At 43.4% G+C, this 56,863-nt stretch carries 57 protein-coding genes and 1 other RNA gene (2 of these 58 running past the window's edge); 17 read left to right on the forward strand and 41 right to left on the reverse strand.

The features are described from left to right. The 7 genes from secA to GTK07_RS13980 form a co-directional block, all read right to left on the reverse strand. A protein-coding gene (secA, locus tag GTK07_RS13955; protein WP_163635864.1) for a preprotein translocase subunit SecA crosses the window boundary here: on the reverse strand, window positions 1-793 show its beginning. It extends 2,570 nt beyond the left edge of the window; the window shows 793 of its 3,363 coding nt (coding positions 1-793); its start codon is at window positions 791-793; its stop codon lies beyond the left edge, outside the window. A gap of 135 nt (window positions 794-928) precedes the next feature. Further along, window positions 929-1,153, reverse strand: a complete 225-nt coding sequence (locus GTK07_RS13960) for a DUF2795 domain-containing protein (protein WP_013551418.1) — start codon at window positions 1,151-1,153, stop codon at window positions 929-931. Between the two features lie 125 nt (window positions 1,154-1,278). Then, on the reverse strand, window positions 1,279-1,836 hold the full coding sequence (locus GTK07_RS13965) for a cob(I)yrinic acid a,c-diamide adenosyltransferase (RefSeq protein ID WP_163635865.1): 558 nt from the start codon (window positions 1,834-1,836) through the stop codon (window positions 1,279-1,281). A 91-nt stretch (window positions 1,837-1,927) separates the two neighbouring features. Then, entirely contained in the window at window positions 1,928-2,083 is a 156-nt protein-coding gene (locus GTK07_RS19185; RefSeq protein WP_203583803.1) for a hypothetical protein, read from the reverse strand. 16 nt (window positions 2,084-2,099) lie between these two features. Next, window positions 2,100-2,597 (reverse strand): hypothetical protein, encoded by a 498-nt coding sequence (locus GTK07_RS13970; protein WP_163635866.1) that lies wholly within the window; start codon window positions 2,595-2,597, stop codon window positions 2,100-2,102. A 2-nt stretch (window positions 2,598-2,599) separates the two neighbouring features. Then, window positions 2,600-4,471, reverse strand: coding sequence for an ABC-F family ATP-binding cassette domain-containing protein (locus tag GTK07_RS13975; protein WP_163635867.1), 1,872 nt, complete (start codon window positions 4,469-4,471; stop codon window positions 2,600-2,602). Between the two features lie 21 nt (window positions 4,472-4,492). Then, complete coding sequence (locus GTK07_RS13980; protein ID WP_203583804.1) at window positions 4,493-5,662, reverse strand: lipoprotein N-acyltransferase Lnb domain-containing protein; 1,170 nt, start codon at window positions 5,660-5,662, stop codon at window positions 4,493-4,495. Between the two features lie 101 nt (window positions 5,663-5,763). Here GTK07_RS13980 and GTK07_RS13985 point away from each other — a divergent pair, with 101 nt between their 5' ends. Further along, entirely contained in the window at window positions 5,764-6,486 is a 723-nt protein-coding gene (locus GTK07_RS13985) for a CDP-alcohol phosphatidyltransferase family protein (RefSeq protein WP_163635869.1), read from the forward strand. 2 nt (window positions 6,487-6,488) lie between these two features. On the opposite strand, the gene lptB is transcribed toward GTK07_RS13985, so the two are convergent. From lptB to GTK07_RS14005, 4 genes are read right to left on the reverse strand one after another with little or no spacing between them, the layout of a single operon-like run. Then, window positions 6,489-7,229 (reverse strand): LPS export ABC transporter ATP-binding protein, encoded by a 741-nt coding sequence (gene lptB / locus GTK07_RS13990; protein ID WP_163635870.1) that lies wholly within the window; start codon window positions 7,227-7,229, stop codon window positions 6,489-6,491. A gap of 57 nt (window positions 7,230-7,286) precedes the next feature. Continuing rightward, window positions 7,287-7,637: a carboxymuconolactone decarboxylase family protein gene (locus tag GTK07_RS13995; protein WP_163635871.1), complete on the reverse strand. Its 351-nt coding sequence runs from the start codon at window positions 7,635-7,637 to the stop codon at window positions 7,287-7,289. Continuing rightward, window positions 7,627-8,469: a twin-arginine translocase subunit TatC gene (gene tatC / locus GTK07_RS14000; protein ID WP_163635872.1), complete on the reverse strand. Its 843-nt coding sequence runs from the start codon at window positions 8,467-8,469 to the stop codon at window positions 7,627-7,629. The genes GTK07_RS13995 and tatC overlap by 11 nt, the downstream gene beginning before the upstream one ends. Beyond that, entirely contained in the window at window positions 8,469-9,434 is a 966-nt protein-coding gene (locus tag GTK07_RS14005; protein ID WP_163635873.1) for a KpsF/GutQ family sugar-phosphate isomerase, read from the reverse strand. Before GTK07_RS14005 ends, tatC begins: the two co-directional genes overlap by 1 nt. A gap of 185 nt (window positions 9,435-9,619) precedes the next feature. Between GTK07_RS14005 and recQ the strand changes: the two genes are divergently transcribed. Next, the gene (gene recQ, locus GTK07_RS14010) at window positions 9,620-11,821 is read left to right on the forward strand and encodes a DNA helicase RecQ (protein WP_163635874.1); all 2,202 of its coding nucleotides are present in this window, start codon (window positions 9,620-9,622) and stop codon (window positions 11,819-11,821) included. On the opposite strand, the gene GTK07_RS14015 is transcribed toward recQ, so the two are convergent. The 3 genes from GTK07_RS14015 to GTK07_RS14025 are packed head-to-tail and all read right to left on the reverse strand — an operon-like array spanning window position 11,818 to window position 12,794. After that, window positions 11,818-12,129, reverse strand: coding sequence for a CCC motif membrane protein (locus GTK07_RS14015; protein ID WP_163635875.1), 312 nt, complete (start codon window positions 12,127-12,129; stop codon window positions 11,818-11,820). The two genes, recQ and GTK07_RS14015, sit on opposite strands and share 4 nt — an antisense overlap. Before the next feature lie 8 nt (window positions 12,130-12,137). Then, on the reverse strand, window positions 12,138-12,464 hold the full coding sequence (locus tag GTK07_RS14020; protein WP_163635876.1) for a CCC motif membrane protein: 327 nt from the start codon (window positions 12,462-12,464) through the stop codon (window positions 12,138-12,140). A 12-nt stretch (window positions 12,465-12,476) separates the two neighbouring features. Beyond that, window positions 12,477-12,794, reverse strand: coding sequence for a DUF2752 domain-containing protein (locus tag GTK07_RS14025; RefSeq protein WP_203583805.1), 318 nt, complete (start codon window positions 12,792-12,794; stop codon window positions 12,477-12,479). A gap of 83 nt (window positions 12,795-12,877) precedes the next feature. Here GTK07_RS14025 and GTK07_RS14030 point away from each other — a divergent pair, with 83 nt between their 5' ends. Continuing rightward, entirely contained in the window at window positions 12,878-13,423 is a 546-nt protein-coding gene (locus GTK07_RS14030) for a Smr/MutS family protein (protein WP_163635878.1), read from the forward strand. On the opposite strand, the gene GTK07_RS14035 is transcribed toward GTK07_RS14030, so the two are convergent. After that, the gene (locus GTK07_RS14035) at window positions 13,420-13,935 is read right to left on the reverse strand and encodes a hypothetical protein (RefSeq protein ID WP_163635879.1); all 516 of its coding nucleotides are present in this window, start codon (window positions 13,933-13,935) and stop codon (window positions 13,420-13,422) included. The two genes, GTK07_RS14030 and GTK07_RS14035, sit on opposite strands and share 4 nt — an antisense overlap. Before the next feature lie 109 nt (window positions 13,936-14,044). Here GTK07_RS14035 and GTK07_RS14040 point away from each other — a divergent pair, with 109 nt between their 5' ends. Then, complete coding sequence (locus GTK07_RS14040; protein ID WP_163635880.1) at window positions 14,045-15,193, forward strand: cysteine desulfurase family protein; 1,149 nt, start codon at window positions 14,045-14,047, stop codon at window positions 15,191-15,193. On the opposite strand, the gene GTK07_RS14045 is transcribed toward GTK07_RS14040, so the two are convergent. Both GTK07_RS14045 and GTK07_RS14050 read right to left on the reverse strand, forming a co-directional pair. After that, a complete protein-coding gene (locus GTK07_RS14045; protein WP_163635881.1) occupies window positions 15,194-15,844 on the reverse strand; it encodes a hypothetical protein in 651 nt (216 codons plus the stop codon). 93 nt (window positions 15,845-15,937) lie between these two features. After that, window positions 15,938-17,629, reverse strand: coding sequence for a M23 family metallopeptidase (locus tag GTK07_RS14050; protein WP_163635882.1), 1,692 nt, complete (start codon window positions 17,627-17,629; stop codon window positions 15,938-15,940). A gap of 165 nt (window positions 17,630-17,794) precedes the next feature. Here GTK07_RS14050 and GTK07_RS14055 point away from each other — a divergent pair, with 165 nt between their 5' ends. The 4 genes from GTK07_RS14055 to rny all read left to right on the forward strand — a co-directional run bounded on the left by GTK07_RS14055 (window position 17,795) and on the right by rny (window position 20,181). Continuing rightward, on the forward strand, window positions 17,795-18,085 hold the full coding sequence (locus GTK07_RS14055) for a hypothetical protein (protein ID WP_163635883.1): 291 nt from the start codon (window positions 17,795-17,797) through the stop codon (window positions 18,083-18,085). Window positions 18,086-18,099: 14 nt separating this feature from the next. Continuing rightward, complete coding sequence (locus GTK07_RS14060) at window positions 18,100-18,393, forward strand: cell division protein ZapA (RefSeq protein ID WP_163635884.1); 294 nt, start codon at window positions 18,100-18,102, stop codon at window positions 18,391-18,393. 54 nt (window positions 18,394-18,447) lie between these two features. Further along, window positions 18,448-18,557, forward strand: a non-coding RNA gene (ssrS, locus tag GTK07_RS14065) — 6S RNA. 52 nt (window positions 18,558-18,609) lie between these two features. After that, window positions 18,610-20,181 carry a ribonuclease Y gene (gene rny, locus GTK07_RS14070; RefSeq protein ID WP_163635885.1) on the forward strand — a complete coding sequence of 524 codons (1,572 nt, stop codon included), beginning with the start codon at window positions 18,610-18,612 and terminating at the stop codon, window positions 20,179-20,181. A gap of 10 nt (window positions 20,182-20,191) precedes the next feature. On the opposite strand, the gene GTK07_RS14075 is transcribed toward rny, so the two are convergent. After that, complete coding sequence (locus GTK07_RS14075) at window positions 20,192-21,445, reverse strand: DUF7477 domain-containing protein (protein ID WP_163635886.1); 1,254 nt, start codon at window positions 21,443-21,445, stop codon at window positions 20,192-20,194. Window positions 21,446-21,690: 245 nt separating this feature from the next. Here GTK07_RS14075 and GTK07_RS14080 point away from each other — a divergent pair, with 245 nt between their 5' ends. Further along, on the forward strand, window positions 21,691-22,113 hold the full coding sequence (locus GTK07_RS14080) for a CBS domain-containing protein (protein ID WP_163635887.1): 423 nt from the start codon (window positions 21,691-21,693) through the stop codon (window positions 22,111-22,113). Between the two features lie 85 nt (window positions 22,114-22,198). On the opposite strand, the gene GTK07_RS14085 is transcribed toward GTK07_RS14080, so the two are convergent. The 13 genes from GTK07_RS14085 to GTK07_RS14145 all read right to left on the reverse strand — a co-directional run bounded on the left by GTK07_RS14085 (window position 22,199) and on the right by GTK07_RS14145 (window position 39,874). Continuing rightward, the gene (locus GTK07_RS14085; RefSeq protein ID WP_163635888.1) at window positions 22,199-24,265 is read right to left on the reverse strand and encodes a DUF349 domain-containing protein; all 2,067 of its coding nucleotides are present in this window, start codon (window positions 24,263-24,265) and stop codon (window positions 22,199-22,201) included. 145 nt (window positions 24,266-24,410) lie between these two features. Further along, entirely contained in the window at window positions 24,411-25,163 is a 753-nt protein-coding gene (locus GTK07_RS14090) for a shikimate dehydrogenase family protein (RefSeq protein ID WP_163635889.1), read from the reverse strand. Further along, window positions 25,117-26,154 carry a DUF368 domain-containing protein gene (locus GTK07_RS14095; RefSeq protein WP_163635890.1) on the reverse strand — a complete coding sequence of 346 codons (1,038 nt, stop codon included), beginning with the start codon at window positions 26,152-26,154 and terminating at the stop codon, window positions 25,117-25,119. Before GTK07_RS14095 ends, GTK07_RS14090 begins: the two co-directional genes overlap by 47 nt. A 19-nt stretch (window positions 26,155-26,173) precedes the next feature. Further along, the gene (locus GTK07_RS14100; RefSeq protein WP_163635891.1) at window positions 26,174-27,091 is read right to left on the reverse strand and encodes a polyprenyl-phosphate transporter; all 918 of its coding nucleotides are present in this window, start codon (window positions 27,089-27,091) and stop codon (window positions 26,174-26,176) included. A 27-nt stretch (window positions 27,092-27,118) separates the two neighbouring features. Beyond that, window positions 27,119-28,519 (reverse strand): tetratricopeptide repeat protein, encoded by a 1,401-nt coding sequence (locus GTK07_RS14105; RefSeq protein ID WP_163635892.1) that lies wholly within the window; start codon window positions 28,517-28,519, stop codon window positions 27,119-27,121. A gap of 86 nt (window positions 28,520-28,605) precedes the next feature. Next, complete coding sequence (locus tag GTK07_RS14110; protein WP_163635893.1) at window positions 28,606-29,802, reverse strand: aspartate aminotransferase family protein; 1,197 nt, start codon at window positions 29,800-29,802, stop codon at window positions 28,606-28,608. Then, window positions 29,803-31,512 (reverse strand): OstA-like protein, encoded by a 1,710-nt coding sequence (locus tag GTK07_RS14115; protein WP_163635894.1) that lies wholly within the window; start codon window positions 31,510-31,512, stop codon window positions 29,803-29,805. It lies immediately after the preceding gene. A 76-nt stretch (window positions 31,513-31,588) separates the two neighbouring features. Further along, complete coding sequence (locus GTK07_RS14120; protein ID WP_163635895.1) at window positions 31,589-33,697, reverse strand: glycoside hydrolase family 97 protein; 2,109 nt, start codon at window positions 33,695-33,697, stop codon at window positions 31,589-31,591. A gap of 110 nt (window positions 33,698-33,807) precedes the next feature. Beyond that, on the reverse strand, window positions 33,808-35,076 hold the full coding sequence (locus GTK07_RS14125) for an adenylosuccinate synthase (protein WP_163635896.1): 1,269 nt from the start codon (window positions 35,074-35,076) through the stop codon (window positions 33,808-33,810). A gap of 12 nt (window positions 35,077-35,088) precedes the next feature. Continuing rightward, window positions 35,089-35,547 carry a Fur family transcriptional regulator gene (locus GTK07_RS14130; protein ID WP_163635897.1) on the reverse strand — a complete coding sequence of 153 codons (459 nt, stop codon included), beginning with the start codon at window positions 35,545-35,547 and terminating at the stop codon, window positions 35,089-35,091. Between the two features lie 41 nt (window positions 35,548-35,588). After that, window positions 35,589-37,793, reverse strand: a complete 2,205-nt coding sequence (locus tag GTK07_RS14135; RefSeq protein WP_163635898.1) for a RelA/SpoT family protein — start codon at window positions 37,791-37,793, stop codon at window positions 35,589-35,591. Window positions 37,794-37,837: 44 nt separating this feature from the next. Continuing rightward, window positions 37,838-39,070 carry a M48 family metallopeptidase gene (locus tag GTK07_RS14140; RefSeq protein WP_163635899.1) on the reverse strand — a complete coding sequence of 411 codons (1,233 nt, stop codon included), beginning with the start codon at window positions 39,068-39,070 and terminating at the stop codon, window positions 37,838-37,840. 3 nt (window positions 39,071-39,073) lie between these two features. Next, entirely contained in the window at window positions 39,074-39,874 is an 801-nt protein-coding gene (locus GTK07_RS14145) for a TrmH family RNA methyltransferase (RefSeq protein ID WP_163635900.1), read from the reverse strand. A 69-nt stretch (window positions 39,875-39,943) separates the two neighbouring features. On the opposite strand from GTK07_RS14145, the gene GTK07_RS14150 reads away from it, so the two are divergent. Next, the gene (locus tag GTK07_RS14150; protein ID WP_163635901.1) at window positions 39,944-40,747 is read left to right on the forward strand and encodes a DUF6503 family protein; all 804 of its coding nucleotides are present in this window, start codon (window positions 39,944-39,946) and stop codon (window positions 40,745-40,747) included. A 45-nt stretch (window positions 40,748-40,792) separates the two neighbouring features. On the opposite strand, the gene GTK07_RS14155 is transcribed toward GTK07_RS14150, so the two are convergent. From GTK07_RS14155 to GTK07_RS14180, 6 genes are all read right to left on the reverse strand, one after another. Beyond that, window positions 40,793-42,091, reverse strand: coding sequence for an amidohydrolase family protein (locus GTK07_RS14155; protein WP_163635902.1), 1,299 nt, complete (start codon window positions 42,089-42,091; stop codon window positions 40,793-40,795). Between the two features lie 10 nt (window positions 42,092-42,101). After that, window positions 42,102-45,044, reverse strand: a complete 2,943-nt coding sequence (locus GTK07_RS14160) for an amidohydrolase family protein (RefSeq protein WP_163635903.1) — start codon at window positions 45,042-45,044, stop codon at window positions 42,102-42,104. 59 nt (window positions 45,045-45,103) lie between these two features. Beyond that, complete coding sequence (locus GTK07_RS14165; protein ID WP_163635904.1) at window positions 45,104-46,177, reverse strand: DUF3810 domain-containing protein; 1,074 nt, start codon at window positions 46,175-46,177, stop codon at window positions 45,104-45,106. Between the two features lie 87 nt (window positions 46,178-46,264). Next, the gene (locus GTK07_RS14170; RefSeq protein ID WP_163635905.1) at window positions 46,265-47,371 is read right to left on the reverse strand and encodes a peptidylprolyl isomerase; all 1,107 of its coding nucleotides are present in this window, start codon (window positions 47,369-47,371) and stop codon (window positions 46,265-46,267) included. Window positions 47,372-47,384: 13 nt separating this feature from the next. After that, window positions 47,385-47,933 (reverse strand): gliding motility-associated peptidyl-prolyl isomerase GldI, encoded by a 549-nt coding sequence (gene gldI, locus GTK07_RS14175; protein ID WP_163635906.1) that lies wholly within the window; start codon window positions 47,931-47,933, stop codon window positions 47,385-47,387. Further along, on the reverse strand, window positions 47,930-48,946 hold the full coding sequence (locus tag GTK07_RS14180) for a DHH family phosphoesterase (protein WP_163635907.1): 1,017 nt from the start codon (window positions 48,944-48,946) through the stop codon (window positions 47,930-47,932). Before GTK07_RS14180 ends, gldI begins: the two co-directional genes overlap by 4 nt. Before the next feature lie 74 nt (window positions 48,947-49,020). On the opposite strand from GTK07_RS14180, the gene GTK07_RS14185 reads away from it, so the two are divergent. Together GTK07_RS14185 and GTK07_RS14190 are read left to right on the forward strand one after the other, a co-directional pair. Then, on the forward strand, window positions 49,021-50,055 hold the full coding sequence (locus GTK07_RS14185; protein ID WP_163635908.1) for an alkaline phosphatase D family protein: 1,035 nt from the start codon (window positions 49,021-49,023) through the stop codon (window positions 50,053-50,055). 50 nt (window positions 50,056-50,105) lie between these two features. Further along, window positions 50,106-50,525: a nucleoside-diphosphate kinase gene (locus GTK07_RS14190; protein WP_163635909.1), complete on the forward strand. Its 420-nt coding sequence runs from the start codon at window positions 50,106-50,108 to the stop codon at window positions 50,523-50,525. Window positions 50,526-50,538: 13 nt separating this feature from the next. Here GTK07_RS14190 and GTK07_RS14195 read toward each other — a convergent pair whose 3' ends face one another. The 4 genes from GTK07_RS14195 to recF are packed head-to-tail and all read right to left on the reverse strand — an operon-like array spanning window position 50,539 to window position 52,899. Beyond that, window positions 50,539-51,078: a GNAT family N-acetyltransferase gene (locus GTK07_RS14195; protein WP_163635910.1), complete on the reverse strand. Its 540-nt coding sequence runs from the start codon at window positions 51,076-51,078 to the stop codon at window positions 50,539-50,541. A 19-nt stretch (window positions 51,079-51,097) separates the two neighbouring features. Further along, window positions 51,098-51,394 carry a DciA family protein gene (locus GTK07_RS14200; protein WP_163635911.1) on the reverse strand — a complete coding sequence of 99 codons (297 nt, stop codon included), beginning with the start codon at window positions 51,392-51,394 and terminating at the stop codon, window positions 51,098-51,100. After that, window positions 51,394-51,816, reverse strand: a complete 423-nt coding sequence (locus GTK07_RS14205) for a hypothetical protein (protein ID WP_163635912.1) — start codon at window positions 51,814-51,816, stop codon at window positions 51,394-51,396. Before GTK07_RS14205 ends, GTK07_RS14200 begins: the two co-directional genes overlap by 1 nt. 3 nt (window positions 51,817-51,819) lie before the next feature. Then, window positions 51,820-52,899, reverse strand: a complete 1,080-nt coding sequence (gene recF, locus GTK07_RS14210) for a DNA replication/repair protein RecF (RefSeq protein WP_163635913.1) — start codon at window positions 52,897-52,899, stop codon at window positions 51,820-51,822. Window positions 52,900-53,025: 126 nt separating this feature from the next. Between recF and GTK07_RS14215 the strand changes: the two genes are divergently transcribed. The 5 genes from GTK07_RS14215 to GTK07_RS14235 form a co-directional block, all read left to right on the forward strand. Then, complete coding sequence (locus GTK07_RS14215; RefSeq protein ID WP_163635914.1) at window positions 53,026-53,787, forward strand: tetratricopeptide repeat protein; 762 nt, start codon at window positions 53,026-53,028, stop codon at window positions 53,785-53,787. A 3-nt stretch (window positions 53,788-53,790) separates the two neighbouring features. After that, complete coding sequence (gene ribH / locus GTK07_RS14220) at window positions 53,791-54,273, forward strand: 6,7-dimethyl-8-ribityllumazine synthase (RefSeq protein WP_163635915.1); 483 nt, start codon at window positions 53,791-53,793, stop codon at window positions 54,271-54,273. 212 nt (window positions 54,274-54,485) lie between these two features. Further along, window positions 54,486-54,770 (forward strand): riboflavin synthase subunit beta, encoded by a 285-nt coding sequence (locus GTK07_RS14225; protein ID WP_163635916.1) that lies wholly within the window; start codon window positions 54,486-54,488, stop codon window positions 54,768-54,770. Next, window positions 54,770-56,617 carry a DNA mismatch repair endonuclease MutL gene (gene mutL, locus GTK07_RS14230; protein ID WP_163635917.1) on the forward strand — a complete coding sequence of 616 codons (1,848 nt, stop codon included), beginning with the start codon at window positions 54,770-54,772 and terminating at the stop codon, window positions 56,615-56,617. The genes GTK07_RS14225 and mutL overlap by 1 nt, the downstream gene beginning before the upstream one ends. Beyond that, window positions 56,618-56,863 carry the beginning of a rhomboid family intramembrane serine protease gene (locus GTK07_RS14235; protein ID WP_163635918.1) on the forward strand. It continues 489 nt past the right edge of the window, so the window shows 246 of its 735 coding nt (coding positions 1-246); it begins with the start codon at window positions 56,618-56,620; the stop codon falls past the right edge of the window. It begins immediately after the preceding gene.

A 56,863-nucleotide genomic window follows, 5' to 3' on the forward strand; every position in this document is an offset into this window, starting at 1 on the left:
TATCGGCATTATAGGCGGCCCTTCTACCATCGGAATTGGGCCTGTGCTTGTCTATACAATCCACGGAAAGACCATGGAACTCGAACAATGGGCCCATCCAGGCACTATCCCTTTTGGCAAGGTAGTCGTTCACGGTTACCAAGTGCGCTCCTTTTCCTGCCAGGGCGTTAAGATAGAGTGGGAGGGTGGCCACAAGGGTCTTACCTTCACCCGTCTGCATTTCTGCAATTTTACCTTGGTGCAGCGCAATACCCCCAATCAACTGTACATCGTAATGGATCATGTCCCAAGTAACTTCTTTACCGGCGGCATCCCATGAGTTTTGCCAAATGGCCTTGTCACCTTCAAGGCTAACATAATCCTTGTCACCGGACAGTTTTCTATCGAACTCGGTTGCGGTGACCGTCAAGGTTTCGTTGGCGGTGAAACGTTTTGCCGTTTCTTTTACCACGGCAAAGGCTTCGGGCAAAATGGTGTTCAGTGTATTTTCTGAAATTTTATAGGCCTCCTCGTTCAATTTGTCTATTTCGGAATAGATCTCTTCGTTTCTGTCGATGTCCGTAGAGGCTTCGACTTCTGCTTCGAGGGCGGCAATTTTATCGTTGATTTCCTTGCAGTCTTCGGCAATCTTGGCCTTGAAGGCAGCGGTTTTTTGTCTTAGCTCATCATGTGACAATCCTTCCAACTGCTGCTCGAAGGATTTTATTTCTTTCACCAAAGGTTGGAGCGCTTTTACATCTTTCTCCGATTTATCTCCTACAAAAACCTTCAGTACGGAATTAATTAAACTCATGGAATAATTTTTCGTTTGAATGGCAAAAGCTGTTCCAAGGATGGGATTGCGATGAAATTCTTTTGCTGGGCTGTCAAAATTACATAAAAAAAAGCCTCAGATGAGACTTTTTAACGTGCTTTGTGCTTTAAGAATTTAATATTCATCCTCATTCCAGAGGTAATCTTCCTCTGTTGGATAATCAGGCCAGATCTCTTCGATGGATTCGTATATCTCGCCGCCCTCTTCTTCCATGGACTGCAAATTTTCAACTACTTCCAACGGGGCTCCCGTACGAATCGCATAATCTATCAGTTCGTCTTTGGTGGCTGGCCAAGGTGCATCACTTAAATATGAGGCTAGTTCTAACGTCCAGTACATAGTAACGGTTTGATTTTAAATTTTTTGCAAAAATAATTTTTAAACCCAATTAGTCAAGTAAAAACTGGATTATTTAAAAATTATTTTATTGTTGATAAAACTTATGGGTGAAAAAAGCGATTTTATCAGTCCAACTTCTCTGGAACCCACTTAATTTCAAGGGCTTTCAAATCATGGGATAATTTTCTGGCCAAAACAAAAAGATAATCCGATAATCGGTTGATATAAGAAAGTACGGTTTCTGGAACGGGTTCATTTTCATGTAAATAGGTGATCATGCGTTCTGCCCTGCGGCAAACCGTTCTGGCAACATGACAGTATGACACGGTGGTGTGCCCTCCCGGGAGAATAAAATGTGTCATTTCAGGAAGATTTTCATTCATCTCGTCCATTTCCTTCTCCAACAGCAACACATCCTCTTCAATTATTCTTGGAATTTTTAGGCGTTGGTCCTTATCGGGTTCGGTGGCCAAAATAGATCCGACGGTAAACAGCTTTTCTTGGACCAGCACCAATGTGTTCTTGGAGTGGGAGTCCATTTCCTGATCACGAAGCAATCCCAAATGGGCATTTAGCTCGTCAATGGTGCCGTAACTTTCAATACGTATATGGTGTTTTGGAACCCTTTTGCCTGTAAAAAGAGCCGTAGTACCTTTATCGCCTGTTTTGGTATATATTTTCATTTTTTCAATTATCAATGTTCAATAAACAATAATCAATTAACAGCTGTTGTCTGATCGGTGTGTGTATTGCCATTTGTTCATTGTCCATTGCTTATTGTTCATTGTCCCGTCTCCGTTTGCCGTCCATAAATCTTCGAGATTTCCTTCGTTTGGTGGCCCGCTTGTTTCGGGACAAAATCACCAGATAGAGTAGGCCCAATACGCCTAGTACGTACCAAATTGTGTTATCTGCTGCAACATTTTCCATACCTAAAAATACTTCTTTAAATCCGAATGGTGAAATGCTCCTTTACCTGTTCCCTGCGGATAAAGAGGATCCCACAATGGTAAAGGTCCATACTTACAGTAATCTCAGATTGAGCAATGAGGTTGTTCCACCCCTCCAGTTTCTTTTTGTCTCCGTAGATGTCGTCAATCATCAACATGGTGTCATTGTGGAACCTACCTTCGGTCAAGAGTGCATTGAATTTGGAAGGACTAAGGTTTTCAAGAAAAAGTACATCCAATATTTGTTGTTCAAACTGGACCTTCGGAAATATTTCGGTTACCAGTTTCCTGATTCCTGAGTCTTGGATGATAGCATTCTGAGCCTCAAAATATTCGATGCTCTTGAGCAAAACGTTGATGCTTTTGTTCTTTTGGTACTTCTTCTTGTTGTAAAGGCATTTCGTTACAAAGTTGAAGACGAAGGGCGAATGTACCCTGTGTTCGTTGGTAGATTTCAAAAGAAATGCAAGAAAAGAAGTGATTTTAAACCACATGACTACCCTTCAAGAATTGAAGAAAGCTCAAACCACCGCTCCGTTTTGGTCTCGATGGCATCCGAAACTTCCTTGAGTTGCACGGATAATTGGTTGATCTGATCACCAGTTAAGTCTGGATCGGTAAAGCGGTTTTGCAACGTCTCTTTTTGCTCCTCAAGCTTTTGGATGTCCTTTTCCAATTGCTTGTACTCTTTTTGCTCGTTGTACGAAAGTTTGCCCCCGCTTGTGTCCCGCCAGTTTTTTTCCTGTTTCTCTCCAGCGGTGGACTTGTTTTCTCTTTCTTCCTCTACCTTGCTGCTCTCGTAAACACGATAATCAGTATAGTTGCCCGGAAAATCCTCAATAATCCCATTACCCTTAAAAACAAATAGGTGATCCACTATCTTGTCCATAAAATAACGGTCGTGTGAAACTACGATCAAACAACCTGGGAAATCCAACAGAAAGTTTTCAAGCACATTGAGGGTTACAATATCCAGATCGTTGGTGGGCTCATCCAGGATCAAAAAATTGGGGTTTTGGATGAGTACCGTACACAGATATAGGCGTTTGCGTTCACCTCCACTCAGTTTTTCAACAAAGTCGTACTGCTTTTTCCTGTCGAAGAGGAAACGTTCCAAAAGTTGTTGGGCAGAAATCTGCCTTCCTTTTAGCAGGGGAATGTAATCCCCAAATTCTCGGATCACATCAATGACCTTTTGGCCTTCCTTATCAGGAATCCCTCTTTGGGTGTAATAACCAAATTTTAGCGTATCGCCGACCACCACTTTTCCACCATCCACTTTTTCCTGTTGGGTGATAATGTTCAAAAAAGTGGATTTACCGGTGCCGTTCTGCCCAATAATCCCAATACGTTCCCCTTTGGTGAAGTTGTAATCGAATTTGTTCAGGATCACTTTGTCCCCATAAGATTTGGAGATGTTATGGAGTTCCAAAATTTTGCTGCCCAAACGTTCCATATTGAGCTCCAGTTGTACTTCGTGCTCTTTTCTGCGTTGATGTGCCCTTTGCTTGATCTCGTTAAAATCGTCAATTCGGGACTTGGATTTGGTGGTCCTGGCCTTGGGCTGTCTTCTGATCCATTCCAATTCCTTTTTATAGAGCATTTTGGACTTCTGTTGTTCCACGGCTTCCCGTTCCATGCGACCCTCTTTTTCATTCAGGTAGTAGGAGTAATTGCCCTTGTAGGTATAGAGTTGGTTGTTGTCCAATTCAATGATTTCGTTACAGACCCGGTCAAGGAAATAACGGTCGTGCGTAACCATAAAAAGCGTGATATTTTCTTTGGCGAAATAGGCTTCCAGCCACTCGATCATTTCCAGGTCCAAGTGGTTGGTAGGCTCGTCCAAAATAAGAAGGTCCGGCTTATTGAGAAGGGCGTTTGCCAGAGCTAAACGTTTTTTCTGGCCACCTGACAATGACGATACCTTGGCATCGAGTTTTGTCAATTGCAGTTTGAAAAGGATTTGCTTGTACTGCGTCTCAAAATCCCAGGCATGGTGTCGTTCCATGGCTTCGAACGCCTTTTGGTATTGTACGGTATCTTCTGGATTTTCCACTGCCTTTTCGTAGGCAGCAATGATCTTTAAGATTTCATTGTCCGTCGCGAAGATGGTTTCTTCAACAGTGAGATTGGGGTCCAAATTAGGTTCTTGTTCCAAATAGGAAATCTTGATTCCTTTTCTAACATTCACTTGACCCGTTTCCGAGGTGTCCTTGCCGGACATGATGTTCAATATAGATGTCTTGCCACTGCCATTTTTGGCGATGAGCGCTATTTTTTGGTCTTTGTTGATGCCAAAAGAAATGTCGGAGAAAAGGACCAGTTCTCCATAGGATTTCGATATGTTTTCTACCGTCAATAAATTCATGGGTACTTTAAATCATCAAGCTTACAACTTGGAATACCGAATAAGATAAACGTATCGGATGGCCAGGGTCAAAAGTAAGGGAATAAGCACGGGTGAAAAAATCTGAACTTTGAATATCCAGAGCAAAAACATCAATCCTATCAATCCCAAAGCAGTCCAAAGATATTGGGTTGACCATTTTGGCAGTTTATCCTGAAGGGCAAAGATGAACGCCACAAATACATTCAAAGGGAAAGCCCAAAGCACATTGAAGTTTCTGGGGGTGGAGGTATGGTCCGTGGCCACCCAAAGGAGGAAAAGAACGGTACCTACAAGGCCAGTGATCAATAAAAGGGAGAAATCCAACCAACGACTTCTGGTTTGGTGGCGATAATCAAAATAGGTGATGACACCGGTAAAAGCCAATAACAGTATAAACCAAAATAGCGGTGTCAATGGGAAGAACGATTGGCGCATATGTTCCTCGTAATCCAATACGGTGCGCTCCCTTTTCACGATTGGTTTGCCATCCAAGGCGGTGCGCTTCATTTGTTCCATGGCGTAATAAGGCATGAACATATGCTCTTGTACGGTTGCTTTTCGATCTACAGGGGATCCAAAGGCCAAATCAATGCCAAACATGGACCAGGTGTTAACGCTCAGGTATTGGCGTACCAATTGCCTAAAAGTATATTGTTTGTTCAGATAAGAACCGTCAAAAACGACTTTGTCACCAAACTGGTCCTTTAAAATGGTACCCGTAATGCTGGAACAATTGTTCAGGAGTGGGTCATAAAGGTAATCCCGATTCTGGGGCAGATAATTGTTCTCGAAAAATTGGAGCATTTGGTTGCGCTGCTCTAGGGTAAGGTCCAGAATCTGTTCTTTGATCCATCTTTTTTCCAGTTCATAAGAGAACAAAAAATTATCAAAAGAGGTTCGGGAAAGGGAATAGATCAAACGCCCTTTGGCAAAATTGAGATAGAAATTAGGCTTGTTGAAATCAAAAGTTCCATAGTTATAGACCACATCAATGCCCAAAACGGAATCCTGTACCCGGAAGGCACTATGGCCAAAAGCGGTATAGACTTCATCTCCGGCGGCACAGGTCAATAAACTGATCTGAGATTTTTCGGAAAGTTCGGGAACTTGGGAAAACAAGGTCTTCCCTACCAAGAGGGATAAGATCAGTAATAGGGATTTTGGTTTCATTCCGAATATCATCAGCGCAAATATCATAATAATTACGGCTCCAAGAAATAGGATTCCGTAACAGTTTGTTTTTTCCCTTATTTTTACGGAAATCAACAAATATGAAGTCCTATATTCCCAACTTTTTAACGCTTTTGAATGTCTTTAGTGGTTGCATTGCCACAGTTTTTGCTGTATTGAACCATTTGGAGTGGGCAGCGTTGTTTGTTTTTATTGGAATATTCTTTGATTTTTTTGATGGTTTAGCGGCACGAGCCCTAAATGTGCAAAGCGAAATTGGGGTGCAACTGGACTCCCTTGCCGATGTGATCACCAGTGGCTTGGTTCCCGGAATTTTCATGTACCAATTGTTGAATATGGCCGAAAGAGGAGGATGGAACCTTGGCTTTGGGCATGATATGGAACTCTCGGTAATGCCATTTTTCGGATTTGTCATCACCTTGGCGTCTGCCTACCGGTTGGCCAAATTCAATGTGGATGAGAACCAGGTTTCGTCATTCGTGGGACTGCCCACACCGGCCAATACCCTTTTGATCATTTCCTTACCCTTGATTTTATTGTACCATAACAATGAAGTGCTCAACGGCATTATCCTCAACCCATGGTTTTTGATCGGGTTGACCATTTTAAGTGCCTATTTGTTGAATTCTCCTATTAAACTTTTTGCCCTCAAATTCAAAAATTGGAGTTTTAAGGACAATGGAATTCGCTATTTGTTCTTGATTGGAAGTTTGGTAATGCTGTCGACCTTGAAGTTTTTGGCCATCCCCTTGATCATTGTGTTCTATATTCTGGCTTCGCTTTTTACGCCTTCCGGGAAGTAAATCTAAAAATCGAGTTTCTTTTTTCTAAGCTCGAAGTTTTGCCCCAAATATACCTTTCGGACCATTTCATCCACGGCCAATTCCTCTGGAACACCGGCTTTTAAGATACCTCCTTCAAACATGAGGTAAGAACGTTCTGTAATGGCCAAAGTTTCCTGAACATTGTGGTCGGTGATCAAAATACCGATGTTTTTGTTCTTCAATTGGGCAACAATGCGCTGGATATCCTCCACGGCAACGGGATCCACCCCGGCAAAAGGTTCGTCCAACAAAATAAACTTTGGGTCGGTAGCCAAGGCTCTGGCAATTTCCGTACGTCGACGTTCACCACCCGATAACAGGTCGCCACGGTTTTTACGAATATGCCCCAAACCAAATTCATCAATGAGCGACTCCATTTTCATGTGCTGTTCCTTTTTGCTCAGTTTGGTGAGTTGCAGTACGCTCAGGATATTTTTTTCAATGCTCAATTTTCGGAACACAGAAGCTTCCTGTGCTAAATAACCGATACCATGCTGTGCCCTTTTGTACATCGGGAAAGCGGTGATGTCGGTACTGTCCAGATAAATGTTGCCACCGTTTGGTTTTATGAGTCCTACGATCATGTAGAAGGAAGTGGTTTTACCGGCACCGTTCGGTCCCAAAAGACCTACAATTTCACCTTGGTTCACTTCTAGGGAAATACCCCTAACAACTTTTCGGCCTCGGTAGGCCTTCATGATATTTTCTGCGCGTAGCTTCATAGGAACGTGCCAAAACTAAACATATTCTTCTTCTGGGATGGTGTCTTTTGGATTTTTTTAAGCATCGGTTGCTTCCAGATCTTCCCAAAATTCATAGGCCCTGCGCAAATGAGGCACTACTATGGTGCCTCCCACCAAGGTGGCAATACCCAAGGTTTCCATTACTTCTTCCTTGTTGGCACCTGCTTTTTTGGAGCTTTCCAAATGGTATTTTACACAATCGTCGCAACGCAGTACCGCAGAGGCTACCAATCCCAAAAGCTCCTTGGTCTTTACATCAAGGGCGCCGGCCATATAAGCGTTGGTGTCCAGGTTAAAGATGCGTTTGATCAACTTGTTGTTATCTGCCAACAACTTTTCGTTCATCTTGGAACGATAGGCATTGAACTCTTCTACTTTATTTGGCATTTTTCTGTGCTTTTTCTTTCTTCTTCTCCCTTCTTACTACCCAAGCGGAAATGTAGATGCTTATCTGGTACAGAATCAATACGGGAATGGCCACTACGATTTGACTTGTGATATCGGGAGGGGTAATGATAGCGGATAGGATCAGAACGATTACCAAGGCAATCTTTCTATACTTTTTCAAGAACTCCGGGGTTACCAATCCCACCTTGGTCAAAAAATAGATCACGATGGGAAGCTCGAACATGATTCCACATGCAATGACCGATGCCCTAACGGTGGAAACGTAGGAAGCAAGATCGATTTCGTTCAATACTTCTTTACTGACCTGGTAGGATCCCAAAAAGTTGATGGACAAAGGAGCTACTACATAATATCCGAACAATACGCCCATAAAGAATAGGGCGGAAGCCGTTAGTATAAACCCTCTGGAGTGCTTGCGCTCTTTTTCATACAGTCCAGGGCTTATGAATCGCCACAACTCATATAAAATATAGGGGAAACCGATGATAACGCCTGCCCAGATAGAGGTCCAGATATGGGCCGAAAACTGACCTGCCATCAATCTACTTTGAATGGTAAAGGGCAGGGATTCACTACAAAATTCCGATGTTACCCCAAAAAAGGTCGCAATGTTGCAAAAGAATTTGTAGGTGGGGAAGTCCATGTTCTTTGGACCAAATAGGATGGTATCAAAAATGAACCCCTTAAAAATAAATGCCATGCAAGCAATGATGACCACCGCGAGTGTAGAGCGTATCAAATGCCAGCGTAATTCTTCCAAATGGTCCAAAAAGGACATTTCATCCGGATTTTTCTTCTGTGTTTTTGCCATTACAGGATTCCCTCGTTTATAAGGTTATGGATATGGACTACCCCGGCGTAAGTTTCACCCTCAAAGGCCAAAAGTTGTGAAATGCTCTTTTCCTGGAGCAGTTTCAATGCATTGATGGCCAAGGTTTCCACGTCTACCGTTTTCGGATTGGAAGTCATGATGTCTTTTGCGGTCAGTCCACTAATATTGTCATATTTACTTAGCATTCTTCGTATGTCCCCATCCGTTACAATGCCTACTACCTTGTTGTTTTCCATTACGGCTGTAACCCCAAGCATTTTGGAGGATATTTCCACGATCACTTCCTTTACGCTGGTATGGATGTCCACTTGTGGCTTTTCATTGTTCACCACAATATCGGCCACCCGTAGATACAGTTTTTTCCCCAAGGCTCCCCCCGGATGGTATTTGGCAAAGTCGGAACTGCTGAAACCCTTCAGTTCCAGAAGGCAAATAGCGAGGGCATCGCCCATGGCCATTTGGGCCGAAGTGCTGGTAGTCGGGGCTAGATTGTTTGGGCAGGCTTCTTTTTCCACAAAAGTGTTCAAAACAAAATCGGCCTGTTTGGCCAAAACAGAATCCATGTTGCCGGTTATCCCGATAAGTTTGTTCTTCCCGATCTTGATAAGCGGTAGCAAAGCTTTTATCTCGGGCGTGTTCCCACTTTTGGAAAGACAAATGACCACATCGTTCTTTTGAATGGTGCCCAGATCCCCATGAATGGCATCCGCAGCATGCATAAAGATGGCGGGAGTTCCGGTAGAATTAAGGGTGGCCACTATTTTAGAAGCGATTATGGCACTCTTGCCAACCCCGGATACCACCACTCTTCCCTGCGATTCCAAGATGTATTGCACGGCATGGGCGAACTGATCATCAAGCAGTTCGATCAAATTGCCAATGGCCTTGCTTTCAATTTCAAGTGTCCGCTTTGCGATGGATAAAATTGACTGAATGTCGCTCAAAGTAAATAACGGATTATCTAATTGTATTCCTAAAAGAATATCTTATCTTTAAGATTACAAAACTAATCAAACTATCTTTTACAGACCATTATGGGAGATAGAATACTTCCTACTTTTGAAGATTGATTAAAATGATTGTATCAATGGCCTTTCAGGTTGCTTGTTATTAATTGAAAAATGCGGAAATGAGCCTAACGAATACCGATTTGCATTCCTCACTAAAAAAATATTTTGGTTTCTCAAAATTTAAGGGGCTTCAGGAAAATGTGATTCAGAATGTTCTGGACGATAAGGATACATTTGTGATCATGCCCACGGGCGGTGGAAAATCCCTCTGCTACCAGTTGCCGGCCATTATGAAGGAAGGTACCGCTATTGTAGTATCCCCATTGATCGCCTTGATGAAAAACCAGGTAGATGCCATTAGGGGCATCTCCGAACAGAACGGTATCGCCCATGTTCTCAACTCCTCGCTCACGAAAACCGAGATAAAACAGGTGATGGAGGATATTTCCAGTGGCGTCACCAAATTGTTGTACGTGGCGCCTGAATCCTTGACCAAGGAAGAGTATGTGGATTTTTTGAGAAGCGTAAAACTATCCTTTGTTGCCGTGGATGAGGCACACTGTATTTCTGAATGGGGTCATGACTTTAGACCTGAATATCGTAATCTCAAGGGCATCATCAACCGATTGGGAGACGATATTCCCATCATCGGTCTTACTGCTACGGCAACACCCAAGGTTCAGGAAGATATCATTAAAAACTTAGGGATGAGCGATGCCTTGGTGTACAAGGCTTCGTTTAACAGGCCCAACCTATTTTATGAAGTAAGGCCCAAGACCCAAAATGTAGATGCCGATATTATCCGATTTGTGAAACAGAACCAAGGAAAATCGGGTATCATTTATTGTTTGAGCAGAAAACGGGTAGAGGAACTTGCCCAGGTTTTACAAGTGAACGGGGTAAGTGCCGTTCCGTATCACGCTGGATTCGATGCCAAGACAAGGGCCAAATATCAGGATATGTTCCTGATGGAAGAAGTGGATGTGGTGGTCGCTACCATTGCCTTCGGTATGGGAATAGACAAGCCTGATGTTCGCTTTGTGATCCATCATGATATTCCCAAGAGTATCGAGAGCTACTATCAGGAAACCGGCCGTGCCGGCCGTGATGGCGGTGAGGGACATTGTTTGGCCTTCTACTCCTATAAAGATGTGGAAAAATTGGAAAAATTCATGTCAGGGAAACCTGTGGCGGAGCAGGAAATTGGGAATGCCCTTTTACAGGAAATTGTGGCCTATGCCGAAACTTCCATGTCCCGCAGAAAGTTTATTCTCCATTACTTCGGGGAAGAATTTGATGAGGTAAATGGCGAAGGTGCCAATATGGACGATAATTCCCGAAACCCGAAACCGAAGGAAGAAGCCATGAACGAAGTGGTAAAACTGCTCAGCGTGGTTCGGGATACCAAGGAAAAATTCAAGACCAAGGAAATCGTAAGGATTTTGGTTGGCAAGACCAATGCAATGATTTCCTCGCACAAGACTGATGAAAAGGAGTTTTTTGGAATCGGGGCAGAAAAAGAAAAAGCCTACTGGATGGCCTTGGTGAGGCAAGTACTCGTGGCTGGATTGCTCAAAAAGGAAATAGAACGTTATGGCATTTTGCATTTGACCGATGCTGGGGAGCAATTTCTCGAAAATCCAGAGTCGTTCATGATGACCAAGGATCATATTTATACCGAGGAAGCAACTGATGCTGCTAACCAAATGGGTAGGGCGGTTGGTGCATCGGCAGATGACAACCTGCTGAAATTATTAAAAGACCTGCGTAAAAATGAGGCCAGAAAAAGAGAAGTGCCACCTTTTGTGGTATTTCAAGACCCCTCATTGGAAGATATGTCGCTCAAATATCCGATTACCATGGATGAACTTTTGAACATTCAAGGAGTAGGAGAGGGCAAGGCGAAAAGATATGGTAAGCCATTTATTGACCTCATTGCCAAATATGTAGAGGAGAACGACATTATAAGACCGGATGACCTAGTGGTAAAAAGCACAGGGGCCAATTCGGGGCTAAAGCTCTATGTGATCCAAAGCATCGATAGAAAATTACCATTGGACGATATTGCCTCGGCCAAGGGATTGGAACTGCCTGAACTCATCAAGGAAATGGAACAGATTGTTTTCAGTGGAACCAAACTTAACATTGGTTACTGGATCGATGAAATTTTGGACGAGGACCAACAAGAAGAAATCCACGACTACTTTTTGGAAGCCGATACCGATTCCATTAAAAAAGCCATTGAAGAGTTTGATGGCAGCTATGATGATGATGAACTACGGTTGTATCGACTTAAATTTATAAGTGAAGTGGCAAACTAATAGTTGCCACTCCACTCACCTGCCGTAATCATGGCAATGATAAATCCAAAATAAAGGATAAACAGCACCAAGTAGACCAAGGACAAGGCCAAGCCAACATAGGCCAAGATCTTTCCTGTTTTTACGTTGCTGTAATCCGTGTAACTTTCAGGACTTTGTAGGTATAACTGATTGGCAGTCTTTGCTTTAACCAATGCAATGATGCTAAAAATGGCACCGAAGGGACCGCAACATACCAAGGTGCCGACTATGGAAATGATTCCCATGGTCAGCACAGTACTTGCCCCGGGTAAGGGTTGTTGGCTCATATCTTAAATTATTGATATTGTTCTAAAAGTTCTTGCATTTTTTGTGGGTCTTGCAAGGTTTCCCATCCAAAGGTTGAAATGGCCCAAATACACATCAATAGGTATAAAACATTCAATACAATACCTATGATGGCCAAAATTCTTCCTGTTTTTACAGTTGATAGACCTTCGTACATATCCGGGTTTTCAGCATGGAGTTTCATTGCCTTGTTGGCCAAGATCAACGCAATCACACCAAAGATCAATCCAAGTACCCCATAACAACAACAGGTTACAATGGAGATGATTCCGAAGACCATTATAAGTGTTGCATTTGGAAGTTTTTGTTGTTCCATAATTTCAAGTTTTTAATTAAAAAGGTTATTCATTTTTAGGATATAACTGACAATGATGGTCCCTGCCACCAGTAGCATAAGTACCATTTTTATTTGTTGGGCATATTTGAGTTTCACGAACAAGGTGGTGCTCAAAAAAAGGAGCAACATAATGATGGGATAAATGGCGGGATACATTTGGAAAGCGGCCAAAAATTCCCCGTGCAACAAAAGATCTGCCGAACGCTGCATGCCACAACCTGGGCAATCAACCCCAAACAGTTTTTTGTTGAGGCAAGGCAGCATATAATCCTCTAAACTGAGGGCAAATATGGTTGGTTGTAGGTGCATCTTAGTCTGTAACAGCCGAAAAATACTATTATTTTTGTTTACTGGTTTAACTTTGTGGTCATTTTTTTGAACGAACATGGGATATGGACAAATTTTCAATAGGAGATAGGGCAGAGGTGCTGGACGAGGCCATAAAAGGTATTGTGCAACACATTGATGGGGATATGGTGACGTTGGTCACAAAGGATGGTTTCCCAATGAAATACCACGTAAAGGATTTGGTGAAGGTTCACGGTAAAATTTCAGTCTCCAATTTGGAAGTTTCCCAAATCAAGCAAGAAAAGGAGGTTCCCAAACGGAGAAACACTGTCAATAAAAAGCCAAAGGATCGCAACCAGCCCAAAATGGAAGTGGACTTGCACATTCATCAGTTAGTTAAATCCACAAAGGGTCTCAATAATTTTGAAATGCTCAACATACAGCTGGAAACAGCCAAGCGCCAACTGGATTTTGCGATCCAAAAACGCATTCAAAAGATGGTTTTTATCCATGGGGTGGGAGAGGGCGTCCTAAAGGACGAGTTGCAATATCTTTTCAACAAATATGACAACGTCAAATACTATGACGCCGACTATCAAAAATATGGTCTGGGTGCTACGGAAGTCTATATTTTTCAGAATGTTCCCTAAGGAATTGCGGTAGTCACTTCCCCAAAATCACTAATGGTCAGATTGGTGATTCTTTCTCCGCTTCCGGTAACAAAGGAAACCCCGCTTAAACTGATATTGTGCACAAAATTGGTCCCGTCGGTATCGGCATAAGTTTCAATGATCACCAGTCCGTCTTCTGCCTCTACTTCCTCAAGGACTACGGGATCCACAGTGGGGATATCATCACAGAAATAGCTGTTATCCACATCGTCATTGAATATACGATAGGTAACTTGGGATTGGCTGGAAATTGTGCTCTGGGTTACGATCGTGTCGCCTACGACTCCTTTGTTCAAAACCCCGCTTTGTAATTCAAGAATAAGGGCCTCATCCCCGTTGATCTTGAATAGAATGTTCTTGGTGGTCGCAACCGGGGCGGAACAGTATTGGAGTGAAACACTATCAAAGTCGATGGTCTCTATCTGTAGGTCGCCATCACTGCAAGAAAAAAGGGCCAAGCAGCATAAGGCCAAAATGAAATATTTTCCCATGTTCCAAATTTAAAGCAATTCCTTTTGAATTGCCCAATCGTAATGTTGACTTTAAAGGAAATTAACTTTATTTCCCGTACTTTTGCACCGTTAAAATGACGACTTGACCATGCAAAAAGTATACCTGGACAATGCGGCGACCACGAGGGTGAGGGATGAGGTGATTTCAAGAATGCAAGAGGCCCTTGCCGTGCATTATGGGAATCCATCCTCTACCCATAGTTTTGGACGATCTGCAAAAACCGCGGTGGAACAAGCTAGAAAAACCATAGCCAAGACCCTGAACGCACAACCATCGGAAATTATTTTCACTTCTGGAGGGACCGAAGCCGATAATATGATCTTGCGCTGTGCAGTGCGCGATTTAGGGGTGAAGACCATTATCACTTCCAAAATTGAGCACCATGCCGTACTACATACCGTGGAAGAACTGGAGAGGGAGTACGGTATTGCGGTTTGGTACGTAGGTCTTGATTCGGAAGGGAACCCGAACATGGAGCATTTGGAAAGCCTTTTGCAACAGGATGGGTCTAAAAAGCTGGTCAGCTTAATGCACGTGAACAATGAAATAGGAAATATTACGGACATTGCTTCCGTTGGTAAACTTTGCCAACAATATGGGGCATTGTTCCATTCCGATACCGTGCAATCCATTGGGCACTACGCTTGGGACGTGCAATCGGTACATATCGATTTTATGACGGCCGCCGCCCACAAATTCCATGGCCCAAAAGGAATCGGTTTCGCCTTTATCAGAAAAAATTCAGGATTGAAACCCTTGATTGTCGGCGGTGCCCAGGAAAGGGGATTTAGAGCAGGAACAGAACCTTTCCATAACATTGTTGGTTTGGAAGAAGCTTTTGTGAAAGCGTATGAACATCTTGAAGAAGAGACCAATGCCGTAAGGGAACTAAAACGCTATTTTGTTGAAAAGGTACGGCAGGAAATTCCCGGTACCATTTTTAACGGATGGTCCGGTGACTTGGAAAAAAGTACCTATACCTTGGCCAATGTGCGGTTGCCTTTTGATAAACAGAAAGGTTTGATGCTGCTTTTTCATTTGGATATGAAAGGAATTGCATGTTCCAAGGGAAGTGCATGCCAATCAGGGAGTGATCAAGGTTCCCATGTACTTGCCGAAATTTTATCCCCGGAAGAAATGGACAAACCTTCCTTGCGGTTCTCATTCTCCATGTACAATACCAGGGAAGATGTGGATTATACAGTACAGGTGCTCAAGGAATACGCCAATTCTTGATCAGTCCTTGTTCTTCTTTTTCTTTTCCTTGTCATAAGGGAATTTCCGAGAAGCCGTCCTCATCATTTTATCAATGAGCTCGTTTGTGTTCTTACCGGTTTTTTTGGTGATGCCGTTTTCATACTTCCAAAGAAGTTTGCCGGTATTGCCATCACTGATCTTCAGTCCGATCCTGCCGTAGTTGGCATCCCCACTGAAGTAATCCATAAAACTGAAATCCGTGGGTACTCCTTCCGAAAGCAAAATGTTCAGGTTCAAGTTGCCACTGATGATGCCATCCACTTCCAGGATCTTGCAGAGTTCTTGGGTTGTGTACGTATCTATATTGTTGTAATCGATTCCATTTTGGGCCAGAATGGCGTTGGTATTGTGGATGTTCTGAAAGTCCACATTGAATTTTTTGCGCTTCTTGCGTCTGGCAAAATAAGTTTCCAACGCATTTTGAACTGCATACCCTTCTTTTTTTGCCAAGACTTTCAATTCGTCATGGTTAACCGTTTGCTTTAGTTCCAAGTGGGCAATGAATGGAATGATAGCCAATATATTATGGTCCTCGGTAAGCTCGTCAAACTTGGTGTTCTCATAAATGTTCTTTTGTGCCGAAACCAGTGCGCTGGCCAATAGAACAAAGACGAAGACAATTTTTTTCATCTAGAATGTATTAAACTAATCATGACCAAAAAGCTGGTCCAATTGGTTTTTAAAAACAGGTTGGCTGATTGATGAGCGATTGCAAAAGTACGGTTATTTCCGGAAAAAAGTACTGGTAAAGGTGTTGGAGTTCCCAACGTTGTCCGTTACCGTTACCTGAAGCTCGCATTCGTTGGTGTTCAAGATCTTGTCATCAAAATTGTAGGTGATGGTGTTGGTCTTTGGTTCATATTCCATCAAGATCCATTCCCCATTCAATGTGGCATTGTACGTATCCACGCCGCTCAGGTCATCGGTTATGATCAGACTTAAATAGCTGTAATTGCTCAGCCATTGTTTTTCCTTGAAATTTTTAGGACGGATGGAAGGGGGAACACTGTCCCGAACCAGGGTATAGGTCCCTAAAGTACGGGTTCTGGTTGTGAATGAACCATCACGCTTGTAGGTTTTGGAATAGGAGGGGCGTTTCTTGTCGTCCAAATGAGCGATGAACAATTGCTTCCTTTCCTCCAATGGATATTTGGATGGATCAAAGCTGATGGTGAAATTCCGATGTGCAGCCACACTATTATCGTGAATGGTAACAGTGTCGTTGCCTTTTTTCAGGTCGATGTAAAAATCCTCATAAAAGGTGTTGGCCGGAAAATACACTTTGGCCGCACCTAGATCAAAATTGTTGGGTTTGTCCGCCAAAATGAAATCTTCGGTACGATGATCTTCCTTGACTACTTTTTCCACTTCTTGCTTGCCTTCCACTGGAATGATCAATTTGGTCATGTTGCCTTCAATATCGGAAATGAGCAGTTCCACCTGGTATGACATGCCTTCTTCAACATCGATCTTGCCATTGTTGTAGAGCGATTTGTAAATGTCCAGATGGTTGTAGGGCTCCTTGAAACATTTTTGGATGCGTTGTCTGTTTTTATAGAAATACGGATAATCGATCAAAGTGTTGATGTATCTCGTCTCTGCAAAGGAAAAGGTTTCAAAGTCGAATTCGGAATAGACCCGGCCATTGACCGTCTGCTTTACCGAGTACACGCCGTTTTGGTTGGCGGCCAAATCCTGACGATCAAAACTGTTGATGCCAAAACCTATGGTTCCAAAAGCAATAACCTTGTCGGCAAGCAAAGAGCCGTCCGGTTGTTTGGTGAAATTGATCTGTACGGTTTTTGCACTTTGATTGATTAGCGCCGCATCTGACAATGGATAACCAAAAAGCCCCAATATCGTGGGATTGGTGGCATCCCGAACCTCGTATCCGTAGAGTAGCGGATTGGTTGGTTTCTCGGTTACACTGCTTCGGATTTCAAAGTGCAGGTGCGGGCCGGCTGAGCTACCGGTATTTCCTGAGTAGGCGATCACACTGCCTTTGGTCACTTTCAATTCCCCATAATCCGGGAACATCTCCACTTCATAGGACTGTTTGCTGTATTGCATCCTTTTAACATATTCTTCTATTTCAGGGCCAAATTTTTTAAGGTGCCCGTACACGGAAGTATATCCGTTGGGATGGGCCACGTAAATTACCTTGCCATACCCCCAATGGGAGACCTGTATCCGAACCACGGTGCCATCTGCAACGGCCAAAATTGGCAAGCCTTCCCTTTGTTGGGTCTTAATATCGATTCCCGAATGAAAATGATCGGAACGCAATTCTCCAAAAGTACCGGCAAGTACCAAGGGTATTTCCAGTGGCGACTGAAAGGCATCCTTTGGGTAATTATCCTGTGCCAGAAGTATTTTAATAGCAAGAAAAAAGAAGACTAAAAAGTTAAGGCGCATACTGTACTTTATAATTACATACGAAAGTAACCAATGTTTTGTTTTATGAAAAGGGATTTTCCTTGGTTTGGACTTAAAGCTAAGCTTTAAGAATTAATCTAAAAAGTATTGCGAGGTTATCCTAGGATAGTTAACTTTGTGTAATACGTATTGTTGTTTGCATCTATGGGCGAACTTGTTGAGATTGTGGATTCTTTGGAGAACAAGGTGAGCAAATTGCTGCACAAAATGGAGCTATTGCACAAAACAAACACCAAGTTGAAAGAAGAATTGGACCTGGTTAGGGAAGAAAGCAAGCTCAAGGAAGAAGCTCTTGTAGAATGGGAGGAAAAATATAATTCCCTGAAGATGGTGAACACGATGCTGGGTAGTAATGCTAGTAAAACTGAGGCTAAGCTCAAGATAAATACATTGATTCGCGAACTGGATGTTTGCATTGCCAAATTAGCGGATTAACCTGTGCCAGAATTATGGATGAGAAGCTCAAAATAAAGCTTTCGATCGCAGATAGGGTATATCCATTAACGATAGATCCCAGGCAGGAAGAGGGCTTACGTAAGGCCGCCAAAAACATCGAAAATCTGGTCAAAAAGTTCGAACAGAACTACGCGGTCAGGGACAAACAAGATGTTTTGGCAATGTGTGCCTTACAGTTTGCTTCTAAAATTGAGCAAGGTGGAATAGAAAGTTCGGAAAATAATGAAGCCGCCCTACAGCGACTCAAAGCATTGGACGAACTGGTATATTCAAAATTGGGGGAATAAGTTCTTTAAAATAAAATATTGTTACTGCCCACATTGGTAAATATTTTTTGACAAACTCAACGCTATTATAATTCAAGAGGGTGAGTTTGGGTTGTAAAAGCAGGCCCTACTTGTATAGGGATTCTTGATCAGCCTGGTAGCCCTAAACCTGTAATATGGAGTTTGTACAAAACTTCGGTCAATGTGGGCTTTTTTTTTAACTAAACACTATCAAACATGGATACTATCATATTTATAATCGCAGCAGCTGTTGTAGGGCTGACGATTGGATTCGCAATTGCCAAGATGATGGAGAAGGGCAAGGCATCCAAAACCATAGCCAATGCCAAAAAAGAGGCTGCGGACATCCTTAAAGAAGCCAATAAGGAAGGGGAGACCATAAAAAAGGACAAGATTTTCCAAGCCAAGGAAAAGTTTTTGGAACTAAAAGCCGAGCATGAAAAGGTCATCATCCACAAGGATAAAAAAATAGCCGAGGCTGAAAAGCGTACCCGCGACAAAGAATCTCAAGTGAGCAGTGAATTGGCCAAGAACAAAAAGCTGAGCGACCAACTTCAAGAACAGATCAAGGAATTGGATTATAAAAGCGAAATCCTTGAAAAGAAACAATCCGAACTGGAGAAGTTGCACAAAAGCCAAGTGCAACAGCTCGAGGTCATTTCCGGACTTTCAGCTGAGGAGGCCAAAAGCCAATTGTTGGAATCCCTGAAAGAAACGGCTAAGTCGGATGCCATGACCTATCTGCAGAACACGTTAGAGGAAGCAAAGCTTACTGCACAGCAGGAGGCCAGAAAAATTGTGATAAACACCATTCAACGTATTGGTACCGAAGAAGCAGTAGAGAACTGCGTTTCGGTATTCAACTTGGAATCTGATGATGTAAAAGGACGAATCATTGGTCGTGAAGGAAGAAATATCCGTGCCCTTGAGGCGGCCACTGGGGTGGAAATCATCGTGGACGATACCCCGGAAGCCATCATCCTTTCCTGTTTTGATTCCGTGAGAAGAGAGGTAGCTCGTCTTTCTTTACACAGGTTGGTGACCGATGGAAGGATCCACCCCGCTCGAATTGAAGAGGTGGTGAAAAAGACCGAGAAACAAATCAACGAGGAAATTGCGGAAATCGGTAAACGTACCGTGATTGATTTGGGAATTCATGGTCTACATCCAGAGTTGATAAAAGCCGTGGGTCGAATGAAGTATCGTTCCTCGTACGGACAAAACCTATTGCAGCACTCCAGGGAGGTGGCCAAGCTTTGTGGTGTAATGGCAGCTGAATTGGGTCTTAATCCTAAACTGGCCAAACGTGCCGGATTGTTGCACGATATAGGTAAGGTGCCCATGGCCGAAGTGGAGGTGGAAACACCGCACGCTATTTTAGGTATGCAATGGGCGGAAAAATTTGGCGAGAAGAAAGAAGTCTGCAATGCTATTGGAGCCCACCACGACGAAATTGAAATGACCACTTTGCTTGCTCCTATCGTTCAGGTATGTGATGCCATTAGCGGGGCAAGACCTGGGGCCAGAAGACAAGTGTTGGATTCCTATATCCAGCGTTTGAAGGATTTGGAAGACATTGCTTTCGGGTTCCACGGTGTACAAAAAGCCTATGCTATCCAAGCAGGTAGGGAGCTTCGTGTAATTGTGGAAAGTGAAAAGGTAAGCGACGACAAAGCGGCCGAGCTATCCTTTGAAATTTCTCAAAAAATACAAACGGATATGACCTATCCGGGTCAAGTAAAGGTAACGGTGATTCGGGAGACCAGGGCTGTTAATGTGGCCAAGTAAAGCTGTTCCTTTAATTGGCATTGTTAATGATCCAATCCACAGGAAGGTCATTGTAGTTGCTGGTTGATCGGTTGGAGCCATGGGTTGATCCATCGGACATGACCACGAACCACATGCTGTTTCCATAAGCCACCGTTGTGATTTTGTAACCTTTGTCAGATTGTTCCCGGATCCAATCGATGGGATACTCGTATTGGGTCTTCCAAGTTTGAAGGCCCAGGTTGGAGCCTGAACTCATACTCAAGGCCCACAATCCATTTCCGTAAGTTGCCGAGGTAATGGAATAGCCATCGTTCCAATTTTCCGTAATCCAATCTTTTGGAAGATCATAATTCGTTTTCCAGCGTTGGGCGGTATAACCAATGTTCTTGTCCATGACCACATACCATTCCCCACCTCCGTAGGTGATTTCGGTTATGTAATAAGAATCGTTCCACTTGGTATTGACCCAATCTTTTGGAAATACATCTGATTTTTGCCAAGATTGAGGTCCCATGCCATAGGCTTTGCTCATGACCACTACAAAGGTATTTTTGTTTGAGTCGTACTCCACAGCAGTAATGTAATAGCCTAAATTCCATTGTTCCTTGATCCAATCCCTCGGGTAGGTAGCAGATTCCTTTATTTTCTGCTCGGAATAGGCCTTGCTGCCCAAATTGCTCATGACCACCGACCAAAGGGGGGTATCGTATTCATGGTCCATGCCCATGGTGATGGATGTTATGGCGGTGTTACTGGTAGGGTATTCCACTTCGCCTTTGTTGATGTATGTCAACAGTTTGAACAGTAGCTCGTCCTCGTTATAGTAATCATCCAGGTATCCTTTGGTAAGGGCATCAGGGTTCATTTTAACCCAATACAACATGGGTTTCATATATTGGGTGATGTCATTCCCACCTAAGCCATTATCATCAACGGTATACGCCTCAAAGTTGTTGTTGCCCAAAATCTTAACATAAAAATTGTCCGCAGAATAACTGGATCCTTCAGGGCCACGCACAATGATGGCATCACTTCCGTTCAAATATTGGTCCTGTGTGCCATCGGCCTTGGTAAAGTTTTCATATTTACATAAAAAGCTGGCCAATTTATCCGCTCCGTTCGCATAGTATTTTACCCGAACAATAGCTTCATCTTGCTCATAAAAAATCACTAGTGCGGTGTATTTTACCTCTCCGCTGATCCAACTGGTTTCATAGTATTCTTGCGCCTTAACAATAAAGGAGCAAGCTAGAAGGGTGAAAAGAAGTATGAGATTTTTCATAATAGGGGGCACATGGTTGGTTATTTGCTGTTCAAAATTGATTTTTTTAACAGAGTTAAACAAAAAAATGGGGTGTATTGTTAAAAATAGTAAGTGTACGTACTTTTTTTATCCACGGCTGATCTTAAAAAGGAAATTCCAAGGTTTCATTTTGATTTGTTTACCGTGCTTGCAGATGACAATTATCATACTTTACTTAAGGTAATCAAGGTAACTTCATAGATGGATTTTAAAATGCAGCGAAGATGAAAAATGATGTTCCTGTTTCCGAGATCATGACCAAAAAATTGGTCACTTTAAAGACCACCGATGACTTGGTCACGGCAGAGCGGTTGTTCAAAAAACATCACATCAGGCACATTCCCGTAGTGAAAGGAGATTCCATCAAAGGGATGTTGAGCTATACCGATCTTTTACGGATCAGTTTCGCGGATGCCATCGATGAGCATGAAGAATATGTGGATACCATCGTGTACAACATGTTTTCCATTCCTCAGGTTATGGCCAGTGATGTGGTAAGCGTATCTTCAGATACCACAATTAAGGATGTGGCCAACCTATTGGCCTCAAAGGAATTTCATGCTTTGCCCATTGTGGACGATGGAAAACTTGTGGGCATTGTGACCACAACGGATTTGATCAAGTATCTTTTAAAATTGTACAAATAGGATGGACGGTCTCAAATGGGTTCGTGGGATTTTTCCTGATACAAGAATTTAAAAGGTCAAAGTTTAAAACGGAAAATGAAGGCTGTTATTCTTCTTCGCTGCTATCTTCACCCTCTTCGGCTTCCTTGTTCAATTTATGTTCAAGGATGTTGAGTTTTTTCAGTTTTTCCTTCCAGGTCTGCAAAGCCTCTTTTTGCCTGTCGATGTTTTTGATCACTTCTTTTACCAAAGGATTGTCCTCTGAATCCCCTGAGAAAAATTGTAGGTTGTTCTCCAACTGACGGATTTCGGATTTGCTTTCATCTATTTTACGCTTGATGAAGACCCTTTCGTTGCCAATGGCATAGTTGTCTTCCGTTTTGGCCAACTCCTGTACCTTGTTACCGTATTTGAGCAGTTCGGATTCGTGTCTGCCAACCCCAAGTTTTTTAAGGAGGGCATCCACAATTTTGTTGAACTTTCCGTTGATGTGCTTTTTGTTGTAAGGAATCCTGCCGTATTGTTTCCATTCGGCCAAAAATGCTTTGATTGCTTCTAGATCTTTCTTTTTGTCTCCGCTTAATTGAAACTCTTTCAAGCGCTCCAAACAGGCATTTTTCTTATCGAAGTTTTCATATTCCTCCTTTTGCGCATCATTTTTGTCGGAATGTAAGCGATCAAAATAATGGTTGCAGGCTTCTTTGAACTCGTTCCAGATCTTGTCGGAATATTTGCGGGGAACATGGCCAATTTTTTTCCATTCGTTTTGTATGCGCTTCATTTCTGGCGTAGCTATGGCATAATCGTCACTATCCTTAAGTGCAAGGGCACGATCCAACAATTCCTTTTTCTTTTCAAGATTGGTCTGTTGGTCTTTTTTCTGTCCTTTGTAGAAGGAGTTTTTGCTCCTGTTGAATTTACGAACGGCATCCTTGAAATGTCCCCAGGTTTCCTCGTTCACCTTTTGCGGAACTTTTCCTGCTTTAAAAAAAGCATCTCTCAGTTCCTCAACATCTTTGATCTGCTTTTGTATACCCCTGTGGTTGTCCGCAACATTTTCGGCAATCTTGACAATGTTGGCAATGATTCCCTGTTTTATCTCAAGGTTCTTTTCAAAATCTTTTTCCAACTCCATAAAATGCTCCTGCCTACGCTGGTGCATGGCCTTGGTGGCATTGCTGAACCGTTCCCAGATCTCTTCCCGGTGTTCTTTGTCCACAGGTCCAATATCCTCCTTCCAGATTTTGTGAAGGGTCTGAAGTTCCCTGAACGCTTTGCTCAAATCCGGTTCACCCGCCAAAGCTTCGGCACGCTCCACCAATTTTTGTTTTTCTTCCAGATTGTGTTTGAAATCGAGGTCACGTAGTTCTCGGTTCAAATGCAGAAAATCATAGAAGATTTCCATGTGGTGATGGTAGGTGCGCCAAACATCGTTGTAGTTGGTGCGGGGAATAGGTCCTGCATTTTTCCAACGTTCCTGAAGGTCTTTAAAATTGTTGTAAGTGGTGTTGATATCCTCTTCAACATCGATAAGTCCTTTTAGTTCCTCAATGATCTGCAACCTGTTGTGTAGATTATTCTTGAGGTTTTGTTCCAGTTGTTTGTAATAGTGGTCACGTTTTTCTCGGTACTCAGAATATACCTCGTTGAATTGTCGTTTGGCGACCGAGTTATACCTGAAATCAATTTCATTGCCACCTTTGGAAACAAATTCCTCTTTCTTGTGTTCGATGAAGTCTTGAAACTTTTGATCGAACTCATATTTAATGGCACTGACATGTCTGCCAATGGCCTGTACTTTTTCGTTTTTTACCAATCGCTGAAGTTCCCCGACCAAGTTTTCAAGGGGCATGGAGTGGTAGTCCAACATGGGAATATAGTGCCGCTTTTCGTTTTCAGCATCCTCCGCATCCTCTGCGTTGGACTCATCTATTTCATCCATGGCATCGTCCGATCCATTGGTCGACTCTGATGGATTATTGGAGCTTGTCTCGGATTTTGCCTCTTCACTTTCGACTATCTCCGGAGTTGTATTTTCTGTTTGATCAGGCAAGGCATCTGTAGACACATTCGGTTCGGAATTGGGGCTTTCCTCCAAATGTGTGTTTAAGTTCTCCGATGTCTGCTCCTTCCCACCTTCAGCTTGCTGAAGTTTGCGTTCATTTTCCTGCATTAGTAGTCTCTTTTCCTGTTGATTGATGGTATTCTTTAGCCAATTTAACAAAATTAAACCGTCTAATTGCAAAAGTATCGATTCTTCTTTTGTGGTGGATTTTTGATGTACGGATTGGCCCTATCCCTTTATCAATCGTACTTTTTTAGGGAGTGTTCCAGATTTCCCAAGCCTTTTCGGCCTGCAATTTTAACATTTGGAGCCCATTGCAAATGTTGGCACCATGTGCTTCTCCCAGGCTTAAAAAGATTGTTTTTTCGGGGTTGTAAATCAAGTCATACAACAAATGCTTCTCGCTGATGAATGCATAGGGGATATCCGGCTTTTCGGAAATATTGGGATGTGTGCCCAAGGGTGTACAGTTAATGATCAGAGTGTGGTCTTCAATGATAGCCTGGTCCAATTCTTCATAGGAAAGTTGTCCTGCTTTATGTCGTCTTGAAACATAGGTGTTGGTAATCCCCAGTTGATCTAAAACAAACCGAACGGCCTTGGAGGCACCTCCTGTACCCAAAATCAAGGCTTTGGTGTGATGAGGCTTAAGAAGGGGTTCCAATGATTTTTGAAAGCCAAACGCATCCGTGTTGAAACCTTTCAAACCCTTTTCAGTTATCTTGATGGTGTTGACCGCCCCGATTTTCTCTACTTCCGTATCCAAAACATCCAAATAGGGGATTACTTCTTCTTTGTAGGGAATGGTGACATTGAATCCCCTTAAATTTTCTTGCAAAAGGATGTGTTTCAGCTCTTCTATTTTCTGAATGTCAAAATTTTCATAAGAATAGTTTGATAATCCCAAATCCTTGAATTTTTGGGTAAAATAGCCTTGTGAGAATGAATAGGAGATATTCCTACCGAGCAGTCCGAACCTGTTTGTTTGCTTTTCTGTTGTTTCCATACCAATCCAGCACCAATAATACCAAAATCCCAAGGATAATAAAAAGGATAGCCCACCAAGTTTCCACATTGTTCATGTGAGGCAGGTATCTTTGGTAGTTGAGGATGATTTTGTCACCGTTTGAGTCCATTACGGGAATTCCGGCTCCATCCAACTTGAAGATCGTACGTTTCCATGGCCAAATTACGCCAAGAGATCCTGTTATAAAACCAAGGATCACGGCCGTAGTGGTGGCCTTATAATGTTTGAGTACGTAACTTAGCAAATGCGAAAAGGTGACCAAACCCGTTGCGGATCCCAAGGTGAAAATGGCCAGGATCTTTAAGGTCTGCATGCGTTCTGCATCCTTATAAAACCCAAAATTCCCGGAAAAAATATCGGAGAAGGTGTCGTAGAGGGCGTTTACGGAATCTACCAAAAGCAATACATAATTGCCTAAAAGAATCAATATGAACGATCCGGAAAGACCGGGTAATGTCATTCCAGAAACACTAATAATGCCGCAGAAAAAAATGAAAATAAGATTATCGTTTTCCTTGGCGGGACTTAAAAAACTGATGGAAACGCCGATGACCAAACCTAAAACCCCGGCAGGAACGGTCCGTTTGTTCCAAGAATCAAAATCCTTTCCGATGTGATAGATGGAACCGACCACCATGCCAAAAAAAGTGGCCCAGACCAAGGTTTCGTTGTGGTCCAAGAAATAATCCAAAATACGGGACACGCTAAAGTAGCTCACCAGCATACCAAAGATCAAGAGAGCTAAAAACTGGGCATTGGTATATTGGTAAAAACTTTTGAAACGGCCATTAAAAAGTAGTTTGAGCGCCTTGGAATTAAGTTTTTGGAGGGAATAGATGAATTCTTCATAAAATCCGCCCACAAATGCCACAATGCCACCAGAAACTCCCGGTACCTTATTGGCCGCACCCATACATAGCCCTTTGATGATCAAAAAGAAATTGTCCAGAAATGTTCTCGGTTGATGCATGGGCCAACGGATGTTTGTCCTATTTTTTGGAAGCTGCCTTCTCCAAGATAAAAATAAGGGAAAATCCAATGATGGCTAGGATAATGGCAAGCATTAATTTGCTGTCGCCCCCAAATGCGCCAGGCCATACGTTCATATCGCTCACCACCACGATCTTTTCGCCAAAGACCTTGGTTTCCAAAACCTTTTTCCAAGGCCATATCTTGTTGAGGGAGCCTAAAATAAAACCGGTAAGCAGTGCCAAGGTAATGTTCTTGTAATGGTTGAACATCCATTTAAGCAATCTGGCAAAGCTCAACAGCCCAACAATAGCTCCAAGCCCAACCGTCAACACAATCTTGATGTCCCTTTCATGGACCGCATCCAAAATAGTCTTGTAAGAGCCAAGGAGCACCAAAATGAAGGCCCCAGAAATACCGGGAAGGATCATGGCGCAAATGGCCAAAGCCCCTGACATGAACAGGTAGGGGAGGCTGTCGCTGTTTTCTCCAACAGGCAGTTCCGTAATAAAATAGGCCAAAAGGGCCCCAAGGATAAATATAATCACTGTTCCCAGATTCCATTTGGTGATTTCCTTTCCCACAAAGAGGATACTGGCCAAAACCAGACCAAAGAAAAAGGACCAAAGCAACACCGGTTCGTTTTCCAACAACCAGCTCAAGAACTTAGCCAAGGAAAGAACGCTGATAAAAATGCCCACGAACAGGGAAACTAAAAAGTTGCCATTGATTTTGTTCCAAGCCGCTTTGATGCCTTCTTTGCGTAAAACGGTAACTAAGGAAAAATCGATGTTGTTGATGGAGGTGATCAGTTCCTCATAAATTCCGGAGATGAAAGCGATGGTACCTCCCGAAACTCCAGGGACCACATCAGCGGCACCCATGGCCATACCCTTAAGGGTAACGAATATATAATCCAGTAATCGGCGTGATTTCATGTGGCAAATATAAGCAAATGGGTTGCCCTATTTGGCAGTTTTCTTGATTTTGGAAACCAATGCCTTTACCCATTTCACTTCACTGAATTCCGGGAATTCCTCATCGAAAAGCTGCAGTTTCTCCAAATCCATTTCCATGGCCTCGGACAAGGCTTTTTTTGCCTCTGCTATATCTTTGTTCTTAAGGTGCATGCCAGCCAACTTATAGGAGAGTATGGCACTGTCCGGATAAAACTCAAGCCCCTGCAACAATACCTGTATGGACGAATCAAAATCACCGATCTGTTTCAGTACTTCTGACCAGTTCTTCCAAGTTTCCAGTTCATAGTTGCCCAAATCTACGGCTTGTTTGTAAGCAAAATCGGCCTCATCCAAATTGTTCATGGCAAAATAAATCTTGGCGGCCTTTTTCCAGTACAAAGGGTTTTCTCCATCAATGTTAATCGCCTTGTTGATGTAGTACAACGCCTTTTCGTAATTTTTTTGCCTGTAATGGAAGTCGGTTATCGCCAGCCAACCTTTGTCCAACAAGGGGTCTTCATGGACAGTGTGATAATAATAATATTTGGCCAGATCATTGTTCCCCAATTTTTCATGACACTTGCCCAATCTTAAAAAAGCATGGGAAGTAGGATCTTCCATGGATATGGTGGATTCGTAATTTTCAATGGCCTCGTTATAGCGGCCCAACTTCTCCAACACCTTGCCTTTTTCAAAATAGGCCCCTATGAACGTATCGTCGGAAATCACGGCAAAATCAAAGGCAGTGAGGGCCTCGGGGAACATGTCCATGGCGTAGTACATTTTGCCTAATTGGTGCCAGGCCACTTCGGAATAGGGGTTGCGTTCCAAATAATCGTTGAGGTAATGTATGGCCCCATCAAAATCCTCCAAGAACTCAAAACAATAGACCACATTGTACAGGGAGGAATAATCACTGTCATCAAACTCCACACATTTCATAAAGCTGGTCTTGGCTCTTTCGTAATCGTCCATGAACAAGTATTCCATGCCCAAAAGGGAATGGATATCAAAAGTGTCATCCGTTAAATGTAAGGCTTCCAATAATAGGTTGACGGCCTCTTGGTGGTTGTCCTGTTTGGATTGGATGTTGGCCCGTTGAATGTAGATTTCCTCGTTGTGGGCATCTATGTTCTGAATTTCATCCAAAAGCTTTTCTGCAGCATCGAATTTGTCCTCAAAGGCCAAAACTTCCACCTGCAATAATTTTAGTTCAAGGGAATTGGGGTGTTGTTCCAAGCCAATTTGAATGGCCTTTTTTCCCAAGGAGATTTTACCATTGTTCAGGTAATGGTGAATAATCTCTTCAAAGTCCTCCGCGTCAAAGAAATAGACGTCATCTGTCTTCAGCATGGACTCGAATTTACTTATGGATTTGTCAGGATACTCGTTAGAATCTAACGCCATAGGAACGTTTTTGGTTTAACTATGGACTTAAAATTAACCCTTTGCCTACCTCAATAAGTCCAAAATTTGGGTATGTTATCAACAAATTAGTTAACAGCATTGGGTTTATAGCTGTTCAACAGGGCAATGATTATGTCGCAACCCTCTTCAATTTCTTTCATGGAAATCGTGAGAGGGGGCGAGATTCGTACCGCTTTTGTCTCAAACAGCAACCAGAAAAGGATCAGTCCTTTTTTGGCGGCTTCAAGAACCAAATAATCGGCCACTTCCTTGCTTTCCATAATAGGGGCGAGCATCAAACCTTTGCCTCTTATTTCTTTAATCAAAGGATGTACCAAAAGCTTCCGAAACAATTTTTCTTTCTCCAAGGTCTGCGGAATAAGCTCTGTTTCCGTCAGCTCGCGTAAAGTTGCCAAACTGGCAGCCGCTATCACAGGGTTTCCGCCAAATGTGGTGATATGACCAAATTTGGGATGATCCTTCAGGTTGGCCATCATGTCCTTGCTGGCTACAAAGGCACCAACCGGTAATCCAGAGGCCATTCCTTTGCCGATGACCAAAATATCTGGCACGCAATTGAAGTGTTGAAAGGCAAAGAGTTTTCCAGTTCTCCCAAAACCAGGTTGAATCTCGTCCAAGATCAGGAGGGCCCCAACATCGTCACAACGTTTTCTTACCTTTTGCAGATAGTCATTTTGAGGAAGGATGAATCCCGCACCTCCTTGAATGGTCTCCAAAACAACGGCAGCGGTTTTTTCGGTGACTTTTTCAAGGTCTCCCTCAGAGTTGAAGTTGATGAAACGCACATCGGGCATCAACGGCCTGAAGGCACTTTTACGTTCCTCAAATCCCATCAAACTTAGGCTTCCGGTGGTGTTGCCGTGATAGGACCGGTTGGCGGCAACGATCTGCGATCTCCCCGTATGTCTTCTGGCCAATTTTAAGGCCCCTTCTATGGCTTCCGTGCCCGAATTGACCAAATAGGTCGTCTCCAGTTTTTTGGGTAGCTGGGAGGCCAATAATTTAGCAAACTCCACGGCCGGTTGCTGCACATACTCCCCATAGACCATCACATGCATGTATCGGTCCACCTGTGTTTTGATGGCTTCCACTACCCTGGGGTGGCAATGGCCCAAACCACATGCGGATACGCCAGCCACAAAATCCAAATGCGCATGGCCCTCTTGGTCATAGATATAACTTCCCTTGGCTCGGGAAACCTCCATTCCCAAGGGGTGTGGTGAAGTCTGTGCCTGGTATGTGAAAAAATCTTCCTTTTGCATTTATGGGGTCTGTACCTTCTTTTTGACAGTTTGGGGCTTGGGTCTTGTTGCCTGAGAGTTTGCCTTTGAATTCACAGGGTCGTTCTCGTTGCTTTGGCGTTCTTCTTCCTCTGCATCAATATCAATGGGATTGTCAATGCCCCTAATTTTCACCAATTGGATGTTGTTGTCGTCCTCGTCAAAAATTTCATCCTTGGACATGATCCGTTCATCACCCCGCCACACAAAACCCTTCAGTTTTCTGCTCTCCACGGGCAGGTCCGTTTCAGGGAAAATATCGCCATCCGGGTTTACAAAAAAAGTGATATCCTCAATATCGTTGTCCGCCATGAGCAATCTAATCTTACTGCAAATGGTCTTGTCTATTCCGATCAGTTCCTGATCATCATTATATACGTAATAAATGACTTCGGTATTGCGGACCAAATCAATGATCTTCAGCTCATTTTCGATGAATTTGCCAAACAGGTCTTTTCCTTTGGCCTGGTTGTATCCCGTTCCACTAATGGTGTCCAAGGAAATGATGAAAGCGTTCTCGATGACTTTTAAGGAGTCCAGTTTTTCGGTTTCCATGTCCGATATCAAGTGGATGCTATCCCCGGTAATCTGATTGTCCACGTTCCAAAGAATTGGGTTCTTGATCAATTGGGTAATCCCTGTAGACTCATCAAAATGGATGGAATCACATTTTCCGCTCAGATCGGTCTTGTAGAATTTGGCATTCCTGAAGGCCCTCAATATCCTGTGTTCCTCCTTGCCGGTAACCATTAGGGTGTCCCCATGCATATACAAGGAATCTTTTTGTACGAGGCTTATGGAAACGGCCCTTTTGGTGGCAAATACGGAATCCTTGGCCTTGTGTACCTCGGCATAATGTGCTCTGATCACCCCATTGTTGATGGTATCCGTAATCTTGATGTTGTTGGTGGCAGAGGCAAACTCCGAGACCTTGTCAAAATAGAGGCTATCTCCTTCAATAATCTTGTTGTCGTAGTCGATACGAGTGTTTTTGATGCCGTATCCCTGTTCGATCTTGGTGTCGTAAAAGCCCCGCTCACAATAGATTTTGTATTCTTCACCCGTTATGGTCGAAGGACCGTACATATACGCATTTTTGGAGGTGGTGTAATAATCCAACTGCTCGGAATCAATAATATAATCCGGATTGTCTATATGCACATTTCTTTGGAACTGATACTTTTTAGGGGTCATGAAATAAGTACCCACTTTACTGGTCAAAACGTTTGCAGAATCCACAACTTTCCCGCCCGAATTGTAGAAGGCTTTCTGGTTTTCTCGATCAAAGTACAGGGTATCGGTGGTCAAGGTCATCTGCCCGTTGGTCAAATCCACTTTTTCCCATGCCTTGGCCAGTTTGGTGTTACCGTCATAATCCATCTTGCCACTGTTCATTTCTATGGAATCGCCCTGTTGCATGCGTATGTTGCCAATGGCCTTTAGTTTATTCTCTTCCGTAAAGAAAATGGCAATATCGCACCAAAGGTCGGCACCTTGATGTTCAAACTGTACCTGTCGTTCATCATCCCGACTAAATATGGAAGCACCTGGGAACTGGGCCTCATCCTTGGTAAAATTGGCCCCATAGACAATGTTGATCTGCCTACCTTCGGTTTTTGGTTCTTTTTGCTGGGCCATGGCTCCTACAAAGGAAAGGACCAGTATCAAAAAAGAAATTCTTTTCAAATCCATGAAATTTTGCCCAAAAGTAGGGTTTTTGGGCAAAGTGGCATATATCCTTTAGAAAGGTTTGTGAATTACCGGAAAATTATTTTTTTATCAAACTGATAGCAAATCCGCCACCTTCGGCCAAGCGTACGGATAGATCGGAACCCTTTTTGAGGTCTAATTTTTCAATAGCAATTGCCGTGGGATTATCCTTGTAATTCGCATCTTCCGCATCCTTGTAAATAATGGCCTCGTAAGATGTTCCATCATCCAAAAAATCAAAATTGATATTGAGTTCACGTGCCTTTTCATCAGTAATACCGCCCACAAACCAATTACCTGTTCTACGTTCTTTTCTTGCTATGGTCACAAAATCACCAACCTCCCCATTCAACACTACAGTTTGGTCCCAGTCCACACCCACATCGCGGATAAATTGGAATGCAGGCTGGTTTTCATAATTCTCCGGAAGATCACATGCCATTTGAATAGGGCTGTAAATAACCACATATAGGGCTAATTGTTGTGCCAAGGTGGTGTTGATCTGGTTGTTGGGTTTGGTGGGCAACGTAATATCAAACACACCAGGTGTGAAATCTATTGGGCCTGCCAACATTCTTGTAAAAGCTACGATGGGCAAGTGTTCCGGAGGGTTGCCGCCATCAGACGCCCAGGCATTGAATTCCTGTCCGCGAAGCCCTTCCCTTGCAATCACGTTGGGGTAGGTGCGTCGAAGCCCTGTTGCTTTAATAGGCTCATGGGCGTTCACGGCCACTTGGTACTTGGCTCCTGTTTCCACTACTTTTCTGTAATGGTTCACCATCCATTGTCCATGGTGATATTCCCCTTTGGGTATAATTTTACCCACATAGCCGGTTTTTACGGAGTGGATGCCCAATTTGTGCATGAGTTGGTAGGCGGTGTCCAGTTGTTGCTCATAAGTTCGTGGGGCTGCGGAAGTTTCATGGTGCATGATCAGTTCCACTCCCTTTTCCTTTCCGTAGCGGGTCACCTCTTCCAAGTTATAATCGGGGTAGGGGGTAATGAAATCAAAGACACCCTCACGGTCCTCAAAACCAATCCAATGTTCCCATCCGGTGTTCCAGCCCTCTACCAAAACCCCAGTAATATTGTTTTTGGCCGCAAAATCAATGTAATGTTTGGTGTTTTCCGTTGTGGCTCCATGTTTTCCATGAGGTTTTGCATCAGTTGTAAAGGAATTCATGTCTTGCGAAGCGGCATAATCCCATGTGGATTTACCAATGTGCATTTCCCACCAAATGCCCACATATTTTTTGGGTTTGAACCAGCTTACATCTCCAATTTTATTGGGTTCATTGAGATTGACGATGAGTTTTGAATCGATAAGCTCCGTAGCCTTGTCCGCAATCTGGATGGTCCGCCATGGTGTTTTAAAGGGTAAGGCACGTTTCACCTTGTATCCCAAACGGTCGGAACCCACCAGTTCACTGGTCAATTTTAGGGTTTCATTGTCCACTTTTAACGTCATACCCGCATAATCGGTGAGGTTGGCTTCGTGAAAACTAAGATGCAGCCCTGAATCCGAACGCATGGTCACTGGAGTGTTCACAGCATTTTCAGGAATGTTGCTCTGGGCCAGGTCGGCATTGTTCCTTTTGGCTATGGCATCGATTTCCGAAACTTTGGAGGTGTTATAAAGATGCTCATAAATATCCCAATCCCCGGGTATCCAAAATGAGGTATAGTCCTCCGTCAGTTGAAACTCGGTATTTTCATCCATGATGATGATGCTATCGATCCCTTGTTGGGGTAAAAACTCATATCGAAAACCGATGCCATCATCATAAGCCCTGAAATATACATTGATTTTTCGGTTGGGTGCCTGTGTCTCTTCCAGTTCTACCTTCAGTTCGTTGTAGTGGTTCACCACATCTTTTTGTTCACCCCAAGGCATTTCCCAGGTTTCGTTCACCGTGTTGGTGGTGTTTCCAATGATTTTGAGGTGGTCTTTGAGTGAAACTTGATCATTGAAATCAAACCCCATGGTAGAGGTGTCGATTACCATCTTTTCGCCATGGTTTACCCAATATTGAGGCATTCCATCCGCAGAAAGTTGAAATTGGATGGAATTCCTTCCACTGGGAGATGATACCAATAAGGCTGTTTGTTTTTCAGTACAGGAAATTAATGTCCCGACCAAAAAAAGGAGGGTCAATAGTTTGTTCATTTTAGCAGTTTTTGGACAAATTCTTATGTGCGGAACGGTTAGAAACAAGCCGAACTCCTTTGCAGGAAATTATCCTTAAAGGTACTGAAAAATGCGCTAAAAACCGAAGCTTACCTGTGGATAGTTTGGGTTCTATCGGGACCTACGGATACAATTTTGATCGGCACTTGCAACTGCTCTTCCAAAAACGCAATGTAATCGTTCAACGTAGCGGGAAGGTCTGTTGAGGAAGACATTTTGGTAAGGTCCTGTGCCCATCCTTTCATTTCAGTATAGATTGGCTTAACATATTCACTTTCAATACTGTATGGTAAATGTTGTATTTTTTTGCCTTTGTAGTCATAAGCAGTACAGACCTTGATGGTCTTGAATCCACTCAAAACGTCTGCTTTCATCATCATCAACTCCGTAACACCATTAATTTGAACAGCATATTTGAGAGCGACAAGGTCTAACCAGCCACAACGTCTAGGTCTTCCGGTTGTTGCGCCAAATTCGTTTCCAACGCGACCCATGGTAGCACCATCCTCGTCAAAAAGCTCGGTAGGGAAGGGGCCACTGCCCACACGGGTGGTGTACGCCTTGAAAATGCCAATAACACGGTCAATGCTGTTGGGGGCCACACCCAAACCGGTACAGGCACCGGCGGCTGTGGTATTGGATGAGGTAACGTAGGGATAGGTACCAAAATCGATGTCGAGCAAAGAGCCTTGTGCTCCTTCGGCGAGGATTTTTTTGCCCTCGGCTTGGGCCTTGAAAATGTATTCCTCACTATCAATAAAGGTCAATTTTTTCAATGCTTCCACACCTACACAGAATTCTGCTTCCAATTCGGCAAGGTTGTATTCAATTTCGGCATTATAGAAGTCGATCATGGCCTCGTGTTTATCAGCCAATGCTCTGTATTTGGTCTTCCAATCGTCAAATTCAAGATCCCCGACGCGCATTCCGTTACGGCCGGTTTTGTCCATATATGTTGGACCTATGCCTTTTAATGTGGAACCTATTTTGGCTTTTCCTTTGGAAGCTTCCGAAGCGGCATCCAATAATCGGTGGGTTGGCAGGATCAAATGGGCCTTACGGGAAATAAGGAGTTTGGATACAAAATCGATGTTGAACTTACCGAGATTGTCCAATTCCCTTTTAAAGATTACGGGGTCGATCACTACTCCGTTCCCCACAATATTGATGGCATTTTTATGGAATATTCCGGAGGGTATGGTGTGCAGTACATGTTTTATACCATCAAATTCCAAGGTGTGACCCGCATTTGGACCTCCTTGAAACCTGGCGATGATATCGTATTCCTTGGTCAGTACATCAACAATTTTTCCTTTTCCTTCGTCTCCCCATTGGAGTCCAAGCAATAAATCTACCATGTAAAATGTGGGTTATTCGGTTAGGTTTTCTTCTTTTTTGTTACGGGTTCCGTAGAAATATAAGGAGTGGTTATTGATCTTGATGTCAAAAACCTCCTCAATTGTTTTTTTTATGGATTGGATGCGAGGATCGCAAAATTCAACCACTTCGCCGGTGTCGGTCAAGATTACGTGATCATGTTGACGGTCGAAATAGGATTTCTCGTATTGGGCCTGGTTTTTGCCAAACTGGTGCTTGCGTACCAATTTGCATTCCAACAATAATTCTATGGTATTGTAAAGGGTGGCACGACTAACCCTGTAGTTTTTGGTTTTCATTTTGATATAGAGGGATTCCACATCAAAATGGTCGTCACTATCGTAAATTTCCTGTAGTATGGCGTAGCGCTCAGGGGTCTTGCGGTGTCCCTTTTCCTCAAGGAATGCGGTGAACACATTTTTTACAATTTCCTGATTTTTGTTGTTGTTCATGGCTTTCTACCTAAGCTAATGTACAAAGGTACAGCTAAAAATTAAATTCTGGACACTTTGTCGATCCCTTCAACCTGCTTTAAATTATCAATAAGCTTTTTCAGGATGGTGTTGTTTTTGACCACCAATGTGATTTTGCCTTTAAATGTGCCGCCATCGGCAGAAAAGTTCAGGTTTCGCATGTTTACGTGCATGTTTTCCGAGATGATCTTGGTGATGTCCTTCACCAAACCTAGGTTATCGATACCTGTAATTTCTATATCAACGGAGAATTCTTCTTGGGTGGAATCTATCCATTTGGCACTGATGATACGATAAGCATAGTTGGATTGCAGGGCAATGGCATTGGGACAGTTCTTTTTATGCACCTTTATACCATCATTTACACTCACAAATCCAAATACATCATCTCCTGGGATGGGGTTACAGCATTGCGATAATTTATAATTGAGACGTTCCTCTTCCTTACCGAAAACGAGCATGTCATATTTGACGGTGATTTCGTCCTTGTCAATATCCTTGGGAACCGGGGTCTTACGAATCTTGTTCTTGAAGAAATTGATGAAGGAATTATGGTACGATGAGGCAAAATCCTTCAACTTATCATTATCGATAACCCCGATTCCGACCCTATAGAACAAATCTAAACTGGTTTTCAGCTTGAAAAAGTTCACCAGTTTATTGACAGTATCCTCGTTGAGTACAATCTTTTGGGATTTCAACTTTCTTCGAAGGATTTCCTTGCCTTCGTCGGCCACTTCCTTCTTCTCTTCCATCAAAGAGGATTTGATTTTGGCCCTGGCCCTGGCCGTATTGGCGTAGTCCAACCAACTTTGACTAGGTTTTGCCGTTTCGGAAGTCATGATTTCTACTTGGTCCCCACTGCGAAGCTGGGTGCCTAGTGGAACCAATTTACCATTGACTTTTGCCCCACGGGTCTTCATGCCGATTTCGGTGTGGATGTTGAAGGCAAAATCGAGTGCGGTGGCACCTTTGGGCATGGATTTTAAATCTCCCTTAGGTGTAAATACAAAGATTTCCTTGGCGTAAAGGTTCAATTTAAATTCCTCCACAAAGTCAACGGCGTTGCCATTGGCACTTTCAAGGGCTTCCTGAAGTTTATTCAGCCATTCCTCAATACCCTGTTCTTTTTGGTCTCCGTGTTTGTACTTAAAGTGGGCGGCATAACCCTTTTCAGCAATTTCGTGCATCCGTTCGCTTCGAATCTGTACTTCTACCCATTTTCCTTTGGGGCCCATCACGGTAATGTGAAGGGCTTCATAACCAGTGGATTTTGGAGAGGTGATCCAATCGCGTAACCTGACCGGGTTTGGTGTAAAGTGGTCAGTTACAATGGAATAGATTTTCCAAGCTAGGAATTTTTCGTTCTTCCTGTCGGATTTATATATGATCCTGATGGCGAACTTGTCATACACCTCATCAAAAGAAACATTCTGGGTCTTCATCTTTCTTCGGATGGAGAAAATGGATTTCATCCGACCTTTGATGAAATAATTGAGTCCTTCCTTATCCAGAGAGTTTCGGATCACATCCGAAAAAGCCTCGATGTAGGCAAGATTTTCTTCTTCCGTATCCTCGATCTTGGCGCGTATGTCGTTATAGACCTCAGGTTCAGTATATTTAAGGGCAAGGTCTTCAAGATGCGTCTTGATATTGTAAAGCCCTATCCTGTGTGCCAGGGGAGCATAGATGTAGAGTGTTTCGGATGCGATCTTCACCTGTTTTTGCTCTGGCATGGAATCCATGGTGAGCATATTGTGGTAACGGTCCGCAATTTTTATAATGATTACCCGCACATCATCATGGAGTGTCAACAGCATTTTTCTAAAGTTCTCTGCCTGCTGACTGATGTCCATGTCCTTTTTAAGGTGGGCGATCTTGGTAAGTCCGTCTACGATCCTAGCCACGGTTTCCCCGAACATTCGTTCAATATCGGCAAGGGTGTAGGGAGTGTCCTCTACCACGTCGTGCAAAAGGGCCGCAGCGATGGAAACGGCATCCAATCCAATTTTGGATGCAACGATCTTGGCCACTGCAATGGGGTGGAAAATATAGGCTTCTCCCGATTTCCTCCGCTGGTCTTTGTGTGCATCAACGGCCACGTCAAACGCGGAGCGTATCAGCTTCTTGTCCTCATCGGTCAAGGTCTGATAGCTGATGCGAAGCAATTCTTTGTATTGCTTGGCAATCTCCTTGTTTTCTTTTTCGATAGCAGCGGCTGTCATAGTATATTAAAATTACTACAATCTTATTAGGTGGGCAACAAAAACTATGCCTTAAGGTTTCGGATGCGCTCCACCAAAGGTGGGTGGGAATAGTGCACGAAAACGTAAGCGGGGTGGGGGGTAAGATTACTCAAACTGTTCTTGGACAACTTTTTCAACGAGGTAACCAATGGTGCGGCCGAAAAGGTGTTCTTGGCATAATCATCCGCCTGAAACTCAAATTTTCGGGACAAATAGTTCATGGCCAAACCGGTAATTTCGGAAATAGGGCTGTATAATAGGGCAAAACCTACCAGGGCCGCATGAAAACTGGGAGTGCTTACCCCTATGGCCAAAGATATCCCCGGATGGTTGATGAAAAGGGACAAAATATACAGGGTAAATCCAGTGACGGCCAAGGACAAAACCAAATTGAAAATGATATGGTTTCGTTTGTAGTGACCAACCTCGTGCGCCAAAACGGCCACAATTTCCTCTTCCTCCAGATCATGGATCAAGGTATCAAAAAGGGTAATCCGTTTTTCTTTACCGAATCCGGAAAAGTAAGCATTGGCCTTGGTGGAGCGTTTGGAGCCATCGATCACAAAAATGTTCTTGAGTTCAAACCCCACTTTTTGGGCATATCCTTCTATGGCGTTTTTCAAGGTTCCATCTTTGAGTGGTGTCTGCTTATTGAACATGGGCACGATCAACCTGCTATAAAACAAATTGATGAACAAAATAACAACCCCAACCATGATCCAGGTGTAAATCCAAAATTTTGGCCCTGTCCATTGATAAAACCAAATAAATAGCGATAAAATTCCTCCTCCCAAAATAGCTGTCAGGATACCGCCTTTGATCTTGTCCAAAAAGAACAATTTTTTGGTGGTCTTGTTAAAACCGTATTTTTCTTCGATCACAAAAGTGCGGTAATACGAAAACGGCAACCCCAATACGGCACTGCCAAAGGTGATCAACCCGAAGAATACCAAGGCCATTGGGATGGTTTTCATACTAATGGAACGAGTCAATTGGTCTATCCATTCGAATCCGCCGAACCACAAAAAGCATAGGGTCAATAGCAAGGAAAATCCATCGGACAGTAACCCAAACCGATAATTCGCCTGTTTGTATTCCTGTGATTTCTGGTATTCCTTTTCGTCAAAAACATCTGATAACTCGGGTGGTAAAGTGGATTTGAACCGTTGGGCATTCAAGTGTTCCAACAATTGGTGGACCAAATATTGGACAACAAGGATAGCGAGAATGACATAAAAGAGTACAGTTTTTTCCATAGACTAAAATCCGCGTTGTCGCTTGGCCTCAAAGATAAGTATTGCCGCCGATACCGAAACGTTCATTGAATCGATTTCCCCTTGCATCGGTATAATGATGTTTTGGTCGGAAGTTTGGAGCCAATCCTCCGTTAATCCTGTCGCTTCTGTACCCATTACCAAAGCGGTGGCACCTGTAAAGTCACAATCCACATAGTTTTTGGAAGCTGACAGGGCTGCACAGTAAATCTTGATTTGGTTTGATCTTAGGAAATGGATGATTTCTTCTGTGGAACCCATCCCTACCTGATTGGTGAAAACACAGCCCACACTGGATCGGATAATGTTCGGATTGTAAAGGTCCGACTTTGGATTGGCGATCAAAACGGCATCTATGGCCGCGGCATCCGCAGTTCGTAAGAGCGCACCAATATTACCAGGTTTTTCGGGAGCTTCTGCCACCAGTACCAAGGGTTGTTTGTTTTTGAACCGAATGCTCTCTAAGACATGCTCCTTGACTTTCAGGATTCCCAAAACTCCTTCCGTAGTTCCGCGATGTGCCAATTTTTCATAAACGGGTTGGGTGATCTGGATGATCTCGGGGCTTGAATTTCCCAGTATTTTTTTCAGGTGATGATCGGGCCAAATCTCAGGACAATACAAAAAAGTTGTAAGGGTATAACCTCCCTTTTGGGCAAGTTCCAACTCACGTTGTCCCTCCACCACAAAAAGTCCGCTCTTTTTCCGTTCACGGGATTTTTCCTTAAGTAGCAGTATATGTTTTACCAATGGATTTTGGACACTGCTGATCGATTTGGCTTCCATCACGGAGTAAAAATAGCGTTTCTTGTAATCTAAAAAAGCTGTTTTCGACCAATTGCCAAAATATACTCCATGAAAAAAACAACCATCCTGATGATTTTTTTGGCATTTGTTGCCTGTAAACCTTCCTCGAAAAAGGAACAAGTAGAAGTGCCCGAACCTATTGAAGAAGTTACCAACAAAACTAAGTATCCGGAAAACATGGCCAAGGTCTTTGAGGCCCATGGTGGATTGGAACTTTGGAAATCCATGCGGACGCTTTCCTTTGTTCTGCCAAATCCAGAAGCTCCTGAAACCCATACAATAGACCTTTGGTCAAGAAAGGATAGGGTGGATACGGAAAAGTACTCCATGGGTTTTGATGGAGAAAAAGCTTGGCTTTTGGATCCTGATAAAAGCTACAAGGGAGATGCTGCTTTTTATCATAATCTCATGTTCTATTTTTATGGAATGCCATTTGTTTTGGCAGATGAAGGCATTGTGTATGGCCATGCGGAAGATTTGGTTTTTGAAGGGAAACATTACCCTGGAGTCAAAATTTCCTATAATGTTGGGGTAGGAGCATCCTCTAAAGATGAATACTTTATCCACTTTGACCCGGAAACCTATCAAATGGCCTGGTTGGGCTATACTGTTACATACAGAACCGGTGAAAGTTCCGATAATTTTAGGTGGATCCGTTATAGGGATTGGCAACGTTTAAGTGGTGTGCTACTCCCACAAACCATTACATGGCACAATTACGAAGGAAGAAATATTCTTGACGCCCGAAATACAGTCACTTTTGATGAAGCCTCATTGAGCAACAAACCAAAACCCGACAGTTTCTATGGGAAACCGGAAGGGGCAGAATTTGTCGAAATCAAGAAGAGTTAAAAAAAAGCGGCGTTCAATTGAACGCCGCTTGCTTTATTGAGAGAACTATTGTCCTGTCTTTTCTCTTTCAAACTTGCCCATATAGCGGTGCCAAAGTTTGGTCTGATGGGTTTCTAGGGATACGTCCCTACCATCAATATAAGCTTTGGAAAGCTGGTTGGTACGCATATCCAAGGCGTCACCTTCGGAGATGAACAAAGTGGCACTCTTGCCAACTTCCAACGTTCCATATTGATCATCGATACCAAGTATTTTGGCTGTGTTACTGGTCAAAAGTTGCAAGGCTTTTTCCTTGTCCAATCCTTGTCCAACGGTCTGGCCGGCATAAAAAGCCATGTTCCTGGCTTGGAAATTGGCCGATTCCTCATTCTGTAATCCGACCAATAGACCTGCATCTACCAAAAGTTTTGGCAATTTGTATGGAAGGTCATAATCGTCATCATCGTATTCGGGTAGGGCGTGGGTCACTCCTACCAAAATGGCCACATTGTTTTCCTTAAGGAAATCGGCAATTTTATTGGCACGGTATCCGCCAACGATTACAATGTGCTTCACACCAACTTCCTTGGCCATGTTCACGGCATCGGTCATTTCCTTCTCCCCATCGGCATGGATGTATAAACGCTTGGAGCCATTAAAAAGTCCCTCCATGGCCGCAAAAGGAAGATTTTTTTCCTTTTCTGCAGCTTGTCCGTAAGCACTGGAATTCAAGAAGAACATTTTAATGTTGTCCGTTTGGTCTCCGTAATCCTTATTGGGAACAAAGCCACGGTCTTCACCCATCCACCATCTGCCTCTCCTAAAAAAGGATGGCCAGTTCATGTGGATGCCATCATCGGTCTTAACGGCAGCGTCTTCCCAATTCCAGGCATCGAACTGCACAATACTCGATGTGCCGGAAATGGTTCCTCCTTGCGGGGTTACCTGTCCCAAAAGCACTCCGTTGGGCCTCATGCTCTCCACCACTTTCGATTCGGCGTTGTAGGCAATGATGCTCCTTACATGGGGAATCATTTCACCAATTTCATCCTGATCGTCACTGGCCCTTACGGCATCTACTTCCACCAATCCTAAAGGTTTAGCCGGAGCTATAAACCCTGGATACACGTGTTTTCCTTTGGCATCGATCATGGTTCCAATGGTGGGGGCCATTAGGTCCGCACCGATCGCGGTGATTTTTCCATCCTTAAAAATGATGGTACAGTTTTCAATGACCTCCCCATTGCCGATGTGGGCCGTGGCACCAAAAATGGCAACTTGTTCGGTTTGTGGAGGTGCTGGGGTCTGCTGTGCGTTCAATGAAACCCCAAAAACAATGGTTATGATTAAAAATATCTTTTTCATGGTGTATGGTTTATAGGGTGTCACAATCGAATAGTTCTTTTTTGCTTTGGACCGGAGTTTTGGTCTTACCGCCTTTTTTCTTCTCGTTGAGCATCATTCCAATGAGTCGGTTTCTTTCCTTTTTCACGGTTTCGCGCATCATTTTGTCTTTTTCCAAATCAAAATAAACGGCTCCTTCAATGATTGTTTTCTCCGCCTTGGCGTAGACGGATAGCGGATGGTCTGTCCAAAGGACAATATCGGCGTCCTTACCTTCAGCAATACTGCCCACTCGGTCATCCAAGTGCAATAATTTAGCCGGGTTGAGTGTTACCATCTTCCAAGCTTCAATTTCCGAAACGCCTCCGTATTTTACCGTTTTACCGGCCTCTTGGTTCAATCGTCTTGACATTTCGGCATCATCGCTGTTGATGGCCACGGTTACTCCTTGGCTCGCCATGATGGCCGCGTTATACGGAATGGCATCGTTCACCTCATATTTGTAGGCCCACCAGTCGCTAAAAGTTGAACCTCCCACACCATGCTCGGCCATTTTGTCGGCCAATTTGTACCCTTCCAAAATGTGGGTGAAGGTATTTACCCGAAAATCAAATTTTTCGGCAACCTTCATCATCATGTTGATTTCGCTCTGTACATAGGAGTGACAACTGATAAACCGTTCGCCGTTCAGGATTTCGGCCAAGGTTTCCATTTCCTCATCGTAACGGTAAGGTTGTCCGCTCTTTTTCTTGGTATCGTATTCCTTGGCTCTCTGGAAATAATCGGTATACACCTGTTCCACACCCATCCTGGTCTGAGGAAAACGGGAAAAACTGCCCCAGTTGGATTGCTTTACGTTTTCACCCAAGGCAAACTTGATGAATTTGGGGGAGTTCGGGAAGATAAGTCCATCGGCGTTTTCACCCCATTTCAATCTTAATATGGCAGAACGGCCACCTATAGGATTGGCGGAACCGTGCAACAATTGAATTGTGGTAACACCTCCTGCAAGATCGCGATAAATTCCCATGTCCTTTGGGTCTATAACATCCTTCATACGGACCTCTGCTGAGGAATTGTGTCCTCCTTCATTGATGGCCAAGGCGGCAATGTGGGAGTGCTCATCGATGATTCCGGCTGTCAAATGCTTACCCGCTGCATCGATTACCGTTGCGCCACTGGCTTTAAGGTCTTTGCCCACTTTGGCAATTTTACCATTTTTGACCAATACATCGGTATTTTCCAAAATGCTGTCACCAGTCCAAACGGTTGCATTTTTGAAAAGCATGGTTTCCTGCTTCGGTTTGGAGGCATAGCCATATCCTACATTGGGAAAGGTGAGTGCCACCAATTCTGGTTTTTCGGCTTCCTCTGGAGTGGATTTTTCCTCAAAGGCCTTGGTTTTGGTCAAGGTTGCTGTGGTTTCATCGCCGTTGGGAAGCACCACTTTACCCTTGATGGTTTCCGAACCTGGCATCACATGGGCCACCATTCGGTAGGATCCCACACCATCTTCTGAGAAGGCAAGGTTCAACCAATCGGCATCATAAGTGAATTTGGATTCCAAGGTTTCTTCCCCTTTTTTAATGTCCGCTTTGGGCTTGTCCACCGAACCGCTCAAGGAAACAGCGAAAGTATTGGCGCCAACGGAAAGATTGTAATCCCCACGGATATCCACAATGTCCATGGATTGGATAATGTTCTTACTTCCCTGCACCCAGTTTTCATATAGGATGGTGTTCTTGTCAAAGATTTCACCGGAGGTGATCAAGAAATTGGCCTGACTTCCCACTTGTAGTGATCCGATCTGTCCTGATTTGCCCAAAATTCCAGCCGGAATGGTGGTCAGTGCTTCAAGGGCTGTGGTTTTGGACAAGCCATATTCAATGGCCTTCATCAATTTATCCTTTAGGTCTGAAGGAGATTTTAAACCGTGTAGGGTAATAGTGAACTCCACACCGTTATCGTCCAAAACCTTTGGGTTGGATGGAGCCAAGTTCCAATGTCTCATATCGCTTAATGAAATGTATTGTGCCTGATATGGGTTGGAAACGTCAAACGCATCTGGAAAATTAAGAGGTAAGATCAATTTGGCGTTGGTAGCTTTGATATCTTCAATGCGCTCATATTCATCTCCTCCTGCCAAGATTACATATTGAATCCCAAACAGGTCACCGATCTTGTCGGCGCGCAATACATTGCCATTATCGCCGGCATCAAAGATCTGGACCAATCCTTTGTTGGCAATCAAGGCTTCCAAGGAACGGTCCTTGGTATCCACATTGCCCTTGCTGTACCAATCCATATCATAATACAATTGGCGCATCAAGGCCATTGCTCCCATCAATGAACTTGGATAGGATTGTCTCTTGGCAACACTTTTGGTAAATGAAAAATACTGGGCCGATTTGTCGGAAAGGATGCGTTGTGCTTCACTTCCGCCATCGTTTAGGGCCACTAGTAATCCTGTACCACGGGCAATACCATCTTCAATATGGGCATTTACGGTCCCGAAACCAGCTTTTCTAAGTTCTCCGGCCTTTTTGGAGTCGTATTTAAAACTGTTGATGGCATTGTTTTCGGGCATGATATGATCGTTCCAATAAAAGCCCTCTCTTTCCGGCTCATATTGCCCTGAACGGCCACCACCACTGTCGCGATCAGGTTTTTTTACTCCAAAATCGGAGAAGATGTCCACAAAAGATGGGTAAATGGATTTTCCTTCCAAATCCTCAACAACGGCATTTTTTGGGATGCTTACAGATTTTCCAACCTGTACCACTTTACCGTTTTGGATCAGCAACGTACCTTTTTCAATTACCTGAGTAGGGGTAATGTAGATCTTGGCATTGGTAAATGCCGTGTAATTGTTGTTTTTCTTTGCCTTTACACCATCATTTATGGGAAAATAGTCTTGTGCGAACAAAGAAACACTGCCCAAGAAGAAAGACAGCGCCAAGAGTTTAAATTTCATAAGGTTAATATTGAATTAGTAGGCTTAAATATAACCTAAGTGTATGTACCCCACAAGTTTCAAAATTTGGAGGAGGGGCTATTTTCGTAGTTGATCATAAGCCCAACGACCCCGTTGTAACTTTTGATGCCTTCCTTTTGGTTGTTCACCTTTAAAAAAGTGTTGAATACGGATTTGAACATGGGTTCCAATGGATTCTCATATTTTTTCCAAAAATCGTTCAATTCCTTAAAATTTTCCTTCACACCAGGATTTAGGGTGGCCAAAATCCTTTTGTACTGGGTTTCATCCTTGTAAAACAGATCCGATAGACAATACCCCAAGGCATGATGGTAGGATGCATATTTGAAATAAACATCGTCACTGTTCGAGGTGACCAAATAACCAATAAAATTGGTGGCGTCCTCTGCGGAATAACCCAACTGGTGGCCCACTTCATGACCGCTGACCATGGGCAATCGGAAGGCAGGGGTAATTCCATTTACCTGTGCCTCGTTGGTAAAGGGATTGAGGTAACCGCCATAGCCCATAATGGTCAGTGGCAGGCTATAGATGGATGATTTTAAACTCGGGTTGGTATATTCGAATTCCGGAAATTGTTTTTGTAGCAGAGCGTAGGCATCCTCGGTTTTTTGAAAGATTTCCCTTTTGGGGTAGGGAATGTGTACCGGGGCTAGGCTGTCCTGGGTTATTTGCTGTTGATAATCATTTGTTTTTTGGGCCACAGTTTGGGTAAACCGAACCAGTTCGTCCAATGTATATTGCCGATCAATGTTCAGTTTCCAAGTAATGGGTTGGCGGTAATAGTTCATGCCCCAGAGCAAGTGGAATGCAAAATAGGCGATGGAGAGCACCACGACCACATCTTTTACAAAGTTGAGGGGTTTTACCTTGATTCGCTTCCATTGTTTGTAGAGATATCTGCCTGCTAACAAGAACAGTGCGGTATACAATACGTCTCCAAAGGAGAAAGGAAGCCAACCGAACAACATCCTCAAAAAACGGGAGATGTAAACGTAGATGCCGTTACTGTAATATTCCTCCACCCAATCAGGATACCTAGCCAACAAACCCACCAAAAAAATCTGGATCGGAAAAAGGATGACTAGAATCGTTTTGGTCTTTTGTCCCATCAATACAAATGAATGCTTTGCAAAAAATGTTGGCATAAAAAAAAGCCGCACGGAAAAGTACGGCTTTTTTGTTTTTTATGTGGATGTCTATTCTTCTATTCCCACTACTTCCAAATCGAATACCAGAGTGGATCCTCCTGGAATGGGTCCGTAATCGTAATCGCCATAACCCAAGTGAGGAGGAATGAACACACGAAGTTTGTCTCCTACCTTCATGGTCAACAACGCTTCCCTGAAACCAGCTGCCAATTGGGCGTCAGGGCTATATTTCATTGGGAATGGGGCATAACCGCCTTGATCCCTTCTTCCGGCGTTGAATTGGTTGAATTGTAATGCGATTTCTCCTATGTTGCTATCGAACAAGTCCCCGTTCATCAACCAACCGGCATAGTTTACCAATGCCATTTGACCAATTTCTGGTTGAACCCCATCACCTTCTTTCAACTTCAAAATCTTAAGACCGGAAGGCATTTCTTGTGCGGTAGCCATCTGCTCGGTGAATTCTGCAGCCAAGTCCGACTTCATTTTAATGAATGCCGCAGAAGCTACTTTTTCTTCTTCAAAGTAATCTGCCAAGATCTTTAGGGCGTCAAAGTTTTTGGCCTCCTTGCCGTTACGTACGATTTCTACGTGGTTCATGACAACATTTGTCATTGGTTTGTCACCAGGCCCTGTTTTGGTATTGGCAATGGAATCCACTACGTCCAACCCTTGTACCACTTCCCCAAAAACGGTGTGTTTGCCATCCAACCAAGGTGTTTCTTTGTGCGTAATGAAGAATTGGCTACTGTTGGTTTTTGGGCCACGGTTGGCCATAGAGATCATTCCTTTTTTGGAGTGACGGAGGGAATCGTTGATCTCATCTTTGAAGGTGTAACCGATGTTACCACTTCCAGTTCCGGTTGGATCACCACCTTGGATCATAAAATCTTTGATCACGCGATGGAAAATAACCCCATCATAGAATTTTTTGTTCTTGAACTCATCATTTACATAAGGGTTGTTGCCCTCGGCCAGCGAGACAAAATTGGCCACGGTAACGGGAGTCTTTTGATATTCCAATTTAATGATGATATCACCTTGGGTGGTTTGGATATCGGCAAAAATACCGTCGCCCAATTCAGCATACTTGCTGGTTTTGCAGCCAAAGAAAACCGTGGAGATCAAGGTTAGGATATAAAGGGATTTTTTCATTGCATTTTAAAATTTAGTTTAAACTGTCTTTGTTTATGATGATGGTGTGTAATTCCACCGAAGATTTTACCGGGGTCCTAGGGCCAATGGCATTGTTGTCGCCTTGGTAACCATAGGCTTGTAACGACGGGAACATGAAGGTGGCTTTTTCACTTACTTTCAGTAATTTAACGGCATTCTGTAAGCCAGGGAACAATTGTTGTTTGTCCACCACATGTGAAATGGGGCCAATTGTCTCGGCCGTGTAGATGGTATCGTTGTTCAACGTCATTAAATTGTAGGAGAACAAGATTTGATCATTGGTTTTGGGAAGGTAAACGGCCGTATCGTTCTTGGTTTCAAAATAATACCAAAAACCGTTGGGGCTGGCCTCATACGCATGCGCCGTGTCTTTTTTGATGATTTCTTGGATGGCAGCTTCCTCTTCGGCCAACAATTTTTTATTTCGCTCTATGGATTCTTTGTAAAAACTGCCCGTTTTTACCTCCACAGGTTTTCTGGGTTCCGGTCCACTGCAATTGATGCACAATAGGGCCAACAAAAAAACAAAAGCAATTCTCATGGGTTCAATTCGCTTTTATAGGTTTTAAGGATTTTATTGAAGCGCATCACCGTTTCTTCCATGCTCAATTCACTTCGGCCACCAGCGGCGTTGATATGTCCACCACCTTCAAAATGGTTGCGGGCAAAATCATTCACCGAAAAATCACCCGTGGAACGCAGCGATATTTTAATGATTCCTTCTTCCTTGTTTTCAATAAAGATCAACGCAAAAATAATCCCTTCCAAGGTAAGTCCATAGTTCACAAAACCTTCGGTATCGCCTTTTTTATAGTCGTAGGTATCCAGTTCTTCCTGGGTAAGGGTGATGTACGCCGTGCGGTATTCTTGCAGAATGACCATATTGCTCAACGCCACACCCAACAAATGTAACCTGGATGGGGAGTTGGTATCAAAAACCTGACGGTGTATCTCCATGTTTTCGGCACCCCGATCAATAAGCTCGGCCACCACGCGATGCGTTTTGCTAGAGGTGGATCGGTATTTGAAAGACCCCGTATCGGTCATAATGCCCGTGTACAGATTGGTGGCGATATCCTTGGTAATGGTATCGGTTTCACCCAAAAATTGGATAAAATTATAGACCATTTCGCAGGTAGAGCTCATGGAAACATCAGAATAGGTTACCACGGCATAATCGCTGGGTTGTTGATGGTGGTCGATCATAATAAAATCGGCTGTGGCCGCTTTCAGGGCAGTCTCCATTTGCCCCACACGGGACAGGTCGTTAAAATCCAAGGTGAAGATAACCGTGGCTTCTTCCAGCAATCGGACGGCCTTCTGATTTTCCCTTTCAAAATTGATTACCGAGTCGTTTTCGGGCATCCATTTCAGGAATTTGGGATAATCGTTGGGAGCAATCACATGGGCAATTTGTCCCATTTCCTTTAGGAAACCATATAGTGCCAAACAAGAGCCCATGGCATCTCCATCTGGGTTTTTATGGGGAATGATCGCAATTTTTTGAGGTTGGGAAAGTATCGACTTTACTGTAGTGATGTCCTCTGGATTCATGCGGCCAAATATACAATAATATAATATAGAGCTAACTTGCTTAATCCTTATTTTTGAAGACCTAAATTCCAACCATGAAACACTTTAGTGTATTGTTCCTTTTGGTGGCCCTGATCTTGGGGTGCAAGAAGAAGGAAGAAAAACCGCCCACAATCCAAGAAGAAGTTAAACCGGACTTTGTTGTGGTTTTTGGATCATGCAACATGCCTCAAGAGCCCAATCCTTTTTGGGACGATATTTTGGCAGAACACCCCGATATATGGATCTGGGGTGGGGATATCGTTTATGCAGATACGGAGGACATGGATAGGTTACGCTCCATTTATGCCATGCAGGATACAGTTTCCGGCTATGCCAAATTAAAGGCCGAAGTGCCGATTATCGGTACCTGGGACGACCATGATTTTGGGATCAACGATGGTGGTGCCAGCTTTGCAGTGAAAAAGGAGAGTCAACAGGTTTTCCTTGATTTTATGGGAGTTCCTCAAGATAGTGAAAGAAGGACACGTGAAGGCGTGTACGCTTCCCATGATTATGAAACTGAAGCCGGCAAATTGAAGGTCATAATTCTAGATACTCGTTATTTTAGAAGTGATTTGGTGAAGGATGAAGATCCTAAAAGACGCTATAAACCAAATATAGACAGTAATGCCACGATTTTGGGTGATGCGCAATGGGTATGGTTGCAAAACGAACTTTCCAATTCCGATGCGGATTTTAACCTGATTATGTCCAGTATCCAATTTTTGTCTGGGGAACATGGCTTCGAATCTTGGGGCAACTTTCCAAAGGAAGTGGAAAAATTGGAAAATATGATCGTTGCGTCAGGGGCTAACGGCGTGATCATTTTGTCGGGGGACAGGCACATTTCGGAATTCTCAAAAAAAGACCTTCCGGGATTGGCTTATCCCCTGATAGATTTTACCAGCAGTGGACTCACCCATTCCTATTTTAGTTTTAGCGGGGAGCCTAACCGATATAGGGTGGGAGAAGTGGTTTCGAATAAAAGCTATGGCATTATCAGCCTAAATTTTAAGAAAAAAGAGGCAGATATGAAGATGATGGGCGATAATGGCGCTGTGCTTCAGGAGTTAAAACAAACCTATTAGGCTTGTCCGTTCTTCGAAAAACTGTACTTTTGCGCAAAATTTATAAAAAAATGACGGGAAATAGAACGTTTACCATGATCAAGCCTGATGCCGTTGAAAATGGGTACATTGGTGCGATTTTGGAAAAAATAACGGCTGCTGGGTTCAAGATCGTGGCCATGAAGTACACACAATTGAGCAGAAGGGATGCCGGGGAATTCTATGCCATCCACAAAGAGCGTCCATTCTTTGGTGAATTGGTCGATTTTATGACCAGAGGTCCCATTGTGGCCGCTATTTTGGAGAAGGACAATGCAGTGGATGATTTTCGTGCCTTGATCGGTGCTACCAACCCTGCTGATGCTGCCGAAGGTACCATCCGTAAGTTGTATGCTGCCAGTATCGGTGAAAATGCCATCCATGGTTCCGATAGCGATGAGAATGCAGCCATAGAAGGTGCTTTCCACTTTTCTGGTAGGGAAATTTTCTAAGGATAGTAAAATACTAAGAAGAAGCCGCTCCAAAAGAGTGGCTTTTTTTGTTTGAATATAATAGCAATTTCTCGTCACCACTTGGAGGTAAGATCAAGTTCTTCTTCATAAATCCGAGTTTGCCAAGCAATTGACGGGACCTCTTGTTTGTAGGCATTACGATAGCCATGACTTCATCAAAATTCAACGTTGATGTGGCATATTCCAGCAGCGCATGGCTGGCCTCGAACATTAGCCCCTCTCCTTCAAATTCGGGTAAAAGGGCAAATCCAATATCCGGGTTTTCAAGATAATCCCGTTTCAAAAAACCACAAAGACCCATAGGTGCCTTGGATTCTTTCAAGACTAATTTATAAAGTCCGAAACCATTGGTTTTATAGGAGTTTAAGAGACTATTTTGTATGTAATTTTTAGCATCATCCTCTGTTCTAACTCCTTTGTCTCCAATAAAATGAATCCATGAAGGACTATTGAGTAATTCCAAAATAAAGCTTGAATCGGCAAGTGCTACTTCTGAAACAATGAGCCGTTCCGTGGAAAGGATGACTTTCATAAAAGGTGACTTGACAAAATCATCGTAGTACCAATTTTTTGACCAATTCCCTGCCCAGTTCCTCATTGATCATGGTGATGATCTTAGACTTGCCCAAACTGAGTTCCTCACGCAAAACTGAAGAGGAAAGCGAAACATAAAGCGTTTCATTTTTCAATTCTACCGATGTGGTATAATTGTTCACCCCATTGCCCATCAAGCTGGTCCAAGCTTCGCGGGCATCCACTTTGTCCATGCCCTTTTGCAGCTTATTTTCCTTGATGAATGCGCCCAAGGCCTCACCCAATGCCATATGATCGTTGTTTCTTTCGGCCATTATTTGGGAATTTTAATGGGTTCGAAACGCTTGTACGTATATTGGATGCCATCCATGTTGGTCACGGAGAATCCTATGGAATCTATGGCGACCAAATTTTCTTCCCACTCACTGAATTCGTTTTTGTACTGAAGGACAAAATTCTGGTTACCTGGAGTTATTGTAAAAGTTTCCACATCGTTGGAAGTGTCATAAGTGCCGTCAAATTTGGGTTGCATTTTTTTCCGGTATCCTTTTCCGTCTTCAAATTGAATAAAGTCGATACTGGGATTTACACCATATTCCTTGATGGAGCCATCGGGAAAAACCACTTCTGAAATTTCCCAATACCCGTTCAAATAATGAAGGTCCGCTTCGTTTACGGAAGCACTTTCACAAGCAAGAATCAATAGGGCGATTATGGTAAAAAGGAATTTTTTCATGAGCTACAAGGTAAAGATTTTATAGCTCTGATGGATGTTTTTAACCACATTTTCGGTGCGTTCCGCATGGGTGTCGCTGATAAAGATCTGCCCAAAATTGTCGTTCTTAACCAAGCCAACAATATGGGAAACCCTACTTTCATCCAACTTGTCAAAAATATCATCCAACAATAAAATGGGAGTGGTACTGGCCTGTTCCTTTATAAAATGGAACTGGGCCAATTTTAGGGCGATCAAGAAAGATTTCTGCTGTCCCTGACTTCCAAATTTTTTGATGGGATGGTCGGCAATGGTAAAGTTGAGGTCATCTTTATGGATGCCTACCGAAGTATATTGCAGTGCCCGGTCCTTTTCTATATTGGCCTCCAAAAGCTCTAGGAGGCTTCCTTCCTCCAACTGACTTTCATAGGACAGCATGATCTGCTCCTCCTTGTCCGAAATGTGTTGGTACTGTTCCTTGAAAATAGGAACAAAAGAGGAGATGAAATCCAATCTTTTTTTATGGATTTCGGTGCCCAGGCCATGTAATTGTTCGTTGTAGATGGACAAGGTGTCTCGTTCAAAAGTGCGGTTGGCCACAAAATACTTCAATAATGAATTCCGCTGGACAAGGACCTTATTGTATTTGATGAGGTTGTTGAGATAGGCCTTATCCGATTGTGAAATGACCCCATCTATAAATTTTCTTCGGGTATCGCTGCCTTCCAAGATAAGGTCGCGGTCTGCCGGAGAAATGATCACAAGGGGCAAAAAACCGATGTGTTCCGAGAACTTTTCATACGGTTTGCCATTGCGTTTGATCACTTTTTTGGTGCCTTTTTTAAAACTGCAGATGATTTTTTCGCTCCTGCCTTCCTTTTCAAATTCCCCGTCTACCATAAAAAATTCGGTATCGTGTTTGATGTTTTGGGTAGAGACGGGGTTAAAATAGCTCTTGCCAAAACAGAGGTGGTAAATGGCATCCAGAATATTCGTCTTGCCAACCCCATTATCGCCCACCAAACAATTGATCACCGGGTCGAATTCCAGGTCCTTGGAATCAAAGTTTTTGTAATTGACTAAAGATAAATGTCTTAAAAACATATGGCTTTTGAGAAACAATGAAGTTTTGCAGGTTGGCACCCAAATTTGCGATTCCAAAAATAACGAATAAATTACCTTTCGGTTTTGGATAAAAACTTTATTTTTGCGCGACCAATTTAATGACGGATGGCAACATACAAGAAGAGAGGCTTTAAGCCAAAAAATAAAGAAGAGGAAGCTCAGATAGACGATCACGAAAGCACAACTGCCGAAGTATTCCACACCCTGGATGAGAGTGCGTCGCGCACCGAGGCATGGGTACAAAAGAACCAAAACTATATTTTGGGGGTTATTGGTGCCGTTGCAGTAGGGGTTTTGGCTTATTTGGGTTACCATCAGTTCATCCAAAAACCAAAGGAGGCAACAGCCGCCAACGAACTTTTCTATCCACAACAATATTTTGATCAAGCCTTGAACAGCGAAACCGAAAGGGATTCTTTGTTCACTTTGGCCTTGAACGGCGCCGAAGGTAAATATGGTTTCCTGGATATCATAGAAGAATACAGTGGTACCAAAGCGGCCAACCTTGCCAAATATTCTGCAGGGATGACCTATTTGAACCTTCAGCAATACCAAAACGCCATTTCCCAGTTGGAAAGTTTCTCATCGGATGACGACATTATGGGAGCTATGGCAAAAGGGGGTATCGGGGATGCTTTTTCCCAATTGAACCAGCCTGAAGATGCCTTGGATTACTATCAAAAAGCCATTGCCCATAGCGATAATGAATTCACAACCCCTAGATTTTTATACAAAGCTGGGGTGGTTGCCATTGAACTTGGACAAAAAGAAAAGGCATTGGGTTATTTTGAACAGATCAAAGAAAAATATCCTGACTCCCAAGAAGGAATCGGTATCGATGCCTTGATCGGGATGGCCCAAAACTAAAACATGGCCACAGAGAACAAAAACTTATCCGTTTACGATAAAAATAAAATCCCAAACGCGAAGGATCTTCGGTTTGGGATTGTTGTTTCGGAATGGAACGGACAGATTACCGAATCCCTTTTCCAAGGTGCCCAAGAGGCTCTTTTGGATTGTGGGGCTTCGCCAGAAAATATTATCCGTTGGAACGTACCCGGTAGCTTTGAGCTAACCTTTGGCAGCAAAAAAATGATCAAAACCCAAAAGGTGGATGCCATTATCGCCATAGGAAGTGTGATCAGGGGTGAAACCAGCCATTTTGATTTTGTGTGCAGTGCCACGGCCCAAGGCATCAAGGACTTGAATGTTGCCTACGATGTACCTGTTATCTTTTGTGTGCTTACCGACGATAATATTCAGCAGTCCTTAGACAGAAGCGGTGGCAAACACGGCAACAAAGGTACTGAAGCAGCCATTGCAGCCATTCAGATGGCGGTGTTGGGAAAATAAGAGCAAGTCAAAGTGCCAAGTTCAAGTTCAAGCCGAACGTTTCTGTTTTTCCTGAAATCCAATATGCCAAGAATCTAACAATCCAATAATCCAACAATCCAGTAGTCTAACAACACATCAAGCTGACCAACGGTTGTTAACATTTTTTAGGAACGGTCTCCGAGCCCTTTTTTCTATTTTGAGTACCTTTGGGCATATAGGAGAAGGATATCATGCGAAACCCCTTGAAACTTAGAAAAAATAGAAGCTTCGAGTATTCACCACGATACTACAAGGGTGAGGGCAATCCTTTTAAGATAGAACACAAACTGGATAAATTCCGAAGTACGGTACAAACCAATCGAGGGTTGAAGAACAAGTTCAGCTCGGCCATGGATGACCTGAAGAATGAAGGGGACAAGAACTTGAAACTTCGATTTCTCGTGATTGTAGCCATCTTGGTCTTATTGTTCCTCATCATCATTGACTTCGATTTATCGATATTCTGGACTTCCTAATGGCGGATATCATCAAACTTTTACCGGACCATGTTGCCAATCAGATTGCGGCAGGGGAGGTGGTTCAACGTCCTGCTTCAGTAGTCAAGGAGTTGATGGAAAACGCCATAGATGCCGGTGCCAGCACCATTAAGTTGATCATCAAAGACGGGGGAAAGACCTTGATCCAAGTGGTGGATGATGGCATGGGAATGAGCGAGACCGACGCCCGATTGTCCTTTGAGCGCCATGCTACATCCAAGATTACATCCGCCCAAGATCTCTTCAATTTACATACCAAAGGGTTCCGTGGTGAGGCGTTGGCCTCCATTGCCGCCATTGCCCATGTAGATATGCAAACAAGGAAAGAGGATAGTGAGGTAGGGGTGCAGATCAAGATCGAAGGTAGTAAGATTGTTTCCCAAGACGTTGTGGTCACTCCAAAAGGAACGTCCATTTCCGTGAAAAACCTGTTTTTTAATATTCCGGCGAGAAGAAATTTTTTAAAGTCGCACCAAGTGGAGCTACGGCATATTACCGATGAGTTCCATCGCGTGGCCTTGGTACATCCCAACATCGAATTCCATTTTTATAACAACGGATCGGAACTGTTCAATCTGCCCAAAACAAGACACCGTCAGCGGATTGCCCATATTTTCGGCAACCGCATGGAGGACCGATTGGTACCCGTGAACGAAGAAACCGAGGTGGTAAAGATCTCGGGTTTTGTCTGTAAACCCGAATTTGCCAAAAAGAGCAGGGGCGAGCAGTTTTTCTTCGCCAACGACCGTTTTATCAAAAGTCCTTACCTGCATCACGCGGTGACAGCCGCCTTTGAAGGTTTGATTAAGCCAGAGATGTACCCTGGTTATTTTCTGTATTTGGAAGTGGACCCATCGTCTATCGATATCAACATACATCCCACCAAAACTGAAGTGAAATTTGATGATGAAAATACCTTGTACGCCATCTTGCGTTCCACGGTAAAACACAGTTTGGGGCAATTCAACGTGGCACCCGTTCTGGATTTTGAACACGACCCCAATTTGGATACACCTTATGCCTACAAGGAAAGGGATGCCATTTTACCAAAGGTAACGGTGGATGCATCTTTCAATCCTTTTATTGAGAAATCAGGCGGAAGGGCTATGGGCGGTTCCTTTCAAAAGGCCAGTGCAAAAGGTTGGGAGAGTATGTTCGAAGGATTGGAGAAGGATATAGATGTAGAGGAATTCAGCAGTGTGGTAATCGAATCTGAAAGTGAGGTCCAAGGTAGTCTGTATGCCGACGATGAAGTGGAGGAACATTTGGCGGCAACCTTTCAATTACGCAGAAAATATGTGATGAGCACTGTGCGATCGGGTTTATTGGTCATCCATCAGAATAGGGCCCATGAACGCATCCTGTTCGAAAAATTTTTAGGGGAGATTACGGTAAAAGAAGGGGTGAGCCAGCAGTTGCTTTTTCCTTTGGAACTGACCTTCAACAAAAACGAATTGACGGTTTTGAACGAAATCAAGGAAAGCCTGACAAATATTGGGTTTGCCTTTGAGAGTTTGGAGCATGAGACTGTAAAAGTGACAGGAGTGCCGCTGATGGTCCCCGAAAGCGGGATTGGCACGGTATTGGACCGCCTGATTGCGGATTATATGGAAGGATTTGATAGTGGGTCGCTTTCGCAGGCAGAAATGTTGGCCAAGGTACTTTCCAAAAATTTGGCCATTAAAACAGGTGAAGTGTTGGACCAAGAGTCGCAATTGGCCTTGGTGAACAATTTGTTCGCCTGCAAGGAACCTTCCCTGAGTCCATTTCAAAAAGTAACGTATACCATTATCTCCGAAGGAGATATCGATAAAAAATTCAGCTAGATGGGTAGAATGACAGAGGCAGTAAAACATTTATTGATCATTAACGTGATCATGTTTTTTGCCACGCAATTGTACGGGGACCAAATGTACCAATGGATGTCGCTTTGGTTTCCCAAAAACCCCAATTTTGAATGGTGGCAGGTGGTGACCCACATGTTCATGCATGGCAACCTGATGCATATCGTTTTTAATATGTATGCGCTTTGGGCCTTTGGTACACCCCTGGAGCGTATTTGGGGCAGGAAC

It is taken from the genome of Flagellimonas sediminis, assembly GCF_010500845.1.
Taxonomy (GTDB): Bacteria; Bacteroidota; Bacteroidia; order Flavobacteriales; family Flavobacteriaceae; genus Flagellimonas; species Flagellimonas sediminis.

Excerpts from the sequence above, each read along its gene's own strand:
- GTK07_RS13960 (WP_013551418.1), bottom strand. The coding sequence starts at position 1,153 with ATGTACTGGACGTTAGAACTAGCCTCATATTTAAGTGATGCACCTTGG.
- GTK07_RS13965 (WP_163635865.1), bottom strand. The coding sequence starts at position 1,836 with ATGAAAATATATACCAAAACAGGCGATAAAGGTACTACGGCTCTTTTT.
- GTK07_RS19185 (WP_203583803.1), bottom strand. The coding sequence starts at position 2,083 with ATGGAAAATGTTGCAGCAGATAACACAATTTGGTACGTACTAGGCGTA.
- GTK07_RS13970 (WP_163635866.1), bottom strand. The coding sequence starts at position 2,597 with ATGTGGTTTAAAATCACTTCTTTTCTTGCATTTCTTTTGAAATCTACC.
- GTK07_RS13975 (WP_163635867.1), bottom strand. The coding sequence starts at position 4,471 with ATGAATTTATTGACGGTAGAAAACATATCGAAATCCTATGGAGAACTG.
- GTK07_RS13980 (WP_203583804.1), bottom strand. The coding sequence starts at position 5,662 with ATGAAACCAAAATCCCTATTACTGATCTTATCCCTCTTGGTAGGGAAG.
- GTK07_RS13985 (WP_163635869.1), top strand. The coding sequence starts at position 5,764 with ATGAAGTCCTATATTCCCAACTTTTTAACGCTTTTGAATGTCTTTAGT.
- lptB (WP_163635870.1), bottom strand. The coding sequence starts at position 7,229 with ATGAAGCTACGCGCAGAAAATATCATGAAGGCCTACCGAGGCCGAAAA.
- GTK07_RS13995 (WP_163635871.1), bottom strand. The coding sequence starts at position 7,637 with ATGCCAAATAAAGTAGAAGAGTTCAATGCCTATCGTTCCAAGATGAAC.
- tatC (WP_163635872.1), bottom strand. The coding sequence starts at position 8,469 with ATGGCAAAAACACAGAAGAAAAATCCGGATGAAATGTCCTTTTTGGAC.
- recQ (WP_163635874.1), top strand. The coding sequence starts at position 9,620 with ATGAGCCTAACGAATACCGATTTGCATTCCTCACTAAAAAAATATTTT.
- GTK07_RS14015 (WP_163635875.1), bottom strand. The coding sequence starts at position 12,129 with ATGAGCCAACAACCCTTACCCGGGGCAAGTACTGTGCTGACCATGGGA.
- GTK07_RS14020 (WP_163635876.1), bottom strand. The coding sequence starts at position 12,464 with ATGGAACAACAAAAACTTCCAAATGCAACACTTATAATGGTCTTCGGA.
- GTK07_RS14025 (WP_203583805.1), bottom strand. The coding sequence starts at position 12,794 with ATGCACCTACAACCAACCATATTTGCCCTCAGTTTAGAGGATTATATG.
- GTK07_RS14030 (WP_163635878.1), top strand. The coding sequence starts at position 12,878 with ATGGACAAATTTTCAATAGGAGATAGGGCAGAGGTGCTGGACGAGGCC.
- GTK07_RS14035 (WP_163635879.1), bottom strand. The coding sequence starts at position 13,935 with ATGGGAAAATATTTCATTTTGGCCTTATGCTGCTTGGCCCTTTTTTCT.
- GTK07_RS14040 (WP_163635880.1), top strand. The coding sequence starts at position 14,045 with ATGCAAAAAGTATACCTGGACAATGCGGCGACCACGAGGGTGAGGGAT.
- GTK07_RS14045 (WP_163635881.1), bottom strand. The coding sequence starts at position 15,844 with ATGAAAAAAATTGTCTTCGTCTTTGTTCTATTGGCCAGCGCACTGGTT.
- GTK07_RS14050 (WP_163635882.1), bottom strand. The coding sequence starts at position 17,629 with ATGCGCCTTAACTTTTTAGTCTTCTTTTTTCTTGCTATTAAAATACTT.
- GTK07_RS14055 (WP_163635883.1), top strand. The coding sequence starts at position 17,795 with ATGGGCGAACTTGTTGAGATTGTGGATTCTTTGGAGAACAAGGTGAGC.
- GTK07_RS14060 (WP_163635884.1), top strand. The coding sequence starts at position 18,100 with ATGGATGAGAAGCTCAAAATAAAGCTTTCGATCGCAGATAGGGTATAT.
- rny (WP_163635885.1), top strand. The coding sequence starts at position 18,610 with ATGGATACTATCATATTTATAATCGCAGCAGCTGTTGTAGGGCTGACG.
- GTK07_RS14075 (WP_163635886.1), bottom strand. The coding sequence starts at position 21,445 with ATGAAAAATCTCATACTTCTTTTCACCCTTCTAGCTTGCTCCTTTATT.
- GTK07_RS14080 (WP_163635887.1), top strand. The coding sequence starts at position 21,691 with ATGAAAAATGATGTTCCTGTTTCCGAGATCATGACCAAAAAATTGGTC.
- GTK07_RS14085 (WP_163635888.1), bottom strand. The coding sequence starts at position 24,265 with ATGCAGGAAAATGAACGCAAACTTCAGCAAGCTGAAGGTGGGAAGGAG.
- GTK07_RS14090 (WP_163635889.1), bottom strand. The coding sequence starts at position 25,163 with ATGGAAACAACAGAAAAGCAAACAAACAGGTTCGGACTGCTCGGTAGG.
- GTK07_RS14095 (WP_163635890.1), bottom strand. The coding sequence starts at position 26,154 with ATGCATCAACCGAGAACATTTCTGGACAATTTCTTTTTGATCATCAAA.
- GTK07_RS14100 (WP_163635891.1), bottom strand. The coding sequence starts at position 27,091 with ATGAAATCACGCCGATTACTGGATTATATATTCGTTACCCTTAAGGGT.
- GTK07_RS14105 (WP_163635892.1), bottom strand. The coding sequence starts at position 28,519 with ATGGCGTTAGATTCTAACGAGTATCCTGACAAATCCATAAGTAAATTC.
- GTK07_RS14110 (WP_163635893.1), bottom strand. The coding sequence starts at position 29,802 with ATGCAAAAGGAAGATTTTTTCACATACCAGGCACAGACTTCACCACAC.
- GTK07_RS14115 (WP_163635894.1), bottom strand. The coding sequence starts at position 31,512 with ATGGATTTGAAAAGAATTTCTTTTTTGATACTGGTCCTTTCCTTTGTA.
- GTK07_RS14120 (WP_163635895.1), bottom strand. The coding sequence starts at position 33,697 with ATGAACAAACTATTGACCCTCCTTTTTTTGGTCGGGACATTAATTTCC.
- GTK07_RS14125 (WP_163635896.1), bottom strand. The coding sequence starts at position 35,076 with ATGGTAGATTTATTGCTTGGACTCCAATGGGGAGACGAAGGAAAAGGA.
- GTK07_RS14130 (WP_163635897.1), bottom strand. The coding sequence starts at position 35,547 with ATGAACAACAACAAAAATCAGGAAATTGTAAAAAATGTGTTCACCGCA.
- GTK07_RS14135 (WP_163635898.1), bottom strand. The coding sequence starts at position 37,793 with ATGACAGCCGCTGCTATCGAAAAAGAAAACAAGGAGATTGCCAAGCAA.
- GTK07_RS14140 (WP_163635899.1), bottom strand. The coding sequence starts at position 39,070 with ATGGAAAAAACTGTACTCTTTTATGTCATTCTCGCTATCCTTGTTGTC.
- GTK07_RS14145 (WP_163635900.1), bottom strand. The coding sequence starts at position 39,874 with ATGGAAGCCAAATCGATCAGCAGTGTCCAAAATCCATTGGTAAAACAT.
- GTK07_RS14150 (WP_163635901.1), top strand. The coding sequence starts at position 39,944 with ATGAAAAAAACAACCATCCTGATGATTTTTTTGGCATTTGTTGCCTGT.
- GTK07_RS14155 (WP_163635902.1), bottom strand. The coding sequence starts at position 42,091 with ATGAAAAAGATATTTTTAATCATAACCATTGTTTTTGGGGTTTCATTG.
- GTK07_RS14160 (WP_163635903.1), bottom strand. The coding sequence starts at position 45,044 with ATGAAATTTAAACTCTTGGCGCTGTCTTTCTTCTTGGGCAGTGTTTCT.
- GTK07_RS14165 (WP_163635904.1), bottom strand. The coding sequence starts at position 46,177 with ATGGGACAAAAGACCAAAACGATTCTAGTCATCCTTTTTCCGATCCAG.
- GTK07_RS14170 (WP_163635905.1), bottom strand. The coding sequence starts at position 47,371 with ATGAAAAAATCCCTTTATATCCTAACCTTGATCTCCACGGTTTTCTTT.
- gldI (WP_163635906.1), bottom strand. The coding sequence starts at position 47,933 with ATGAGAATTGCTTTTGTTTTTTTGTTGGCCCTATTGTGCATCAATTGC.
- GTK07_RS14180 (WP_163635907.1), bottom strand. The coding sequence starts at position 48,946 with ATGAATCCAGAGGACATCACTACAGTAAAGTCGATACTTTCCCAACCT.
- GTK07_RS14185 (WP_163635908.1), top strand. The coding sequence starts at position 49,021 with ATGAAACACTTTAGTGTATTGTTCCTTTTGGTGGCCCTGATCTTGGGG.
- GTK07_RS14190 (WP_163635909.1), top strand. The coding sequence starts at position 50,106 with ATGACGGGAAATAGAACGTTTACCATGATCAAGCCTGATGCCGTTGAA.
- GTK07_RS14195 (WP_163635910.1), bottom strand. The coding sequence starts at position 51,078 with ATGAAAGTCATCCTTTCCACGGAACGGCTCATTGTTTCAGAAGTAGCA.
- GTK07_RS14200 (WP_163635911.1), bottom strand. The coding sequence starts at position 51,394 with ATGGCCGAAAGAAACAACGATCATATGGCATTGGGTGAGGCCTTGGGC.
- GTK07_RS14205 (WP_163635912.1), bottom strand. The coding sequence starts at position 51,816 with ATGAAAAAATTCCTTTTTACCATAATCGCCCTATTGATTCTTGCTTGT.
- recF (WP_163635913.1), bottom strand. The coding sequence starts at position 52,899 with ATGTTTTTAAGACATTTATCTTTAGTCAATTACAAAAACTTTGATTCC.
- GTK07_RS14215 (WP_163635914.1), top strand. The coding sequence starts at position 53,026 with ATGGCAACATACAAGAAGAGAGGCTTTAAGCCAAAAAATAAAGAAGAG.
- ribH (WP_163635915.1), top strand. The coding sequence starts at position 53,791 with ATGGCCACAGAGAACAAAAACTTATCCGTTTACGATAAAAATAAAATC.
- GTK07_RS14225 (WP_163635916.1), top strand. The coding sequence starts at position 54,486 with ATGCGAAACCCCTTGAAACTTAGAAAAAATAGAAGCTTCGAGTATTCA.
- mutL (WP_163635917.1), top strand. The coding sequence starts at position 54,770 with ATGGCGGATATCATCAAACTTTTACCGGACCATGTTGCCAATCAGATT.